The 54,462-nt window shown below is 40.0% G+C and carries 62 protein-coding genes and 1 pseudogene (1 of these 63 cut by a window edge); 40 read left to right on the top strand and 23 right to left on the bottom strand.

Translation table 11 applies throughout. The annotated features are described in order from the left end of the window. The coding region (locus AC1M83_RS07975) for a hypothetical protein (RefSeq protein WP_481590399.1) at positions 1-453 on the top strand (453 nt) is incomplete at its 5' end. 22 nt (positions 454-475) lie between these two features. Here the strand turns inward: AC1M83_RS07975 and AC1M83_RS07970 are convergent. Beyond that, on the bottom strand, positions 476-1,411 hold the full coding sequence (locus AC1M83_RS07970) for an LpxL/LpxP family acyltransferase (protein WP_481590398.1): 936 nt from the start codon (positions 1,409-1,411) through the stop codon (positions 476-478). Positions 1,412-1,646: 235 nt separating this feature from the next. Here AC1M83_RS07970 and AC1M83_RS07965 point away from each other — a divergent pair, with 235 nt between their 5' ends. From AC1M83_RS07965 to AC1M83_RS07945, 5 genes are all read left to right on the top strand, one after another. Then, positions 1,647-2,522, top strand: a complete 876-nt coding sequence (locus AC1M83_RS07965) for an urease accessory protein UreD (protein WP_481590397.1) — start codon at positions 1,647-1,649, stop codon at positions 2,520-2,522. A gap of 96 nt (positions 2,523-2,618) precedes the next feature. Continuing rightward, positions 2,619-2,921, top strand: a complete 303-nt coding sequence (ureA, locus tag AC1M83_RS07960; RefSeq protein ID WP_035270654.1) for an urease subunit gamma — start codon at positions 2,619-2,621, stop codon at positions 2,919-2,921. Between the two features lie 22 nt (positions 2,922-2,943). Further along, positions 2,944-3,252, top strand: coding sequence for an urease subunit beta (locus AC1M83_RS07955; RefSeq protein WP_035270651.1), 309 nt, complete (start codon positions 2,944-2,946; stop codon positions 3,250-3,252). A 12-nt stretch (positions 3,253-3,264) separates the two neighbouring features. Continuing rightward, positions 3,265-4,965: an urease subunit alpha gene (ureC, locus tag AC1M83_RS07950; protein ID WP_481590396.1), complete on the top strand. Its 1,701-nt coding sequence runs from the start codon at positions 3,265-3,267 to the stop codon at positions 4,963-4,965. A gap of 302 nt (positions 4,966-5,267) precedes the next feature. Then, entirely contained in the window at positions 5,268-6,164 is an 897-nt protein-coding gene (locus AC1M83_RS07945; protein ID WP_481590395.1) for a hypothetical protein, read from the top strand. Here the strand turns inward: AC1M83_RS07945 and AC1M83_RS07940 are convergent. Then, entirely contained in the window at positions 6,151-6,633 is a 483-nt protein-coding gene (locus AC1M83_RS07940; RefSeq protein ID WP_481590394.1) for a nucleotide triphosphate diphosphatase NUDT15, read from the bottom strand. The two genes, AC1M83_RS07945 and AC1M83_RS07940, sit on opposite strands and share 14 nt — an antisense overlap. Positions 6,634-6,966: 333 nt before the next feature. Here AC1M83_RS07940 and AC1M83_RS07935 point away from each other — a divergent pair, with 333 nt between their 5' ends. The 10 genes from AC1M83_RS07935 (at position 6,967) to AC1M83_RS07890 (ending at position 15,323) form a co-directional block, all read left to right on the top strand. Beyond that, entirely contained in the window at positions 6,967-7,851 is an 885-nt protein-coding gene (locus tag AC1M83_RS07935) for a SphA family protein (protein ID WP_481590393.1), read from the top strand. A 45-nt stretch (positions 7,852-7,896) separates the two neighbouring features. Then, on the top strand, positions 7,897-9,231 hold the full coding sequence (locus AC1M83_RS07930; protein WP_180028361.1) for an acetamidase/formamidase family protein: 1,335 nt from the start codon (positions 7,897-7,899) through the stop codon (positions 9,229-9,231). Positions 9,232-9,340: 109 nt separating this feature from the next. Next, positions 9,341-10,543, top strand: coding sequence for an aromatic ring-hydroxylating oxygenase subunit alpha (locus tag AC1M83_RS07925; RefSeq protein WP_180028360.1), 1,203 nt, complete (start codon positions 9,341-9,343; stop codon positions 10,541-10,543). Between the two features lie 11 nt (positions 10,544-10,554). Then, on the top strand, positions 10,555-10,908 hold the full coding sequence (locus AC1M83_RS07920) for a hypothetical protein (RefSeq protein WP_092766725.1): 354 nt from the start codon (positions 10,555-10,557) through the stop codon (positions 10,906-10,908). A gap of 12 nt (positions 10,909-10,920) precedes the next feature. Beyond that, a complete protein-coding gene (locus tag AC1M83_RS07915; protein WP_481590392.1) occupies positions 10,921-11,412 on the top strand; it encodes a nuclear transport factor 2 family protein in 492 nt (163 codons plus the stop codon). A 34-nt stretch (positions 11,413-11,446) separates the two neighbouring features. Then, entirely contained in the window at positions 11,447-12,718 is a 1,272-nt protein-coding gene (locus AC1M83_RS07910) for a styrene monooxygenase/indole monooxygenase family protein (protein WP_180028359.1), read from the top strand. Further along, positions 12,705-13,229, top strand: coding sequence for a flavin reductase family protein (locus AC1M83_RS07905; protein ID WP_092766728.1), 525 nt, complete (start codon positions 12,705-12,707; stop codon positions 13,227-13,229). The genes AC1M83_RS07910 and AC1M83_RS07905 overlap by 14 nt, the downstream gene beginning before the upstream one ends. Beyond that, on the top strand, positions 13,226-13,996 hold the full coding sequence (locus AC1M83_RS07900; protein WP_180028358.1) for an SDR family oxidoreductase: 771 nt from the start codon (positions 13,226-13,228) through the stop codon (positions 13,994-13,996). Before AC1M83_RS07905 ends, AC1M83_RS07900 begins: the two co-directional genes overlap by 4 nt. Then, the gene (locus tag AC1M83_RS07895) at positions 13,993-14,325 is read left to right on the top strand and encodes a non-heme iron oxygenase ferredoxin subunit (RefSeq protein WP_168379990.1); all 333 of its coding nucleotides are present in this window, start codon (positions 13,993-13,995) and stop codon (positions 14,323-14,325) included. The genes AC1M83_RS07900 and AC1M83_RS07895 overlap by 4 nt, the downstream gene beginning before the upstream one ends. Before the next feature lie 5 nt (positions 14,326-14,330). Beyond that, positions 14,331-15,323, top strand: coding sequence for a 2Fe-2S iron-sulfur cluster-binding protein (locus tag AC1M83_RS07890; protein ID WP_218947385.1), 993 nt, complete (start codon positions 14,331-14,333; stop codon positions 15,321-15,323). 35 nt (positions 15,324-15,358) lie between these two features. On the opposite strand, the gene AC1M83_RS07885 is transcribed toward AC1M83_RS07890, so the two are convergent. Further along, the gene (locus AC1M83_RS07885) at positions 15,359-16,006 is read right to left on the bottom strand and encodes a response regulator transcription factor (RefSeq protein WP_481590391.1); all 648 of its coding nucleotides are present in this window, start codon (positions 16,004-16,006) and stop codon (positions 15,359-15,361) included. Next, positions 15,997-17,484 carry a PAS domain S-box protein gene (locus AC1M83_RS07880; protein WP_481590390.1) on the bottom strand — a complete coding sequence of 496 codons (1,488 nt, stop codon included), beginning with the start codon at positions 17,482-17,484 and terminating at the stop codon, positions 15,997-15,999. Before AC1M83_RS07880 ends, AC1M83_RS07885 begins: the two co-directional genes overlap by 10 nt. A gap of 392 nt (positions 17,485-17,876) precedes the next feature. On the opposite strand from AC1M83_RS07880, the gene AC1M83_RS07875 reads away from it, so the two are divergent. The 5 genes from AC1M83_RS07875 (at position 17,877) to AC1M83_RS07855 (ending at position 21,297) form a co-directional block, all read left to right on the top strand. Then, a complete protein-coding gene (locus AC1M83_RS07875) occupies positions 17,877-18,764 on the top strand; it encodes a DMT family transporter (protein WP_481590389.1) in 888 nt (295 codons plus the stop codon). A gap of 171 nt (positions 18,765-18,935) precedes the next feature. Further along, positions 18,936-19,421, top strand: a complete 486-nt coding sequence (gene ureE / locus AC1M83_RS07870) for an urease accessory protein UreE (RefSeq protein ID WP_481590388.1) — start codon at positions 18,936-18,938, stop codon at positions 19,419-19,421. Further along, positions 19,408-20,073, top strand: coding sequence for an urease accessory protein UreF (locus tag AC1M83_RS07865; protein WP_481590387.1), 666 nt, complete (start codon positions 19,408-19,410; stop codon positions 20,071-20,073). The genes ureE and AC1M83_RS07865 overlap by 14 nt, the downstream gene beginning before the upstream one ends. 22 nt (positions 20,074-20,095) lie before the next feature. Beyond that, positions 20,096-20,710: an urease accessory protein UreG gene (gene ureG / locus AC1M83_RS07860; protein ID WP_481590386.1), complete on the top strand. Its 615-nt coding sequence runs from the start codon at positions 20,096-20,098 to the stop codon at positions 20,708-20,710. A 17-nt stretch (positions 20,711-20,727) separates the two neighbouring features. Next, on the top strand, positions 20,728-21,297 hold the full coding sequence (locus AC1M83_RS07855; RefSeq protein WP_481590385.1) for a HupE/UreJ family protein: 570 nt from the start codon (positions 20,728-20,730) through the stop codon (positions 21,295-21,297). A 55-nt stretch (positions 21,298-21,352) separates the two neighbouring features. On the opposite strand, the gene AC1M83_RS07850 is transcribed toward AC1M83_RS07855, so the two are convergent. Further along, complete coding sequence (locus tag AC1M83_RS07850; protein WP_481590384.1) at positions 21,353-23,263, bottom strand: ATP-binding cassette domain-containing protein; 1,911 nt, start codon at positions 23,261-23,263, stop codon at positions 21,353-21,355. Between the two features lie 34 nt (positions 23,264-23,297). Between AC1M83_RS07850 and AC1M83_RS07845 the strand changes: the two genes are divergently transcribed. The 12 genes and pseudogenes from AC1M83_RS07845 (at position 23,298) to AC1M83_RS07790 (ending at position 34,346) form a co-directional block, all read left to right on the top strand. Beyond that, positions 23,298-23,543 carry a SlyX family protein gene (locus tag AC1M83_RS07845; protein WP_035266784.1) on the top strand — a complete coding sequence of 82 codons (246 nt, stop codon included), beginning with the start codon at positions 23,298-23,300 and terminating at the stop codon, positions 23,541-23,543. Positions 23,544-23,655: 112 nt separating this feature from the next. Beyond that, positions 23,656-24,666: a hypothetical protein gene (locus tag AC1M83_RS07840; protein ID WP_481590383.1), complete on the top strand. Its 1,011-nt coding sequence runs from the start codon at positions 23,656-23,658 to the stop codon at positions 24,664-24,666. 204 nt (positions 24,667-24,870) lie between these two features. Beyond that, complete coding sequence (locus AC1M83_RS07835) at positions 24,871-25,320, top strand: ammonium transporter (protein WP_481590382.1); 450 nt, start codon at positions 24,871-24,873, stop codon at positions 25,318-25,320. A gap of 31 nt (positions 25,321-25,351) precedes the next feature. Beyond that, positions 25,352-27,991 carry a type I DNA topoisomerase gene (topA, locus tag AC1M83_RS07830; RefSeq protein ID WP_481590381.1) on the top strand — a complete coding sequence of 880 codons (2,640 nt, stop codon included), beginning with the start codon at positions 25,352-25,354 and terminating at the stop codon, positions 27,989-27,991. Positions 27,992-28,073: 82 nt separating this feature from the next. Then, positions 28,074-28,811, top strand: a pseudogene (locus tag AC1M83_RS07825) (NYN domain-containing protein); the annotation flags it as partial. Then, positions 28,797-29,054 (top strand): OST-HTH/LOTUS domain-containing protein, encoded by a 258-nt coding sequence (locus tag AC1M83_RS07820; protein WP_373683324.1) that lies wholly within the window; start codon positions 28,797-28,799, stop codon positions 29,052-29,054. The pseudogene AC1M83_RS07825 and the gene AC1M83_RS07820, both read left to right, overlap by 15 nt. Positions 29,055-29,070: 16 nt before the next feature. Then, positions 29,071-30,201: a glycerate kinase family protein gene (locus AC1M83_RS07815; RefSeq protein ID WP_481590380.1), complete on the top strand. Its 1,131-nt coding sequence runs from the start codon at positions 29,071-29,073 to the stop codon at positions 30,199-30,201. A 102-nt stretch (positions 30,202-30,303) separates the two neighbouring features. Further along, positions 30,304-32,292: an ATP-dependent helicase gene (locus AC1M83_RS07810; protein ID WP_481590379.1), complete on the top strand. Its 1,989-nt coding sequence runs from the start codon at positions 30,304-30,306 to the stop codon at positions 32,290-32,292. 80 nt (positions 32,293-32,372) lie between these two features. Continuing rightward, on the top strand, positions 32,373-32,624 hold the full coding sequence (locus AC1M83_RS07805) for an RNA recognition motif domain-containing protein (RefSeq protein ID WP_035266766.1): 252 nt from the start codon (positions 32,373-32,375) through the stop codon (positions 32,622-32,624). Positions 32,625-32,921: 297 nt separating this feature from the next. Then, positions 32,922-33,248, top strand: a complete 327-nt coding sequence (locus tag AC1M83_RS07800) for a hypothetical protein (protein WP_035266764.1) — start codon at positions 32,922-32,924, stop codon at positions 33,246-33,248. 193 nt (positions 33,249-33,441) lie between these two features. Next, positions 33,442-33,945 carry a DUF6586 family protein gene (locus tag AC1M83_RS07795; protein ID WP_481590378.1) on the top strand — a complete coding sequence of 168 codons (504 nt, stop codon included), beginning with the start codon at positions 33,442-33,444 and terminating at the stop codon, positions 33,943-33,945. A 122-nt stretch (positions 33,946-34,067) separates the two neighbouring features. Then, positions 34,068-34,346 (top strand): hypothetical protein, encoded by a 279-nt coding sequence (locus AC1M83_RS07790; RefSeq protein WP_035266758.1) that lies wholly within the window; start codon positions 34,068-34,070, stop codon positions 34,344-34,346. Between the two features lie 36 nt (positions 34,347-34,382). Here AC1M83_RS07790 and AC1M83_RS07785 read toward each other — a convergent pair whose 3' ends face one another. The 4 genes from AC1M83_RS07785 to AC1M83_RS07770 all read right to left on the bottom strand — a co-directional run bounded on the left by AC1M83_RS07785 (position 34,383) and on the right by AC1M83_RS07770 (position 38,271). Further along, the gene (locus tag AC1M83_RS07785; RefSeq protein ID WP_481590377.1) at positions 34,383-36,101 is read right to left on the bottom strand and encodes a cation:proton antiporter; all 1,719 of its coding nucleotides are present in this window, start codon (positions 36,099-36,101) and stop codon (positions 34,383-34,385) included. A 151-nt stretch (positions 36,102-36,252) separates the two neighbouring features. After that, on the bottom strand, positions 36,253-36,408 hold the full coding sequence (gene rpmG, locus AC1M83_RS07780) for a 50S ribosomal protein L33 (protein ID WP_001205031.1): 156 nt from the start codon (positions 36,406-36,408) through the stop codon (positions 36,253-36,255). A gap of 12 nt (positions 36,409-36,420) precedes the next feature. Continuing rightward, the gene (rpmB, locus tag AC1M83_RS07775; RefSeq protein ID WP_000048256.1) at positions 36,421-36,657 is read right to left on the bottom strand and encodes a 50S ribosomal protein L28; all 237 of its coding nucleotides are present in this window, start codon (positions 36,655-36,657) and stop codon (positions 36,421-36,423) included. A 165-nt stretch (positions 36,658-36,822) separates the two neighbouring features. Further along, positions 36,823-38,271 (bottom strand): coniferyl aldehyde dehydrogenase, encoded by a 1,449-nt coding sequence (locus tag AC1M83_RS07770; RefSeq protein WP_035266754.1) that lies wholly within the window; start codon positions 38,269-38,271, stop codon positions 36,823-36,825. A gap of 124 nt (positions 38,272-38,395) precedes the next feature. Between AC1M83_RS07770 and AC1M83_RS07765 the strand changes: the two genes are divergently transcribed. The 5 genes from AC1M83_RS07765 to AC1M83_RS07745 all read left to right on the top strand — a co-directional run bounded on the left by AC1M83_RS07765 (position 38,396) and on the right by AC1M83_RS07745 (position 42,123). After that, a complete protein-coding gene (locus AC1M83_RS07765; RefSeq protein ID WP_035266753.1) occupies positions 38,396-39,088 on the top strand; it encodes a TetR/AcrR family transcriptional regulator in 693 nt (230 codons plus the stop codon). Positions 39,089-39,176: 88 nt separating this feature from the next. Next, entirely contained in the window at positions 39,177-40,043 is an 867-nt protein-coding gene (gene purU / locus AC1M83_RS07760) for a formyltetrahydrofolate deformylase (protein WP_092766746.1), read from the top strand. A 213-nt stretch (positions 40,044-40,256) separates the two neighbouring features. Beyond that, positions 40,257-41,075 carry an energy transducer TonB gene (locus AC1M83_RS07755; RefSeq protein WP_035266750.1) on the top strand — a complete coding sequence of 273 codons (819 nt, stop codon included), beginning with the start codon at positions 40,257-40,259 and terminating at the stop codon, positions 41,073-41,075. Positions 41,076-41,095: 20 nt separating this feature from the next. After that, positions 41,096-41,719 (top strand): MotA/TolQ/ExbB proton channel family protein, encoded by a 624-nt coding sequence (locus AC1M83_RS07750; RefSeq protein WP_481590376.1) that lies wholly within the window; start codon positions 41,096-41,098, stop codon positions 41,717-41,719. After that, the gene (locus AC1M83_RS07745; RefSeq protein ID WP_035266746.1) at positions 41,719-42,123 is read left to right on the top strand and encodes an ExbD/TolR family protein; all 405 of its coding nucleotides are present in this window, start codon (positions 41,719-41,721) and stop codon (positions 42,121-42,123) included. Before AC1M83_RS07750 ends, AC1M83_RS07745 begins: the two co-directional genes overlap by 1 nt. 50 nt (positions 42,124-42,173) lie before the next feature. Here the strand turns inward: AC1M83_RS07745 and msrA are convergent, their stop codons facing one another. From msrA to lgt, 9 genes are all read right to left on the bottom strand, one after another. After that, positions 42,174-42,695 (bottom strand): peptide-methionine (S)-S-oxide reductase MsrA, encoded by a 522-nt coding sequence (msrA, locus tag AC1M83_RS07740; RefSeq protein ID WP_481590375.1) that lies wholly within the window; start codon positions 42,693-42,695, stop codon positions 42,174-42,176. 83 nt (positions 42,696-42,778) lie between these two features. Then, positions 42,779-43,234: an META domain-containing protein gene (locus AC1M83_RS07735; RefSeq protein WP_035266743.1), complete on the bottom strand. Its 456-nt coding sequence runs from the start codon at positions 43,232-43,234 to the stop codon at positions 42,779-42,781. A gap of 74 nt (positions 43,235-43,308) precedes the next feature. Next, on the bottom strand, positions 43,309-44,379 hold the full coding sequence (locus AC1M83_RS07730; RefSeq protein ID WP_481588672.1) for an Lnb N-terminal periplasmic domain-containing protein: 1,071 nt from the start codon (positions 44,377-44,379) through the stop codon (positions 43,309-43,311). A gap of 26 nt (positions 44,380-44,405) precedes the next feature. Continuing rightward, entirely contained in the window at positions 44,406-44,918 is a 513-nt protein-coding gene (locus AC1M83_RS07725) for a dihydrofolate reductase (protein WP_481590374.1), read from the bottom strand. A gap of 93 nt (positions 44,919-45,011) precedes the next feature. Next, positions 45,012-45,854 carry a thymidylate synthase gene (gene thyA / locus AC1M83_RS07720; protein WP_481588673.1) on the bottom strand — a complete coding sequence of 281 codons (843 nt, stop codon included), beginning with the start codon at positions 45,852-45,854 and terminating at the stop codon, positions 45,012-45,014. A gap of 192 nt (positions 45,855-46,046) precedes the next feature. Next, complete coding sequence (locus AC1M83_RS07715; protein WP_481588674.1) at positions 46,047-46,538, bottom strand: lipocalin family protein; 492 nt, start codon at positions 46,536-46,538, stop codon at positions 46,047-46,049. 146 nt (positions 46,539-46,684) lie between these two features. Continuing rightward, positions 46,685-46,936, bottom strand: a complete 252-nt coding sequence (locus tag AC1M83_RS07710; RefSeq protein ID WP_179998671.1) for a hypothetical protein — start codon at positions 46,934-46,936, stop codon at positions 46,685-46,687. Positions 46,937-47,068: 132 nt separating this feature from the next. Further along, entirely contained in the window at positions 47,069-47,440 is a 372-nt protein-coding gene (locus AC1M83_RS07705) for a hypothetical protein (RefSeq protein WP_180028342.1), read from the bottom strand. An 84-nt stretch (positions 47,441-47,524) separates the two neighbouring features. Then, a complete protein-coding gene (gene lgt / locus AC1M83_RS07700) occupies positions 47,525-48,340 on the bottom strand; it encodes a prolipoprotein diacylglyceryl transferase (RefSeq protein WP_481590373.1) in 816 nt (271 codons plus the stop codon). A gap of 93 nt (positions 48,341-48,433) precedes the next feature. Here lgt and AC1M83_RS07695 point away from each other — a divergent pair, with 93 nt between their 5' ends. Then, on the top strand, positions 48,434-49,237 hold the full coding sequence (locus AC1M83_RS07695) for an NRDE family protein (protein WP_481590372.1): 804 nt from the start codon (positions 48,434-48,436) through the stop codon (positions 49,235-49,237). 27 nt (positions 49,238-49,264) lie between these two features. On the opposite strand, the gene AC1M83_RS07690 is transcribed toward AC1M83_RS07695, so the two are convergent. The 4 genes from AC1M83_RS07690 to tatA form a co-directional block, all read right to left on the bottom strand. Further along, positions 49,265-51,472: a PhoX family protein gene (locus tag AC1M83_RS07690; protein ID WP_481588677.1), complete on the bottom strand. Its 2,208-nt coding sequence runs from the start codon at positions 51,470-51,472 to the stop codon at positions 49,265-49,267. 165 nt (positions 51,473-51,637) lie between these two features. Then, a complete protein-coding gene (tatC, locus tag AC1M83_RS07685; RefSeq protein ID WP_481590371.1) occupies positions 51,638-52,420 on the bottom strand; it encodes a twin-arginine translocase subunit TatC in 783 nt (260 codons plus the stop codon). Further along, positions 52,417-52,881 carry a Sec-independent protein translocase protein TatB gene (gene tatB, locus AC1M83_RS07680; RefSeq protein ID WP_051586559.1) on the bottom strand — a complete coding sequence of 155 codons (465 nt, stop codon included), beginning with the start codon at positions 52,879-52,881 and terminating at the stop codon, positions 52,417-52,419. The genes tatC and tatB overlap by 4 nt, the downstream gene beginning before the upstream one ends. A 15-nt stretch (positions 52,882-52,896) precedes the next feature. Next, positions 52,897-53,124, bottom strand: coding sequence for a Sec-independent protein translocase subunit TatA (tatA, locus tag AC1M83_RS07675; protein WP_035266725.1), 228 nt, complete (start codon positions 53,122-53,124; stop codon positions 52,897-52,899). Between the two features lie 172 nt (positions 53,125-53,296). Here tatA and AC1M83_RS07670 point away from each other — a divergent pair, with 172 nt between their 5' ends. Next, entirely contained in the window at positions 53,297-54,172 is an 876-nt protein-coding gene (locus AC1M83_RS07670) for an AEC family transporter (RefSeq protein ID WP_092766755.1), read from the top strand. On the opposite strand, the gene rdgB is transcribed toward AC1M83_RS07670, so the two are convergent. Beyond that, positions 54,169-54,462, bottom strand: partial view of an RdgB/HAM1 family non-canonical purine NTP pyrophosphatase gene (gene rdgB, locus AC1M83_RS07665; RefSeq protein WP_092766756.1) — the 3' end only. 336 nt of this gene lie beyond the right edge of the window; 294 of the gene's 630 nt are visible here — the last part of the coding sequence; its start codon lies off the right edge, out of view — the gene reads right to left on this strand; it ends in the stop codon at positions 54,169-54,171. The two genes, AC1M83_RS07670 and rdgB, sit on opposite strands and share 4 nt — an antisense overlap.

The following is a 54,462-nucleotide window of genomic DNA, read 5'->3' as shown; positions in this document are numbered from 1 at the left end:
GAAGCTAAAGAAGCTAAAGAAGCTAAAGAAGCTAAAGAAGCTAAAGAAGCTAAAGAAGCTAAAGAAGCTAAAGAAGCTAAAGAAGCTAAAGCACAGTCTTTTGCTCAAAAAGTAACGCCTGAACCAACAGCCTATCAATGTTTTGCTGAGCAATGTCCAAGGGTGGATTTAAAAGAGATTCAAATTGATCTCAACGGAAAAGTACCAAAATTTATAACCCCTGTTGCTGTCGGTGAAATTCAAGCAAATCAATGGACTCGTTTAGGTACGGAGTTCAATGTAAATTGGACAGATCAGAATCAAAATAAAACTTCAGAAAAGCTGATATTAAATGTCTTGGACATGCAGCATATGACTTTAAAAGATGAGTTAGGTCGTATCAACCGCTATAAGATGGTAGAGGCGAAAAAGCCTGATACTGATAAAAATTCAGATGTATTAGAAACACAATAAAAAAGCGGCTCCGCCGCTTTTTTTAATAAATTTTTTCAAAACCTTCCGGACGTGTTTTAAATCTACGGTGGAACCACATATATTGGGTTGGTGCTAAACGAAGTTGATTTTCAATAATCAAATTTGTTCGTGTCGCGTCTGCAATTTCATCTTCACTTGGCATATTGTCTAATGCAGGTTCAATCAAAATATGATATTTCGGATTTGTAATATCACCTTTACGGTAGAAGTAAAGTGGAATCGCGGCAGCTTTGGTCATTTTTAATATACGGCGATGTGCAGTTACAGTGGCTGCGGGTACACCAAAAAAGGGTGCCATAACACCTTGTTTAAGACCAAAATCTTGGTCGGGACTATACCAAATAGGTCGTCCTTCTTTTAAATGACGGATTAATCCACGCATATCATCATGGTCGATTTGATGGGTATAAATCGTGGCACGACAACGGTAAATCAGCATATCTAGCAATGGATTATTTTGCGGACGATACACGACATCTGGATCAAAATACTGGGCACATACATATCCACCTGCATCGAGTAGGGTAGAGTGTGTACCAAGTAGTAAAGCCCCACGCCCTTCAGCTTGCACTTGTTGAATATGTTCTAAACCTTCAATCGTTACACGATCTTTAAACCATTTGGGACAATACCAAGCATTCAGTGTTTCAAAAACACCGACCATTTGATCAATAAAGACTTGGCGAGCATTTTCATAACGGAGTTCGGGCATCCATTCAGGAAAGCAGACTTCTAAATTTCTTAAAGTTGTTTCACGACGTGAACGCAAGTATTTGAAAGCTACATTTCCCATCAGATACGCTAAACGATGCTGAATTGCCCAAGGTAATATCGCAAGGAGCATCAGAAATATAATACCAATCCAAATGCCCCAATATTTTGGCATTAAGAAAGACCACTGGAACTCTCCCGGTTGGTAGTTTTTCTGTTTACTCATATTCAAACTTGATAACAATTTAAGGTAATTCACTATATTAGCACGAACTGTTTTTTTTCGGCGAAGGCAACAATCGGATTCTTTAGAAAAACGTTCTTAGATTTTTCACATGAATTACTCATCAATATCAACATTAAGTGCCTAAAAACCTTTAACCAAAATTAGCTTGAGCAAACTTGGTGCAATTTTTGCAGAACATTTACTGAAAATGGTATGAATACGAAGATGACCGTGAATGAATCAAGTATTGTTCAATGAGCCAGTCAAAAATGCACAGTATTGGTTTGCTAAATTAGAGTTAGGTTTTACCAAAGATTCAAATCGCACAATTTTGGCGCATCGTAAGCACTTTGGACCTGTTCGCGTGCAAAAGATGCTGTGGCCTGAAAAAACAGGAGTATGTCACGCCATTATTGTTCATCCACCTGCTGGAATTGCTGGTGGAGATCATCTCACCTTTGAAATGAAAATAGATCAGGATTCGCATGCTTTGGTTACCACACCTGGCGCAGGGAAGTGGTACAAAACCAATCTTAAACAAGCATTTCAACATATTCATATTCATGTCCAAGATGAGGCGATTTTCGAATGGCTTCCTCAAGAGACGATGCTCTTTAATGGTGCGAATGCAAATTCAGAAACGATCGTACATTTGGACGCTGCTGCCAGTTTTATCGGTTGGGATATGTTGGTGATTGGACGGCAAGCACGACATGAAACCTTCTCGCAGGGTGCTTACCAAAATAAATTTCAGCTTTATCAAAATCAGAAAATATTGGTTGCAGACTGTTTAAATTTTAAAGGCAATGATCGTTGGTTAAAGTCCTGTTTAGGGATGAACGATCATGCAGTGATGGCCAGTTTTTGGGCAGTGCCTCCAGAACAATACCGGTCAAATTTCTATCTTGATCAACATATTGATCAAATTCGTGAATTAATCATGCGTATGAATATTAACATCACATTGACGTTACTCGATTACGTCGTAACCGCACGTTATCTCGGAGATGATGTACGTGAGTGTCATGATGCATTTGCTGCAATTCGTGCAAAGCTTCGTCGTTATTGGTTTGATCTTGATGAAGAGTTCCCACGAATTTGGCGCACATAAATTTATTCTTGTCATAGCAACATAGTTAAGTTGTTTTAACACAAACATTTGAGCACACATTTTGCATCAATATTTAAAGATAGTGAGGAAAGCATTATGGAACTAACACCTACGGAAAAAGACAAAATGCTGATTTTTACTGCGGGGCTTGTAGCGGAAAGACGCAAGGCCCGTGGTTTAAAGCTGAATTATCCAGAAGCAGTGGCTTACATTTCTGCCGCACTATTAGAAGGTGCACGTGATGGGATGAGTGTGAGTGACCTCATGCATTTTGGAACAACATTGCTAAAACGGGATGAAGTAATGGAAGGCGTAGCTGAAATGATCGCAGAGGTCCAAGTGGAAGCGACCTTTCCGGATGGTTCAAAACTGGTCACTGTACATCAACCGATTGTGTGATGTCTGAGAGGAAAAATTAAATATGATTCCAGGTGAAATCATTACGTCCGATACAGACATTGAAATGAATGTCGGACGGGCAACGCTCAAAATGACGGTAGCAAATGCAGGGGATCGCCCGATTCAGGTTGGGTCACATTATCACTTTGCTGAAGCGAATGATGCGTTGCAGTTTGATCGTGAGTTAGCACGAGGATATCGATTAAATATTGCGGCAGGTACAGCGGTGCGTTTTGAGCCAGGACAGAGTCGAGATATTGAACTTGTTGCACTCGCAGGTAAGCGTGAGGTGTATGGTTTTGCAGGTCGTGTTATGGGTAAGTTGGATTAAGGGAAAATAATAATGAAAATGTCACGCCGTGCTTATGCGGAAATGTTTGGTCCAACGGTAGGTGATCGAGTTCGTCTCGCGGATACTGAGCTGTTTATTGAAGTTGAGCAAGACCTCACTACCTATGGTGAGGAAGTGAAGTTTGGCGGTGGTAAAGTGATTCGTGATGGCATGGGACAATCACAACTGTTGGCTGAAGATGTTGCGGATACGGTCATTACCAATGCGCTGATTGTGGATTGGTGGGGTATTGTCAAAGCTGATGTCGGTTTAAAGAGCGGTCGCATTTGGAAAATTGGGAAAGCGGGAAATCCAGATATTCAGCCCGATATCACCATTCCACTTGGTGCAGCGACGGAAGTGATCGCTGGTGAAGGACAGATTCTCACCGCAGGCGGTGTCGATACGCATATTCATTGGATTTGCCCGCAGCAAGTTGAAACCGCACTGATGTCCGGTGTGACCACCATGATTGGTGGTGGTACAGGCCCTGCGGCAGGGACTTCTGCAACAACAGTGACACCGGGGCCTTGGCATATTGGGACAATGCTTCAAGCCATAGATGATTTACCGATGAATATTGGTCTACTCGGTAAGGGAAACCTAAGTCAGCCCGACCCAATTCGTGAGCAAATTCGTGCAGGGGTAGTAGGTTTAAAGCTACATGAAGATTGGGGTTCAACCCCTGCAGCGATTGATACGTGTCTGACCGTTGCCGATGAGTTTGATGTCCAAGTGGCGATTCATACCGATACCTTAAATGAAAGTGGTTTCTTGGAAGAAACCCTCGCTGCATTTAAAAATCGTACCATTCACACCTACCATACCGAAGGAGCAGGCGGTGGACATGCCCCTGATATTTTAAAAGCCATTGGTCAGCCGAATGTGTTGCCATCTTCCACCAATCCAACTCGTCCTTATACCATCAATACCATTGATGAGCATTTGGATATGCTGATGGTTTGTCACCATTTAGACCCTGCGATTTCTGAAGATGTGGCTTTTGCGGAAAGTCGTATTCGCCGTGAAACCATTGCTGCAGAAGATATTTTGCAGGACTTAGGTGCCATTGCCATGATGTCATCAGACTCGCAAGCGATGGGGCGTGTCGGTGAAGTGGTGATTCGTACGTGGCAAACCGCGCATAAAATGAAAGTGCAGCGTGGACCTTTAGAGGGTGACAATGCCACGCATGACAATAATCGTGTAAAACGTTATATCGCTAAATATACAATTAACCCTGCAATTACGCATGGTTTAAGCCATGAAATTGGTTCGGTGGAAGTAGGTAAACTTGCTGACTTGGTACTGTGGAAGCCTGCATTTTTTGGGGTAAAACCGTCGATGATTATTAAAGGCGGGATGATTGCGGCTGCGCCGATGGGAGACATTAATGCGTCTATTCCAACGCCACAGCCAGTGCATTATCGTCCGATGTTTGGTGCTAATGCGCGCGGTGTGCATAACACCTGTATCACCTTTTTATCCCAAGTCGCGATAGAGGCAGGCGTGCATGAAAAGCTCGGGCTGAAAAAGTTGATCAGTCCATGTAAAGGCACACGTGATATTCAGAAGAAAGATATGAAACTGAATAACTACTGTCCTGTGATGGAGGTTGATCCTGAAATTTATGAAGTGCGAGCAGATGGGAAGTTGCTGATTTGTGAGCCTGCGGAAGTATTGCCGATGGCGCAAAGGTATTTCTTGTTTTGAATAACAAAGCTCCATTTTTGGAGCTTTTTATTTATAATAAAATTATATGCTTAAATAAAAATATAAGAGGATAGTATGGGCTTTTCTTTTGTTTCATCAGATTTTCGGAATGCTCTAGATCGTTTATTTGAGACAGCACAAAATAATCTAGATTCAAATGATGATGAGCTTAAAAAATGGTCTCATATAATTAGATCATTAAAAGGCTTCTATAACGAGGAAAATCTCAGATACCTAGATGAAAATCTTAAGCAAACAAAAAATGGAATCTATTTGATTTAAATCAGCTTGCTAAAATTATATTGGATGATGATCTAGAACACTTAAAATATGGTGCTCTGAGTTTTTATATTTATCTAAAAGAATGGGAATTTAGACGTGGAATTAAAGAAAATGAACAACAAAGTCCTATTGTAAGAAGTTTCTATGACTTCATTTATACTGAAAAAAATCAAAGATATTTAGAGTTTAAAACGCATTATGATTTCGTAGATGAATTACCTTTCGTTATATGTGGCGAAATTTATAGTAACTCTAAATTGAATGAAATTAGAAAATTTTTAGAAGAAAAAGATTTTAGTGACTATAAGGCTTTGATTAAAGAATCAGAGAAGGCATCTGATTTGATCAGCGGTTGGAATTCAACATTTGATGTGAAAATTTATGAAGTCAAAGAATTAGAAAAAAAGTTAGAAAGTTATAAAACAACTTATGATTTTGTTCTTTTGAATAAAGGTTTCCAACAATTATATGATCAAAAGAAAGTTGAGTTAAAGAGAACGAAAGACATGTACGGTTTTGTGTCAACAGTTATGTTCATGGTTCCTTTCTTTGAACTTATAATTTTAATTGGAGCACTTATATATTTTCAAGGTAATTTACCTTCAAGTATGTGGCTAATTTCAATTCCTTTTATAACCTTAATTCTAATAACCTTATATTTAGTCAAAATTTCATTGCAAGATAAGCGTTCAGTTCAATCCCAAATGATGCAACTTGAACTTCGTATGACACTTTGTCAATTTATTCATAATTATGCGGAAGATTCAGAAAAGCTACATGCAAAAAATAAAGCTGGATTTGAAAAATTCGAAAATATTATCTTCTCACCGCTCGTTTCTTCAGATGAAAAGATTCCAACCACTTTTGATGGTATGGAGCAATTAGCGAAATTAGTAAGTGAATTTAGGAAGTCTTAGCGTTGGATTGGTTTGAGTAAACAGCCCATCTTTTTTCCTGAGGCTGATTTAAAAAATATTTAATTATCACTTCAGTTTCAGGAAAAAGTAGTTGTGGAAGCTCATCAATGCTAAACCATTCCCAACGCTCAAAAATCTCAGGTTCTGTCACGCAAATTTGAGTTTTTAAACGTTCATCTAAAAGTTGATAAATCGTTCCGAACGTAACTTTTACTGCCTCAGAATCTTGATCAATGATCGTATTTAAGGGTTGAATAGACTCAATATATTGACTCAGATCTAAAGCAGTTTCCTCTAACAATTCGCGTACTGCAGCATCTTCAACTGATTCATGCGCATCCATTTTTCCACCCGGAAAACACCATGAGGCAGGTTCATCAATTTTGTTTCTATAACCCAATAGAACTTTTTGACGTTGATCAATCAACATGATGCCCACGCCGATGATGGAGTTGCTTTTAATATTCATGATTGTGCACATCTAGCTGCTCTGTGTTCTACAAAGTACAACAGCGATATGACAACGCTAACTTTCAAATGTTTCAAAACATGTAATTTAAATAAAAAATCATTCACATTTATAGGGGATTTTACCTATCACTATAGTGAAGAAAACCTATTTTATTTCTCTAAAACCTCTATACCAGTGAGAAAAAGTCAATATTTCTACAAGATAATCCCTTAATTCAACATAGATTCATCCTTATATTTCCCTGCCTCCTTTCAAGACTAGATTAAGACATGCGCTAGACGATTTAGAACATCGCCAGCAAGGAATTTAGCAACGAGGGGGATGCGGTAAATGGTAAGGAAATATCTAACTTCTGTGGCATTGACCACATGTCTTTTCAGTAGCGCAAGTTTAGCGCTTGCCGCTGAAAATGGCGGAAGTGCTTATCCAGATGGGACAGAGAGTTTTTTTGGTGGCGCAATGCCGCCACCTGGGATGTATCTCGTCAGTTATAACCAATACTATAACGCAGATAAATTTAAAAATGATCATCCAGTATTTGATGATTTTAAAATTGATACTTTTGCCACAGTTGCTCGTGGTGTCTATGTCAGTGACAAAACATTTTTAGGCGCGACATGGGGCATGCATGCATTCCTTGTATATGCCCATGCAGATCTTACATTAGGTGGTCGTCAAGATGATCACATGTCAATGGGTGATCTCATTATCGATCCATTCTTATTGGGTTGGCATAAAGGGGATTGGCATGTGGCGACAGGTATCGACTTTTATATTCCAGTTGGCTCTTACAAAAAAAATAGACTCGCGAATATTGGACGTAACTATTACACCATTCAACCAATTATCTCGACCACATACTTAAATAAACAAGGTATCGAAGTCAGTACAAAGTGGATGTACGACATCAATTTCGAGAATAAGGATACCAAATATGAATCGGGCAACGCTTTGCATGTCGATTACTTAGTTGCGAAACACATGGGACCTTTGGCGGTTGGTGTTGGTGGTTACGTACATCGTCAGCTTGAAGGTGACTCAGGTGAAGGTGCTGTTTTAGGTGATTTTAAAGCTAAAGCAGCCAGCATAGGTCCGCAAGTTCGCTATCAATTCCCTAAAGGGTATGCAATCGCAGCGAAATATCAAAAAGAATTTGATGTTGAAAACCGACCAGAAGGTCAGAAGTTCGCAATTGATATCACCATCCCATTTTAAAACATTGTTACCTAAACATTAGAGCAAGCATATAGAGGTAAGGCCATGAAAATTGAGAATCAAGAATATGCAGCAGGCAGTGCTGGAGCTGTCGATTATTTAGTGGTGAATGAGTTTTCAGGCGGTATCGTCGGACCGAGCCAACGTATGCTTGGCCCTTTAAAAAATGGTGGGACACTTAAAACTGGTACACCTCCAGGATGCTGGGGTCCCATGATTACACCTGCATTCCAAGGTGGGCATGAAGTAACACTGCCTGTCTTTATTGAAGGTGCAGAGGTGGGCGATGCTGTCGCTTTAAAGATAAAACACATGCATGTGACCTCTACGGCGACCTCATCTGGTGTGATGCAATTTGTTGAGGGGCGTTATAAAGGCGATCCGTTTGTTGCGAAATATTGTGAGGCATGTGGTACTGAACAGCCTGCAAGTTATGTAGAAGGGATTGGCGACGACGCGATTCACTGTAAAAACTGTGGTGCAGAAGTCAGTGCTTTTCGCTTTTCACATGGTTATGTGATCGTGTTGGACGAAGAAAATAAAGTGAGTTTGACGGTCAATCAAGAGATTGCCAACAAGTTAGCTGGTAATGCCAATGAGCTTTCTGCATTACCTGAACATGCTGCACAGCATTCTATTCTATCACTAGCGCGTGCTGACATGCCGGGTGTTGCTGCACACATGCGTCCATTCCTCGGAAATATTGGTACGACACCTTCACGTGATTTACCAGACTCTCATAACTGTCACGACTTCGGTCAGTACTTGATTAATGCACCGCATAAATTCGGGATGACTGAAGAAGAGCTTATCGCAGCCAAAACTGACGGTCACATGGATACCAATTCGATTCGTCCAGGCTGTATTTTGATTTGCCCTGTGAAAGTACCAGGTGCAGGTGTCTACATGGGAGATATGCATGCGCAACAAGGCAATGGTGAAATTGCAGGGCATGCCACGGACGTTTCAGGCGAAACAGAATTACAAGTGGAAGTGATTAAAGGCTTAACTATTGATGGTCCAATTTTACTTCAAGCACCAGATGACTTACCACCAATGGCACGTCCATTTACCAAGGAAGAGCGTGAAAAAGTGAAAGCTTTAGGTGCGCGTTGGGGACAAACTGAAATTGAGGAAAGTGGTCCAATCACATTTATGGGAACAGGTAAGAACCTCAATGATGCAACGGACAATGCTTTAAATCGAGCGGCAAAAGTCACAGGTTTAAGTGTGGATGAGGTTATGAACCGTTGCACAATTACAGGCTCTATCGAAATCAGCCGTTTACCAGGAATGGTACGTGCAACCTTCTTATGCCCAATGCCAATTTTAGAAAAATTGGGGATCGCAAACTTAGTTCGCGAACATTACCAACTTTAATTCATCACGTGAACGGCGGTTGATTCGGGTGATTCAAACGCTGTTCGAAAAAAGCATGAAATTTACTGAACTTAAAACTTAGAAACGAGAACTTGAACAGGAATGTCATATGAACAGTAATGCAAAACTCCGTTGGGGCGATTTATATCCAGAACTTGGTATTGAGCCTATTCCAACCGAACCATGTATTTCGCCAGAGATCTATCAGGAAGAAATTGAAAAAGTTTTCTCAAAAGTTTGGTTGAAAGTGGGGCGTGTAGAAGAAATACCAAAGAAAGGCGACTATAAAGTTAAACGCTTAGATTTTGCTAAAACCTCAGTCATTTTAATGCATGGTAAAGATGGTGAAATCCGTGGATTCCACAATATTTGTTCACACCGTGGTAACAAAGTTGTGGTGGAAACCGGCAATGAAACCTTTGGTTCAAACAAAGCCGCAGTCGTGACGTGTCGTTTCCACGGTTGGGTTTACGATGCTAAAGGTGATTTGGTCAGCGTACCTGAAGAAGAAAAATTCACATCTTGCTTTGACAAAGGTCATAACGGTTTAGCACCAATACGCACCGAAGTGTGGGAAGGTTTTATCTTCATCAATTTGGATAATGACGGCACTCAATCGGTAGAAGAATTCTTAGGCGGTATGGGACAGCATTTAGGCGGTTATCCATTCCATGAAATGGAAGAATGCTTTGCCTATAACACAGTTCTGAACTGTAACTGGAAAGTCGCTCATGACGCATTTGCTGAAGCGTATCACGTGGCGACCATTCATGCAGGCTCTTTCCCGAATGTATTCGCATCAGGTTTACAAGAAGTGCAATTGTTTGGTGATCATCGTACTTGCGCTGTGTGCTTAACCAAAAACGCCAATCCAAAACCAGCGGCTGCATTGTCAGGTGAGATCACTGGCGCATCATTGGTGAATCACTATGAACGTGTTCAGCTACCTAAATCAGTCAATCCAAATGATCGTGATGACTTCTCGTTTGAATTATCTGTCATTTTCCCGAATATCTTGGTGCATGTGACTGAAGGAGTATGGTTCACCCATCAGTTCTGGCCGGTCGGCCATAACCAAACCCGTTGGGAGGGTCGCTATTACCTGCCTAAAGCGAAAACCTATTCAGAGCGTTGGGCGCAAGAGTTTGCACAAGTATTACAACGTAATGCGTGGTTAGAAGATACTGCCACCATGGAAGATACCCAAGAAGCACTTGAGTCTCGAGCGAAAAAAGTGATGCATCTACAAGACGAAGAAATCCTGATTCGTCACGGTTACCACGTTCTTGAACAATACCTGAATCGCGCATAAGGAGAATGCACATGTCAAACATCATTTCACAATTGCCAGCTGACTTTGCAAGCTTAGAACCTTTTGTTGCGAAATGGGCTTTAGGAACGGGTAAGCAACGCCATGAAGCGCGTTTGAACTCAACCAAAGAAGAATTGCAAGCATTTTACGATGCTATTTTGCCCGAAATGCGCAAGCTACTTGCCGCACTCGATCAATATGTCCTAGGGACCTTACCTGAAGAGCTTCATAAGTTGTATTGGTTAAGTCTCAGCTTTGCTGAAGTTGCACCACACATCGAGCTTTATAAGGGTTCAGTTGGCGTACCGTATGCATTTGCGGAGAACCGTTTCATTTATGAAACTGGTGACATGGTCAACGTTTAAGAGGAATACAGGATGAGCCAGCACAATCTAGAACAGCGTTTGCATTATCTGGAGGCCTGCGAGGCGATTCGTGGCCTGATCGGTCGCTATGCAACAGCGGCTGATCAGCGCAACAATCCAGCCATTTTACAGCATGTATTTCATGAGGATGCCATATGGTGTGCTAAGGGTTTTGGAGAATATCAAGGACGCCAAAATATCTTGAATGCATTGTCAGAGATTGCAGAAGCACAAGTGCTTTGGAGCTTACATATTATGGCCATGCCCGATATACAGCTCCTAGATCAAGACCATGCAAAGACAACTTGGATGTTATGGGAAGTCTGTAATTTAGCCGAGGAATCAACAACAGCCGCAACAGATCAAGTTAAACCTGCAACGACCTGTTGCTTAGGTGGATTTTATAAAACAGAAGTAAGTCGGAATGAGCAGGGTGAATGGAAATTTGAACGCGTCGAATTGAATTTGACCTTCAATCAACCCTATCCGAACACAGTTAAATAGGCACTGAATCAATACGGCCTAAGGGGAATTTAAGATGAGAAAAATTGCAATTATCGGTGGTGGACAAGCAGGTTTATTACTGGCGTTCTCGCTACTCGAAAACAAATATGATGTCACTTTATATGTAGATCGCCCTGCGGATGAGTTGTTACATGGTCGTATGGTCAGTACCACAATGTTTTTTGAAGGAACTTTAGAGTTAGAGCGCAGATTGGGCTTAAATTTTTGGGATGGGAAAGCGCATCGTGGTCAAGCATTGCATGTCGATTTTCGTGCACCAAACGGCGATATCATGTTACCTGTGACAGGTTTTTTACATGATAATGACGGTATTGCCATGGACCAACGAACCAAATATCACCGTTGGTTAGAGGAATATCCGCGCCGTGGTGGCAAGCTCATCATTCAAAATGTCAGTCCAGAAGATTTGGAAGTAATCACTGCTGAAAATGATTTGACGATTTTGGCGGCAGGTAAGGGCAATATCACGAGTTTATTCAAACGCAATGAAACACGTTCAGTGCATCAAACGCCGCCACGTAAATTGGCTGCTGCACTCGTAGTCGGTGATGATTTGTGTGGTCCAAATAGTTGGCAAGGTCAACCATCTCAGACTTTGCATTTTAATTTTGTTGCAGGTGCAGGCGAATACTTCAGTATGCCGTTCTATAGTCACACGCATGGTCCATGTCGTAGTTTCTTATTTGAATGTGTACCGAATGGTCCAATGGATATCTTCGATGATGTGACATCTGGCGAAGAAATGGTCCAACGCATGAAAGAAGCGGTTGCCAAAGTAACACCAGATCAAAGCTTCCGTATGGTCGATAATATGGAATTAAGTGATCCAAATGCATGGCTCAAAGGTGCATTCCGCCCTGAAGTTCGAGATCCTGTTGCAACCTTAGATAACGGTGCAAAAATTTGGGGGATTGGAGACACTGTCATTGTAAATGATCCAATCGCAGGACAAGGCGCAAACAATGCAACTCGTATGGTGGAGCATTATTTAGCTGCGATTTTAGCACGAGGTGATGAAGACTTTAGTGCAGATTGGATGACAGAAGTCTTTGAGCAATTCTGGGAAAAGTCAGGTCGTTATACCACAGAATTTACCAACTTGCTGTTAAACCCACCAAGTGAAAGCTTATTGCAAGTGTTAGGCGCAGCATCGCAAAACCAAGCCATTGCAGATGATTTTATGGGGCATTTCAACAATCCATGTGGTTTCTGGCCAGCGGTAGATGGTGAAGCTGGGGCAAAAGAATACTTGTCACGAAAGGAGTTTCAACATGCAGCTGCCTGAATTACTTTGGCAGGATGTTGATCTGGCGGAAGCGAAATCGCTCCGTCAGGCATTTGGTGGCTTTGCGACAGGAGTGGCGATCGTCACTTGCTTAGACCAAGATCAACAACCTGTAGGGTTGACGATTAATTCCTTTAGTTCAGTGTCTTTAGATCCTGCATTAGTGTTATGGAGTTTAGTCAATCATTCTCCAAGCCGATCTATTTTTGAAAATGCTGAATACTTCGCCATTAATATTTTAGGTGCACATCAGCAGGAAGTAGGCTTAAACTTCGCTAAGCCGATTGCGGACAAATTTCAGTATGGTACGTGGAAAATTCAAGGTTCGAAAGCACCTGTTTTAGAAGGATGTGTCGTGCAATTTATTTGCAAAAGAGCTCAACAAATTGAAGCGGGTGATCATCAAATCTTCCTCGGTAAAATTGAGCAATGTCGCCACAGTAATCAACGACCTCTGCTGTTTTGCAAGGGACAATTTAATGAATGGCCTGAGTACAAGGAGGTTTCATGACAGACTTAGATGGAAAAGTCGTCTTGGTGACAGGTGGTGCGACACATATTGGTCAAGCCGTAGTCCAAGAGTTGAAAGGCTTAGGTGCACAGGTCATTGTTGCTGATATTAATCAAACTCAAGGACAGCAAGTTGCACAATCAACCCAAGCTCAGTACGAATTTCTAGATCTCGCTAATGATGAAAGTATTCGTAACTTAAGTGGAAAACTCACTCAGTTAGACGTCTTGGTTAACCTAGCGTGTTTGTATGAAGATCATGGATCTGAATCTACACGTCAAGATTGGCAAAACACGTTCAATGTCACGGTATTTGGTCACGCAGCGTTAGTACAAGCATGTCGACCACTTTTGAAAAAAAGTACTGATGGTGCCGTAATTAATATCAGCAGCGTAAGCGCACGTATTGCACAAAAAGAACGCTGGGTCTATCCAGCGTCTAAAGCAACTTTAGAGCAACTCACACAAAGCATGGCACTGGATCTAGCGCAAGATGGTATTCGTGTACATGCACTCTCATTAGGTTGGACTTGGTCAGTACCAATGCAAATGATCTCTGGCGGAGACCGTACCAAGACGGACCGCGTGGCAGGACGTTTCCATGTGTTAGGGCGTATTGCGGATGCAGAGGAAGTCGCACAAGCATTAAGTTTGTTGTGTAGCCCGAAAGCAAAATTACTGACAGGCAGTGTGATTCATGCCGATGGTGGTTATCACATTCTAGGTCCTGAAGCAACAGATTCACCCATAGAGGAGTTAACTCAATGAACATTAAAATGACCAATGTTGCTGAGAAATTTTTGTGTTCAACCTCTGATGTGGAACAGGGTGAGGGTCTACAAGTCATCATTGACGGTTATCCGCCATTGGCAGTATTTCATTTAGAAGATGGCGAGTTCTATGTCACCGATGATACCTGTACACATGGTGATGCATCATTGGCAGATGGTGAAATTGATGGCTGTGAAGTGGAGTGCCCATTTCATGCAGGTGCATTCGATATCAAAACAGGTGAACCTTGTGGGGCGCCATGTACGATTCCACTGAAAACCTATCAATCCATCGTGCGTGAAGACAAAGTCTATTTGGTGGAGTGATGCCGATGTATAAAATTCAAATCGAAGGTCAGGGCACATTCAACTGCGCAGCGGATGATGTATTGCTCCGTGGTGGCTTACGTGAAGGGCTAGGCATTCCTTACGAATGTAATGCGGGTGGTTGCGGAACGTGTAAAATCGATGTCCTGTCAGGCGAAGTGGAAAATTTATGGGCAGATGCACCTGGATTAAGCGATCGTGATAAACGTAAAGGTCGGTTACTGGCGTGTCAATGTCGTCCTAAATCGGATTGCGTGATTAAGCTTCGTTTAGATGAAAAATGCGTACCCAAAGTGATTCCAAAATTACAAAAAGTGAAGCTTAAACATGTGCAATTGGTGACTCACGATATTTTGGAAGTGCATTTGCAATCCGATGAACCTGCACAATTTATCCCAGGACAATATGCCTTAGTTTGGGTGAATCAAGAGTTACTTCGTGCCTATTCGATGTCCAATCTGCCGAATGACAACGGTTTATGGGTCTTCCAAATCCGCCGTGTTCCTGATGGTAAGATGACCAATGTACTGTTTGATGAACAGTTGCGTGAACAAGCAGAAATACAAATTGATGGTCCATACGGTTTAGCACATTTACAAGAACAACCTCGTCCGATTGTCTGTGTGGCAGGCGGTTCAGGTCTTGCCCCCATGTTAGCGATTGCACGTGGTGTTGCAGTCAATCCACATTTGAAAAATCACAAACTCTGGTTTTTCCATGGTGGACGTGAACAGCGTGATTTGTTCACTGAAAATCAATTACGTGACTGGACAGAATTAGGGGAACGCCTCAATTATGTACCTGCAACCTCCTCTGAATTCATTGAAGGTATCCGTTCAGGCTTTATTCATGATGTCATTCAAGATGTATTAGGTGAACAATTGATTGAGCATGAAATCTATTGTGCAGGTCCACCACCGATGGTGAAATCAATTGAACAAATGGCTCACCAAGCTGGTATTCCACAACAACAAATTCATTTTGATCGTTTTTTTTAATCGAACATATCATCTTTCTCCCGCTCAGGCGATGGTTAACCCATCGCCGGTACTGAGCGATCACGACACATCAAGACCATATTGACGATCTGTGCGATAGATTCAGTTCCTAATTTCTGACGAATATGAGTGCGGTGAATTTCTACTGTTTTATGGCTGATATTCAACATTTGTGCGATATGTTTACTCGAAAGTCCATCGACCAATAAATTGATAATCTCACTTTCTCTTGGTGATAAAGATTTCAATTTAATCATCTGCTCTTGACGTTTTTCTTCTTCAATAAAGTCTTGTTCAGCAAGTTGCAGACAGGCTTGGATTTGATTAAGCATATGCTGTGGATTAAAAGGTTTTTCTAAAAAATCAAATGCCCCAGCTTTCATCGCATTGACCGACATTGGAATGTCGCCGTGACCAGTCATGAAAATGATTGGCATACGGATTTTTTGTTGATTCAATTGTTGTTGTAGTTGCAAGCCACTCATCCCTCGCATACGAATATCAAGAATTAAACATGCAGGCGTTTGCGGGCGCTGAAAATTCAGGAATTCAGTCGCACTATTGAATGTTTTAGTTTCGAGTTGCACTGAATCAAGCAACCATGTGAGTGAATTACAAATGTCTTGATCATCATCTATCACATACACAATGGGCTCGGGAACATGAGAATTAGTTAAATACATTTTGCACGCTCCTGTGCTGCTAAAGAGATATTAAAAATAGCGCCGGACTCACCTTCACAGACCCATAAATAACCATGATGGTTTTCAATGATGCTTCGAGACAGAGTTAAGCCAATACCCATGCTGTTGTTTTTACTTGAATAGAAAGATTCAAAAATTTGTTCTGGATTTTGCCCTTCGAGTCCAGGCCCATTATCTGCAATTGCAATTCGAGCATGTTGGTTATGTTGCCAAGTGCGGATATAAATGTCCCTTTCACCCTCAGGGTTAGTTTGTAGAGCATCGACCGCATTGAAAACGAGATTGATAATGACTTGGCTAAAGAGCGTTTCATCTGCTGATATAAAAATAGGCGAAACACTTAATTCATAATGGATGGTACATCCACCTTGATCTGCTTTAAGCTTAATCAAAGGATGTAACTCTTGAATAAGATGACTCATAGAATGAATCTGGAAATTCGCTTCGCCTTTACGTAAAAAGCTTCTCATGCTGTGAATAATGCCATTGACGCGATGTGTTTGATTTAAAGCAGCATTGAGGGCATCAAGAGTCTCTTGTGTGTTGGCTAAACCGTTTTGAATGCGAATAATACTACCTCCAACGTAATTGTTGAGTGCAGCCAGTGGTTGATTTAATTCGTGGGCGAGCGCTGTAGCCAGTTCGCCCATCGTTTTGCAACGTGACATATGACCAAGTTGCTTTTCACGAGCACGTGCTTTTTCTTCAGCCTCAATACGCTCAGTGATATCACGATAATTCACCAATATTCCCTGAATATCAGGGTGATCTAATAAGTTACGATAGGTTGCCTCGTGGTGTCGCCATTTTCCATTGTGGTGCAAGATTTTGTAATGAATCACACCAACTGCACGTTGTTCTGTTTTCTTAAATAGAAGCTGTCTGACTTTAATACGATCATCAGGATGAATTGCAGTTAACACATTCTTATTGAGTACAAAGCGATCCCGATAACCAAGAATACCTTGTAATGATGGGCTGGCATAAAGTAGTTTGCCTTGTAAGTCGAGAATAGCAATTCCATCTCCAGAATGCTCAAGCAGCATTTTGAAATATTGATCTTTAGACTGTAGAGCATATTGATACTTTTTGATTTCGCTGATGTTACGTACTAGAGCGAGAAGCTTTGGTTTATTTTCAATCTCAACTTTTTTAAGACATACTTCAACTGGGATATGACGTTGGTCTTGAGACTCTATTAACCATTCAAATGTGATTGCTTCGTCTTTTGTAGTGGCGGCCTGTTGAACTTTTCGGAGTGCATGATGCAAATCAAAACCATGTTGAAAAGCACTGATCTTTTCAACGTTCATTTGTGTCAATTCAGATTTACTATATCCAGTAAGTTCTACAGCGGCTTCATTGGCATCCATAAATTGGACACTGCCAATATCATGTACAAAAATTGCATCGCCCGCTTTATCAAAAATAGTTTGATAATATTGTAAGCTGGTCATTGTAGGTCCTTACCTGAGATGGCTTCCGGCTATCGGGTATAGGGTGAAATATCGTCACTGATAAATCATTTTTTTTATAAGTAAATACTGCATTAAGGGGCAGCATCTTGCAATTAGACTTAGAGTCTAATTACATACTTTTAACATATAAAAATATTCATGTGAAAAATTTATCAGTGATCTCAATGTTATGCAATTTAGATACGATGTTACTTCAACTGATTTAGGTGACAGTTACACGAGGAATGTTAGCTCAAAAAATATCATCTTTTTATCTAACGAATAAAATCAAACTTTATGCTATCTACATACAATCCTTTTTTGATTAGTCATTACACTGGATGAGGCATAGAATAAAACCCGTCAGTCCTACTCATTAAAGTGATATTTTTATGGCGTTCAGTTGGATTCTCTTTACCCTCATGGCTGCTTTTATGCAGGCATGGCGCAATGCTTTTCAAAAACAACTGAGTACCACTGTCGATGTATGGGGCGTGACCCTTGCACGCTTTATCTTCGCCTTGCCTTTTGCATTGATTTATTTGAGTAGCCTTTATCACTTTTCACCGGTAACAGCGACTGTTCAATTTACGACAAAATATTGGGTTTATATTTTTATCGCAGGCATTAGCCAAATTTTAGCCACTGCATTGATGGTGCAGTTATTTAAACAAAAAAACTATGCCATTGGCGTGGGACTGGCTAAAAGTGAAGCGATCTTAGCTGCAATCATTGGCGTTGCTTTTCTCTCTGATCATTTGTCATGGTTGGCATGGTTTGGGGTGTTACTGGGTGGTTTTGCTGTGTTTCTGTTGAGTCGGGGACATGGTTTTACTGGATTTTCACCCAAAACACTGATAATTGGCATCGGAAGTGGCTTGTGCTTTGCTATCACTTCATTGCTGGTCAGAGAAGCGAGTCTCGAACTGACAATGCTACCCTTGATTCATCGTGCTGCATGGGTATTGCTGTCGGTGATTGGTTTTCAATGTCTGAGTATGCTTTTGTATCTGAGCTTATTCAGTCGTCAAACGCTGCTGGCGATGTGGCAACGTCTAGGACTGACCTTTAAAGTCAGTGTATGTAGTTTTATGGCATCACTTGGATGGTTCACTGCAATGAGCATGATGAGTGTACCAGTGGTGAAAACACTCGGTCAGATTGAGATTTTGTTTAGTTTGTTGATCTCCGCTTACTTCTTTAAAGAAAAGCTAGCGAAAGCCGAACACTGGGGATTAGCTTTAGTGGTGATTGCAGCAATCTTGGTGATTTGGGCTTAAACATTTTTATAGATCATTGAATATTATTTAATAAGAAAGAAGGGGATGCACCAATAGATTTCATGTTGGCATGAATAATGCTTAATTTTGATGCGTAAATGGATTGATGTTGAACAAGACATTTCGCGAGTTGAAATTAAAGCAAAGTATTCAAGTGACAATAGGAAAGGCATGAAAATCTATACTCAAAGAATAGAAGCAGTGACAGAAGATCAAGCTTTCGAAACTGTGCAACTCAACTTTGATACACGACAAAAGAGCCGTTTTCGTGCAACTTTAGTTTCAGGGTGCGATATTGGTGCAGATTTACCGCGTACAGGTATTCTTCGCGGAGGATCATTTATAGCAACTGAATCAGGTGACTTACTGCGGGTGGATGCATTGCCTGAACGCCTAATGTGTGTCCAAGCTTCATCTGAATTTGAGCTTTTGAAAGCAGCCTATCATTTAGGGAATCGTCATGTCCCTCTTATGCTCACTCCTCATGCATTATATTTTGAACCTGATCATGTCTTAGCAGAAATGGTCGAAGGATTGGGTTTAATGGTGACGGAAGTGAATCATCCATTTGAGCCAGAAAGTGGTGCTTATGCTCAGCATGGACATGATCATCGTCTCAGCCCAATCAAAGCGATTCATGCTCATGCGCATCACTAATGCAGCTCACTTACTCAAACTGTTAACTTTGTCCTCTACAGCTTTGCCTGTAGGCGCTTATTGCTATTCGCAAGGTGTTGAAAGTGCGATCGATCAAGGTTTGATCCATGATGAGCAATCCAGTATTGCGTACTTCGAAGAAGTTCTGGAAATGCTTTTGGTTCGTTTTGAGCTACCTGTATTGAAGCGTTTGATGCAGGCCCATGATGATGAACAGCAGTTTAATCATTGGGCGCAGTTGTATCGAGCCAGTCGTGAAAGTCGTGAGTTATTGGCTGAATCGCAGCAGTTGGCATTTTCCTTGAACGCATGGATTAAAGATGTATTGAAAATGCCCGTTACGGTCAAAAAACAACTTGGATTTGTACCTGTATATGCTCAGTTATGTGGGCGATTGGATCTGAATATCGAAGATGTTTTAACGGCGTATACATTTACTGTTTTAGAAAACCAAGTACTTGGCGCAGTCAAAACTGTGCCGCTCGGTCAGATGAGTGGTCAACGAATTTTGTGGCATTTACATGGTTTAGTCCCAGATGCCATAACGCATGCAATGTGTATAGAAGATCATCAACTCAGTAGTGCCTTACCTCAATATGCCATGCTCAGCATGTCCCATGAAACACAATATTCGCGTTTATTTAGATCTTAAAAATTATCATAAGGAATCAATCATGTCAGAACGTTCTCCTTTACGTGTCGGAATTGGTGGACCAGTCGGATCTGGTAAAACAGCACTGACTTTAAATTTATGCCGTGCATTGCGTAATAAATACAATATGGCGGTGGTGACCAATGATATTTATACCAAAGAAGATTCCAACTTCTTAACTCGTCATGAAGCCATGTCACCCGATCGTATTGTGGGGGTGGAAACTGGCGGTTGCCCTCATACGGCTATTCGTGAAGATGCCTCAATCAATTTGGCAGCGATTGATGACTTATGTGAAAAGTTTGCTGGTCTAGAGTTAATTATCATTGAAAGTGGTGGCGATAATTTGGCAGCAACGTTTAGCCCTGAACTGTCTGATCTGACGCTATATGTGATTGATGTTGCTGGTGGTGAAAAAATTCCACGTAAAGGCGGTCCAGGCATTACCAAGTCGGACTTACTGATTATCAATAAAACAGATTTGGCGCCAATGGTTGGAGCGAATTTGCAGGTGATGGACCAAGATGCCAAGCGTATGCGAGGAGATAAACCATTCTTGTTTTCAAACATGAAAACTGAAGATGGTTTAAACGAGATTATCAGTTTTATTGAAAAAAAAGGTTTATTCAAAGCTTAAACAAGAGGGCTTAAAGGATGAAACAATGCAATAAATTCGGTCTATTCATTCTGGCAAGTGTTCCGAGCCTTGTAATGGCACATCCAGGCCATCATCACCATGACGCTAATTTTTGGACGGGCTTCATTCATCCGTTTACAGGATTGGATCATTTGATGATGGCACTCAGTTTCGGCATTTTGATGTGGAGCATGTCTAAAATTTGGAAGATGATTGGGGCATGGGGCTTGCTTATAGCGCTTGTTGCTGGATTCAGTTTAGGTGCGCATGGAATTATTCCTAATGGCGTTACAGAAATTGGAATTGTAGGTTCATTGTTCATCTTAGCTGTAAGTTTATGGACCAAATCGAACAGAATTTTCCCAATTGCAGCAGTGTTTCTATCAGTTTTTCATGGTTCAGCACACGGAGCTGAATTAGCGATGAATGGAAATGTTCGCATTCAGATTTTAGGCATGATTACTGCCATGGCAATGATTTATGCTCTTGGACTGGGTTTAGGGGCATTGATGGTGAAATTTGTTCCACAAGGTAAAAAGATTGTAGGTGCGCTAGCAGCATTGGTTGCAGTAATTGGTTTAGTGTGATCAATCTTGACAAAAAAAACTCCGCAAGCGCGGAGTTTTTTATTTACTAGGGTAATCAGCTACCATTCGCAAGACTTTCAAGCGCTTCCCAGCGTTCTAATTTCTCTAAAAGTAGCTCATCAATTTCAGTAAGTCGAATTGAAAGTTGAGTTGCTTTGTCACTATCTGACACAAATAAAGAACCATCTGCTAAAAGTGCATTAATCTCGGCTTGTTCCTTTTCCAAAGCTTCCATTTCAGCAGGAAGTTGTTCTAAAGCACGCTGATCTTTATAGCTTAGTTTAACTTTTTTAACTGCGGGTGCAGGGGCTGCTGCCGCTTCAGCCTTTGCGGCTGCTTTTTTCACCGCAGATTTTTGATCGACTACAGTTTGATCAGGACGTTGCATGAGGTAGTCTTGATAACCACCGACATATTCATCGATATTACCTTTGCCATCGAATACCCAAGTTGAAGTCACAACATTGTCCATGAAGGCACGGTCATGCGAAATAAGAAGCAATGTTCCTTTGTAGTCGCTGAGCATCTCCTCAAGTAGTTCAAGCGTGACCATATCCAAGTCATTGGTTGGCTCATCCATCACGATGAGGTTCGATGGTTTAAGCAGTAATTTCGCCAATAAAATGCGGTTACGTTCACCACCAGAAAGGGCTTTTACAGGCGTACGAGAACGTTCAGGTGAGAACAAGAAGTCTTGTAAATAGCTATAGATATGACGACGCCCGCCATTGATATCGATAAAGTCTGACCCTTCAGCCACATTATCTTTTACTGATTTTTCAAGATCGAGTACATTACGGAGCTGGTCAAAATAAGCCACTTCGAGTTGAGTACCTGTTTTGACCGTGCCTGAATGTTCTTGTTGACCCAAAATTGCTTTGATCAGCGTGGTTTTACCGACACCGTTATCGCCCACGAGACCAATACGATCTCCACGCAGAACCAGTGCATTAAAATCTTTGATAATTGGAGTGTTGTCGCCAAATTGCACACTGAGGTTTTCAATTTCGAAGACCACTTTGCCTGAACGTTGAGCATCTTGGGTAGCCATGCTCACTTTGCCTTGCTGCGAACGGCGGGCTTTAGATTCTTCACGTAATGCTTTTAAGGCACGTACACGACCTTCGTTACGGGTACGACGTGCTTTTATGCCTTGACGAATCCAAACTTCTTCTTCTGCTAGCTTTTTATCGAATAGCGCATTTTGTTTTTCTTCAGCTTCCATCTGTGCAGCTTTGAGTTCGAGGTAACGTGAATAGTTCCCTTCATAACTGCGTAAGATGCCACGATCCAGTTCCACAATACGTGTAGCAATACTGTCTACAAATGAACGGTCATGCGAAATGAAGAGTAATGTTAAATTATTTTGATCGAGTAAGAATTTTTCTAACCACTCGATACTTTCAACATCTAAATGGTTCGTTGGTTCGTCGAGTAACAAAACATCAGGTTGGGTGAGTAGTGCGCGTGCAAGAAGCACACGACGTTTACGACCACCTGAAAGATCAGCTAAATCAGCATCAGGATCAAGTCCCATTTTACTGAGGATTGAATTCACTTTAGTTTCAAGTGCCCAACCATCTAATTGATCCATTTTATGTTGCAAGTTACCCATGCGATCGCAAGCTTCCATATCGCCGAGTACACAAGCTTCGCTTGCTTCGTGATAAGCTCTAAGAACAGAAGCTGCTTCACCTGCGCCATCTGCCACAATATCTGCAACACGTCCCGAGTCCATTGGCACGTCTTGAGCCAGCATAGAAATGGTGATGCCATTTTGCAGGGAAACTTCACCAGCATCAGGCAATAAACTTCCATCAATGAGTTTAAGTAAAGTAGACTTACCCTCACCATTACGGCCAATCAAACACACTCGTTCGCCGCGTTCTAAACTAAAATTCGCGCCGTCGAGTAAGTACGGTCCACCAAATGCGAGTTGGACGTCCCTTAAGGTAATATAGGCCATAATGTTTCCTGAAATCCCCTGATGAGGACTTATAATGTCGAATCAAAAAAATCTAAATGAGCAGGCGTCATTTTCCGCACCCATAGAAGATTTGCAAGTCCGAATTGCATTTTTAGATGAATTAGTTGATCAGTTAAATATTCAAATTGCATTACAAAGCCGTGAAATCAGCGATTTAAAGAAACAAATGCAAATTTTGTATCAACGTGTTGAAGCTACTCATGCTGACGATGGTGTTGCTCCATTTGATCCAATTTTGGATAAACCGCCACATTATTAAGACGTGACATAAATACTGATTATTTATTAAGAAGTATGCGTAAATAGTTTGACCTTTGATATGAAGGTCGTTGTAATAGTCTTTTCACTTGCCGAATTCTGAATCTTATCCTATGAGCGCTAAAGTTGTCCTAATAGATCTTGAAAATAACATGCCGACTTCGACGTTATTTCGGGAGATTGTACAACACTACACCACGACCTATCTATTTCATTCGAAAGGGAGTTTTTATTACAGTCTCACTGATTTGACTGAATTTTCGAGTTGGATTAGTAGTGGTCAAATTGTCATTTTAGAAATGCTTGAGGCAAAAGAAAAAGAATTTGAGTACGCTGTGATTGTGGGGCAAATCTTGGCATTGGTTGAGCATGGCGCAGAGATTGATGTGATTTCTGCACGAGACTGTAGCACGATGTTGGCTGACATGATGCGAGCTTCTGGCATTCAATGTAATTTGATACAGGTACAACCAGAGCAACCTGTGTCAAAACTCAAATACAATGTGCCTTCAGTTGAAACTATTCGTCAAAATCATGATTTATTTAGAGTAAAGCAATATTGTGATGTTGTGGTTCGTATGGAAGGGAAACCAAACACCTTAGCTAAGCTTAAAAACTCGATCGAGAATACGTTGCGAATAAATGACGAGCACAGCGCTAAATTGATTGGCATGCTCATTAATTTAAAGGTGATTAAAAAAGAAGGTGAGCAAATTTCCTTTCGTAAAAAGGTATTAAAGCAGTGGGCTCAATTGGATATGAATGTTGATGAAGATGTAGTAGCAGACCACAAGCTTGGTCAGGTAGATGCGTTATTGGCGAAGCTACATATCGAAGCAAAAGACATTTTAGCTGAAATTGAAGAGTCGCAAGACATTCAGCACATTCAGAGTGATTTATTTAAAAATTTTGAAAAAATAGATCCAGTCCAGCTGGAAGTCATCCAAAAATTGAATGCTTTAAAATCTGGAAAGCCTAAAGATATTTATGAACTGCGTGATTTATTGGAACAACTATTTCCAAAATCGGATGTGCGTTTATTGCTTAAGGAAATGATTGATAAAGGATATATTTATTGGAATGGTCATGAAGTACTTTATAGCCATGAGATGTTTTTGAACTAAAATATGCCTAGGAAAAAAGCGATGATTTTATCGCTTTTTTTTTATTTCAGTTGCACTGTGCTTAGGTGGGTTATACCACATCGTGCCTTATTTGGTTCAGGTCTCAATACTGGTTTCATGCCGCTATAAATCGTATTTTTAATTTTCAACTTGCCTTTTATATTCGGCTTATGCAACTCTAATATAAGAAGCAAAAGGTGAACTATGGAAAATGCTGGACTTTGGATAACGATTCTTATCGTTGTGTTTGTGCTGGGCTCGATCTTCGGATTACGTGTAAATCCAAGAGAAAAAGCTTTGGGGATTATGCGTGAGAAAGCGCGAAAAATGGGATTACACCCGCGTTTGATTGCTGCACCTTCATGGACCAATATTCCAATGGCATCAGAAAATCGTGCCAGTATGGTAGCGTATTACAGCGTTATCATTCCTGATGGTCGCCTACCTTTAATGCGCGCATTGGTTGAAAATGAAAAACTTAAGGTTGTTCTCGGGAATGAGAAATTTAATGATTTCCCCATTGCATTAAAAGGGATTTATGCTATTGATATGCAGTCTAATTGCGTCGGTTTGTACTGGAAGGAAGAAGAAGATCTTCATGCTACACAACTTGATGAAATGAAAGCACTTTTACACAAATTGGCTGAAATTTAATTTTTTAATCTTATAGGAATAACGGTTCACTATGGCGAATGCTCCTAAGTCCACATCCAAAAGCGCTACAGCTCAATCGTCAGAAGCTGGAAAAAAACGTGCTTTAGTGATCGTCGAGTCGCCTGCTAAAGCGAAGACCATTAATAAATACTTAGGTTCAAACTACATTGTGAAATCATCTGTGGGTCATGTTCGTGACTTACCAACAGGTGCTTCAAAAAGTACGGAAAAGAAACCAGTAACACGTACCAAACAGACTGCTGAAGAGAAAGCTGAAAAAGCTCAACAGGCACTGATCAATCGTATGGGGGTAGACCCTGAGCACGGTTGGAAAGCACACTATGAAGTGCTTCCTGGTAAAGAAAATGTTGTTTCAGAACTGAAAAAGCTTGCTTCGCAGGTTGACGAGGTCTATCTCGCAACCGATTTGGACCGTGAAGGAGAAGCAATTGCTTGGCATTTAAAAGAAGTTATTGGTGGTGATGACTCTCGTTATAGACGTGTTGTTTTCAACGAAATTACTAAAAATGCCATTCAAGAAGCATTTAAACAGCCTGCTCGTTTAGATATTGATAAAGTCAATGCACAACAAGCACGCCGTTTCCTTGATCGTATTGTTGGCTTTATGATTTCACCACTATTGTGGGAGAAGATCGCACGTGGTTTATCTGCGGGTCGTGTACAGTCAGTTGCTGCGAAACTTGTGGTTGAGCGTGAGCGAGAAATTCGTGCTTTTATTCCTGAAGAATATTGGCAAGTTTTTGCAGATACCAAATCTAAAAAAGATGATATTCGTTTAGAAGCAGTCAAACAGTCAGGTAAGACATTAAAACTTCAAAACAAAGCACAAACTGATGCTTTATTGGATGTTTTAAAAGAAGCTGAATTTAAAGTTGCTGCCCGTGAAGATAAACCGACCAAAGTTAATCCGAGCGCACCTTATATCACCTCGACCTTACAACAAGCAGCAAGTACTCGACTTGGTTTCTCTGTAAAGAAAACGATGACGATGGCACAGCGCTTGTATGAGGCAGGTTATATCACCTATATGCGTACCGACTCTACATTCTTGAGTGATGATGCGGTCAATATGGTACGTGGACATATCGAAACCGAGTATGGTGAAAAATATCTTCCTGCAAAGCCAAACCGTTATGGAAATAAAGCAGGTGCGCAAGAAGCCCATGAAGCGATTCGTCCGTCAAACGTTGCGTTGAAGGGTGATCAGCTTGCAGGCGTAGATCGCGATGCTCAGCGTCTATATGATCTGATTTGGCGTCAGTTTGTTGCATGTCAAATGACACCTGCTGAATATTTGTCTTCGACGATCTTGGTTGACGCGAACGGTGTAGAGCTTAAAGCTAAAGGTCGTACTTTGGTATTTGATGGCTTTACGAAAGTACGTGGCCAGAACAAGTCAGATGATGATGTTTTACTGCCTGCTGTGAAAGTGGGTGAAGTTCTACAACTTCAAAAGTTAGATCCTTCGCAACATTTCACTAAACCGCCTGCACGTTTTACAGAAGCATCATTGGTGAAAGAGCTTGAGAAAAAAGGCATTGGTCGTCCTTCAACTTACGCAGCGATTATTTCAACGATCCAAGATCGTGGCTATGTGAAATTGGATAACCGTCGTCTCTATGCAGAGAAGATGGGTGAAATCGTTACAGATCGTTTGGACGAAAGTTTTAACAACTTAATGAATTATGCATTTACTGCAGATCTAGAAGGTCAACTGGATAAAGTTGCAGATGGTGAGCGTAATTGGAAAGAGTTATTAGATAGTTTCTATGGTGATTTTAAGAAACGTCTGACTACTGCACAGGGTGAAAATGGCATGCGCCGTAATCAGCCTGTTGAAGTTGATGCTGTGCATTGTAAAGAATGTGATCGTCCGATGCAGATTCGTACCGGTACCACAGGTGTATTCTTAGGTTGTTCTGGCTATAACTTACCACCGAAAGAACGTTGTAAAGGCACACTTAACTTAACGCCAGTAGAGTCCTTGGCCGCATTATCTGATGATGAGTCTGCAGAAACCGCAGATTTAATGTCGAAAAAACGTTGCCCAATTTGCGAAACAGCAATGGATAGCTATGTTATTGATGGTGGTCGTAAACTTCATATCTGTGGGAACAATCCAGACTGCGAAGGTTTTGAGCTTGAAGAAGGTGAGTTCAAAATTAAAGGGTACGATGGTCCAACAATTCCATGTGACAAATGCGATGGTGAGATGCAGTTAAAGACAGGGCGTTTTGGTCCTTATTTTGCCTGCACAAGCTGTGAAAATACACGTAAAGTATTGAAGAATGGTCAACCAGCACCTCCTCGTGTCGACCCGATTAAAATGGAACATTTGCGCTCAACGAAACATGACGACTTTTTCATATTACGTGATGGAGCAGCAGGCTTATTCTTAGCAGCAAGTAAATTCCCTAAAGTACGTGAAACTCGTGCTCCTAAGGTTGCAGAATTGCGTACGGTTGCCGAACAACTTGATCCAAAGTATCAGTTCATTCTACAAGCGCCAGATACTGACCCTGATGGAAATCCAACTTTAGTGAAATTTAGTCGTAAAAACCAAGCGCAATATATTGGTTCCGAAACGCCTGAAGGTAAACAAACGAAATGGTCTTTGATTTACCAAGATGGTAAATGGATTGAAGCGTAAACATGAAGAAATGCTGGCTAAGGTCAGCATTTTTTTTAAATTATTTGAATAATACTTAGATTTAACGTGAGAAATTTTTACCATGGATATAGGTAATAAGAAGCTAGCTGTGTTGATTGATGCAGATAATTCTTCAGCTGCTTTAGTAGAGCCTTTACTTGAAGAAATTGCTAAGTACGGTATAGCCATTGTAAAAAGAATTTATGGGGATTGGAGTAGTGAATATTTAAAAAAATGGCGTGATGTATTGCTTCCTCATGCAATTATACCTATTCAGCAGTTTGCTTATACTTCAGGCAAAAATTCTACCGATATGACTTTGGTAATAGATGCTATGGATTTACTTTATAGCGGAACATTTGATGGGTTTTGTATTGTGTCAAGTGATAGCGATTTCACTAGACTTGCGTCAAGAATAAGGGAGAGCGGATTATCTGTATATGGTTTTGGTAAAAAACACACTCCAGAAGCTTTTAGAAAAGCCTGTGATACATTTATTTTTACAGAGAATTTAGATTTAGATAATAAAAATCATAAAGATGAGGATAACAAATCTCCTGATCAGAATTATATAAATAATGACTTAAAGGCATCTAGTTTAAAGCTTGAACCTGCACTAATGAATTTGATTTATAAAGCTGTAAAAGATCAGTCTGATGAGCATGGGTGGGCAAGTTTATCTATGGTACGTAAATATATTAGTAATGTTAAACCCGAATTTGATCCAAGGACTTATGGGAAATCCAAAATTTCTGAATTGTTCAAAGAGCTTGGTGTTTTTGAAATAAAAACTGTAAGAAGTCAGCTGCTAGTAAGAAAACGAAGTTTTAGCCTCTTTGTAAAGCTTGTACAAAATTTAATTAATCAAATATCAAATAATGAAGGCTGGGCAAAAACAGAAGAAGTATTAAAATCTTTAGAATCTGCGGAAATTGATTTTAATCCTTCGAATTATGGTTTTGTTACAACTCTTGATGCATTTAGTTCGATTCATGGTGGGTGGTTAGAGTTTAAAAAAACTAAAAACGCTGACTATGTAAAAGTAAATAAAATTATGCCTTAGAGATTTTAAATTTTAGATGTTATCAATATTACTTGCTCCCGACTCTTTCAAAGAAAGCATGCCTGCTGAGCAGGTATGCATGATTATGAAAAATGCCATCCATAAAGTCTTACCCGATGCACAATGTATTTTGAATCCAATGGCAGATGGTGGTGAAGGAACCATTGATGCATTGGTCATGGCAAAATCAGGATTAAAAATCGCGTGCGAAGCACAAGGCCCATTCGCTAATCAGCGTGTCATGACTCATTTTGGATTAATTGATCAGGGACAAACAGCAGTCATTGAAATGGCGAAAGCCAATGGCATTCATCTCATACCACCTCATTTAAGAAATCCTTTGTTCACTAATACTGTAGGAACAGGGCAACTGATTGCCGCAGCTCTTGAATTCGGTGTGAAAAAGATCATCATCGGATTGGGTGGGAGTGTGACCAATGATGGTGGTGCTGGTATGGCACATGCTTTGGGCGTGAAATTTATTAATCAATATCATGAAGCATTTGAGCCAACAGGTGGAAACTTAAACCAAATCGATTCCATTGATGTGTCACAACTCGACCCAAGATTGACTAAAACAGATATTGTTATCGCTTCAGATGTAAACAATCCATTATGTGGTCCACTTGGCGCATCGTATATTTTTGGTCCGCAAAAAGGGGCTACACCTGAAATGGTGCAAGTATTGGATCATAATTTATTGCACTTTGCAGGGGTGGTAGAGCAGCAGCTTTTAGTCGATTTACGTCATCGATCTGGTGCTGGTGCAGCAGGTGGTTTGGGATTTGGATTGATGGCATTTACAGGCGCAGATATTCGATCGGGTGCTGAATTAATCATTGAGGAAACTCGATTGGCTGAAAAAATTGCGCAAGCTGATTATGTATTTACGGGTGAAGGTAAAATTGATGCTCAGACTCAATTTGGTAAAACCCCATTTGGTGTTGCTCAAGTTGCGCATCAGCAGAATAAGCCTGTATTTGCATTCGCTGGTAGAGTTGGTGAAGGGGTAGAACCATTGTACGAACAAGGATTTCATCACATCTATAGTATTAATCCACCGGATCAAAGTTTGTCAGAATCCTTGAAAAATGCAGTTCAGAATTTAGATTTAACGGTACAAAATATCGTAAGGCAGTATATCTAATTCTCTATGTAAGTGGGCTTTGAGGTTTAAAACTGAAGCGTGTTTGTATTTTCTAAATCTAGCTCTGTTAAACTATTGTTATTGTAAAATTGATGAGTAGCGATGAGTTTAGACAGCCTGATTGATGAATTAAATCCTCAACAAAAACAAGCTGCAACCACAGAAGCCTTACATAGTTTGGTGTTGGCGGGTGCGGGCTGTGGTAAAACCAAAACGATTGTGGCACGTGCTGCTTATCTCATTGATCAAGGTATACCCGCCAATCAAATTCAAATTTTGACGTTTACGCGTCGTGCTGCCAGTGAAATCGTGGCGCGTGTCGAATTGGCACTCGGTGAACAAGCAAAAGGATTACGAGCATCCACATTCCATACTTTTTGTATGTACTTACTGCGACGTATACCAAAAGCTTTCGGCTTAGCGCAATTCTCAATTATTGATCGTGATGATCAACTCATGATGTTTCGTTTGATACGTGGTAAAGATGATAAGAAGAATCCCAATCAGCTCCCGAAGCCTGCTGAATTATGTGATCTGTATTCATATGCTAGAAATACGCGTCAAAAGCTAAGTGTTGCCATAGAAAAGCAAATGCCTGAATTCTTAGCAATGAAAGACCTGATTGCAGAAATCATGAAAGAATATGAAACTCGAAAGCAGGCACGTAGCTTTCTTGATTATGACGATATTCTTGCGATCGTGGCATCAGCTTTAGCACAGTCTGAGGGTCTAGTCGATTATGTGGCCTCGATTTGCAGACATATGCTTGTGGATGAAATGCAAGACACCAATCCATTGCAATGGGCGCTATTAGAGCCTTTAAAGGATCGAGTAAGTTTGTTTTGTGTCGGGGATGATGCTCAATCGATTTATGGTTTTCGTGGCGCAGATTTCGAAAACATTCATCATTTTAAAGAGCGTGTGCCAGCAGCACAGATCTTTAAATTAGAAAAAAACTACCGATCTACTCAAGAAATTTTAGATTTATCAAATTGGTTGCTTGATCAAAGTGAGATTAAATATGACAAGCGCTTAAATGCGTATCGAGGTACAGGCATAAAGCCTAAAATTCATATTTTCCCGAATGAGTTTGATGAAGCAAAATGGATTGCCATAGATATTAAAGAGCGACATTTACTTGAGGGAAGTCCTTGGCGCGATCATATGGTTCTGGTACGTTCAAGCTTTGCAGCTCGTCATATTGAAGCAGCTTTCATTGCAGCCAATGTCCCATATCGGTTTATTGGTGGTATGAAACTTCTTGAAACTGCGCATGTTAAGGATTTACTGAGTTTACTACGGGTCATTGCCAATCCTTCAGACGATATTGCATGGATGCGGTTTTTGACGCTTTGGGATGGGGTCGGTGATGTTGGCGCAAGCCGTTTAGCGCAACAGTTGTTACAGGACCCTCAAGATGACGTCATTGCGGAAAAACTAGAAAAATTTGGACGTATTCCTGCTGAGGCTCTACTCATTATGAAGCAGTTGAATGTGTTAAAGACTGAAGTTAAAGCTTGCGTAAGCTTGGCAATTCAGGCAATAGAAATTCAGTTGAGTGAAAATTACAAAAAGGATTGGGGGCGTCGTCAAGGAGACTTTGAGTTGGTGAAACAGTTAGCTTCAAAACATACTCAGTTAAGTGAGTTTTTAGAAGCCTACGTGCTTGATCCAGTTTCAATCAGTGAAATCGAACGCCAGTCAGATACTGATGTTGTTACCTTGATCACGATACATTCTGCTAAAGGAACTGAACAAAAAGTTTGTTACGTGGCGAATGTGACACCTGGTCAGTATCCACATGCAAGAGCTCAAGGGGATTTTGATGAAGTTGAAGAAGAACGCCGTGTGCTTTATGTAGCACTTACCCGTGCACAAAATGAATTGATTTTAACTAAGCAAAATTTGGTGACGTGGGCAAGGGAACAAGTCGATGAGCAAGGACGAAAAGTTGAAAGCTATTTTCTTAATGATCTTTCAAGACATTTGTGTACAAGTGAAACACATTATAAAACCAGGCAGCAAACGGTTAAGAGTGCTTTGATTGAGCGACAGTCGATTAATTTAGATTTTGGGATTGATCTCGATTAAACTATCTAGATTGTTTCATACAAAAAGTAGAGTAGGCGCGTACTTTTTGGTTTTTTTGCCTATCTTCTTAAGGTTTTTTCATGAAAATTTTAGTTCGTAACTTAGAGCGCAGCATTACTGAAGCTGAGATTCTGGAGTTATTTCAGCAGTTTGGAACAGTAGACTCATGTACATTGGTATTAGATGCTGCAACAGGCAAATCGAAAGGATTTGCCTTTGTTGAAATGCCACATGGTCGTGAAGCTGTGAAAGCAATTAAGGGGCTGAACACCCGTAAAGTTAAAGGTGCAGGTATTCGAGTAAAAGCTGCAGACGAAAAGCCAGAAGCATAACTTGATGTCTAAATAAAGTAGGAGCAGTTATTGCTCCTTTTCATTTGATATTTTATTTAATTTCACTAATAAATATGAATCTTTTTTAGCTTTTTTGACCGACTTTTGTACTTTGAAGAATTGACATATTTTTGAAATGTATTTCTGTTATATATTAATATTTTTATTAAAAATATACACTTAAAATCACATTTATATACAAATTATTGTGAAGTATATCTTAATAATAGATTGAATAAGTTTGAGTGAAGTGTGTAGTATAAAAGCTCCATTATAAAACCCCAAAAGGTTATAAAAATGTCTATTCAAGAATTAAATCATCTAGAAACAGAAATCGTATCAGGTGCAGGTACGTTAATCGGTGACACGCTTCAAAACGCATCAAACTTATTTTCGAGCACATTGAATGTTCAAGCTCCAATTTGGAAGCCACTGAGCCTAATTCCTGGTGTTGGTACAGTTCATCAAGCAATTGATGTTGGCTTCCTTGCGATTTCAGAAGGTCTTTACAAGGCTGGAACACTGTTAGGTGGTGATCAAGATCAGGTCAAATTTCATTATGACAATGAAAAAGGCGATGGGACTTATAATCCATTAGGAATTTTTAAGGGTATTGTTCGCTAATATAACCTTAGATTCATTCGAAAGGGTCAGCCATGCATTTGGCTGGCTTTTTTTTTAAGCAGTATGCATTAATCATCAAGCTTTCAATCAATCTTGTTGATCTAAAATTAATCTTTATTTTTTTCTTAAAAGCATTGCGTGATATGGCGCCAACATTTAAGTTGTATGACATAAATGTTGCTAGGAAGTTTTCATGTCTCGTGTTGCTCGTTTTCATGCAGATCGCACTAATCAAAAACTCTATTTTGCCCGTCTATCATGTCAGCAAGCAGAACAGGCAGATCATATTCAACAAGCTCAAGCCCATCGTGAAGCGGCAGTCTTTCATTTGCATGGAGCGGTTTTGGCATTTTTGCAAGAGTTGGTTCGTTATTACCGTTTAAATGATTTTTCACCTACATTAAAATCTATTGAAGAGCATATGGCCGCTAAAGGGCAAGTTTCTCCAGAAATCACCGTTTTACAGCATCTTGCAAAGGATGGTTTTATTGCAGAACTAAAGCGCGCTTATCGTATGTGCCAGTATGCACCTGAACCAAGTGCACCAGAACCTGAGGATGAGACTTCTTCAAATCTTATTATTAAAGTCACGCAGACACCTCAAGCGTGGTTGCCAGACACTCAAATTCTTCGAGAGTGGCATCGTGACTTAACCCATCTTATTGACGGTTTTCGTAACGAAATGGTTGAGTTTTAATTGTAATCATGACAGTTTTAAACGATTAGACTTGAAATATAAATTTTAGAACTTATATAAAATAGTCTAAGCAATGCAAAGTGCATTCAGCATTTTGCCACCATGTGAATCATGGAGGGTATATGTCTATAGAGCAATTGAAAGAATTATTCGGAACACAAGAAGCAATTTTAGAATTGGTGCAACTTGAGAATGGCGAGTTAGCGCTTCGTCACGCTGCATCTGAAGATGAGCCACTTGTGAAAATTCAATTTAATGATGAAGTGAAAGCTTTATTAGGTGATCATATGCCTTTGATTGCCCAACACATGATTCAGGCTGCGTTATTTGCACTTCTCGAAAAACAATCGAATGAATGGCATGCGGAAGTCGTAGATGAAAAACCACAGTTTTATAGCTAAAAAAAAACCGCGCAAATAGCGCGGTTTTTATTTTACTTAGTGAGATGGTGCATGATGATGTGCGATTTCAATTTGATTTAGAATATGATTACTCATGTTCTTCGCCATTTCTTCCTTCGCGTAATACACTTCACCAATTTCATCTGCACGTATTGCTTCAGCTTCTTCTTTACTTTCCGCACAGATCAAAACTTGAATCTGTGGATTCAGAAGTTTGGCAGTATCTACAATCTTATGAATATCTAAAATATCCATCGGCGAGATAATTAAAAGCCTCGCATGTTGTATATGCGCTTGAATTAATACGCCCGGTTCTGTTGCTGAACCTGATACTGCAGCAATATCTTTTGCACGTAGTTTTTCAACAATTTCTCGATTTTCTTCAGCAATCACCACTTTGATGTTATTTTCCATCAGTGTTTTTGTTAAGCGACGTCCAACTTCTCCATGACCGACCATGACCACTTGATCGCGCAGGTAGTCCTGTGAGACCTCGTCAGGTAACATCGCCAATGGATCACCACTACGCTCAAGCAAACGAGCCAAATGCGAGCGCTCACGAATCCATTTCTGTACGGGTTCAATGGCTGAAAATAAAACAGAATTGAGCGAAATAGAAAATAATGCCCCGGCTAAAATCAAGTTTTGAGCTTCAGGGGTTAATAATCCTATAGATAGACCGAGTGTTGCCAAGATAAAGGAGAACTCACCGATTTGAGCGAGTGAGGCACCTACTGTAAGTGCGGTATTTAATGGATAGCGGAAGAACAAAACCAGCGCCATTGCTGCCAATGTTTTTCCGATCATAATAATGCCAATCACAGCCAGAATATGAAGTGGTTCTTCAACGATAATTGTTGGGTCAAACAACATTCCGACAGAGACGAAGAATAGGATGGAGAATATCTCACGCAGTGGTAACGTTTCTTCTTCAGCACGATGACTGAAGTCAGACTCTTTAACCACCATCCCAGCAAAGAATGCACCTAATGCCATTGAAACGCCAAAAACTGCATACGAACCATAGGCAATGGATACGGCTGCTGCAACCACAGTCAATGTAAATAGCTCGCGAGAACCTAAGCGTACGACAAACTGAATAATTTTAGGAATGAGGCGCTTACCTATAATCAGCATAAAGGCGATAAAGCCCGTAACTTTAAGTAAGGTTATTCCTAAAGTCACAAAGACATTTTGATCTGGATTGGCGCCTTCGAGTGCTGTTCCGCCGAGGAGTACGGCTGTAGCGGGTAATAAAACTAAAGCGAGCACCATAACTAGGTCTTCGACGAGTAGCCATCCCACAGCAATTTTTCCATTGACTGAATCCAATAAGCCTCGGTCACCCAAAGCTTTCAGGAGTACCACAGTACTCGCACAAGATAAGCTTAAGCCAAACACCAATGCTGACCCAAAACTCCATCCCCATAGCATAGAGACGCCAATCCCGAGGATGGTAGCCACTGTGATTTGTAAAATTGCACCAGGGACAGCAATACGCCGAACTTGCATTAAATCTTTCAGTGAAAAGTGCATCCCGACACCGAACATCAAAAACATGACGCCGAGTTCTGCGAGTTGATTGGCTAGTGTGATATCGGCGACGATACCGGGGGTTTTAGGGCTAATAATAATGCCGGCAATGAGATAGCCAACGAGAGGGGGTAGACGTAAACGTGCGGCGATAAAGCCAAAAATAAGGGCTAAGCCAAAACCAACCGCAAGCAATATAATTAAATCTACATCATGTGGCACTAATCACCCCTTAAATATTTATAAATTATGAATTGGCTTTTGAGCTGTATAAGCATAAAAAATGCCAAACTGAGATTAAATTTTAACAACCTGAAGAAAAAAAAGGCAAAAAAAACGACCCAATGGGTCGTATTTTTTTAAAGAACTAAAATTATTTGATTTTAGCTTCTTTGAAGATTACGTGTTGACGGATTTTTGGATCAAATTTTTTGATTTCCATTTTTTCCGGCATAGTACGTTTGTTCTTAGTAGTGGTATAGAAATAACCTGTACCAGCAGAAGAAACTAGGCGAATCTTATCACGCATTTTCGTTGCTCCTTAGATCTTTTGACCTTGAGCACGTAGGTCAGCAACAACCTTTTCGATGCCCAATTTGTCGATAATACGCATACCTTTAGTAGTTAGACGAAGACGTACGAAACGTTTTTCGCTTTCTAACCAAAAACGGTGGTGGTGCAGGTTCGGCTCGAACCGGCGCTTAGTTTTGTTGTTGGCGTGTGAGACGTTGTTACCAACGACTGGACGCTTGCCGGTAACTTGGCAAACCTTAGACATGGTGTAACTCCATTGATTTAGCCAACAGCAAACCTGTATGGCCAGTCAAAATAAAACGGATTGAATTCATTCAAGGGGCGTTTTATATCAAAAATACGCTTAAAAGACAAGCGAAATTGATAAAAACAGGGCATGACCTGTTGTGATAGATCATGCCTTGATCATTTAACGAAGAAAGGCTTTACGGATAAGACTAGGGATCGGTCTATTAAACGGAGGCAGTACGTATTTCAAGCTGAATAGCTTTGGAATAGACATGACTGAGCGTTCATTTGATAAACTGAAGAAGCCTTCGGGACCATGGTATCTGCCCATACCAGATGCACCAACGCCACCGAAAGGTAGATCATCTTGTGCAACATGAGTAACAACAGCGTTTTGACCAAAGTGTCCAGAGTGAGTACGTTGCGAAACGTATTCTGCTCGAGCATCGTTAAAGTCGAAATAGTATAATGCAAGTGGACGTGGTCGGTCATTAATAAACTCGATAACTTCGTCTATTTGATCATATTCTAAGATTGGTAAAATTGGACCAAAGATTTCGTTCTTCATAATTTCCATATCAGGGCTGATATTGGTCAGAAGGGTTGGCGCTATTTTACGTACAGAAGCAAGTTCTTCTTTTAATGGGTTAATTTCAGTGACTTGAGCACCATTTTGAATCGCATCTTCTAAGTAACCTTGTAAGCGTTTATTTTGCTTATCGCTCACTATAGAGGTGTAATCTTGGTTGTCACGTAATGTTGGATACATCGTTTTCGCAACGGTTTCAAACTGGTGAATAAACTCTGAAGTTTTACCACGTGGTAGGAAAATATAATCTGGTGCGACACAAGTTTGACCCGCATTCCACAATTTACCGAATGCAACACGCTCCGCGACATCCTTTAAGTCAATTGAAGGGTGCACGATAACTGGTGATTTACCACCAAGTTCTAGAATAACTGGAACTAAGTTTTCAGATGCTGCTTTCATTACAGTCTTACCAACATTGGTAGAGCCTGTGAAGACTAATTTATCAAATGCAAGATGACTGAATGTGTCAGAGATTACGCCACCACCTGTAACAACGGCAACTAACTCTTGTGGGAACGCTTCAGATAAAGCATTTTGTAATACATAGCCAAAGTTACGAGAGGTGCTTGAAACTTTAATCATGGCATGGTTGCCCGCTGCCAATGCACATACTAATGGGCTAATCGCCAATAATAAAGGGTAGTTCCAAGGGGAAATGATACCGACAACACCTAAAGGTTGATACTGAACCCAACCTTTTGCAGGTTGATGTAAAATACCGATATGGCGTTTAGAAGGCTTCATCCACTCTGTTAAATGTTTGCTGTAATATTTGATTTGTTCGAGTGAAGTGAGTAGTTCACCAATTTTCGTTTCAGAAACCGAACGATTACCATAATCTTGGCTAATTGCTTCTGCAATTTGGTCCTGATATTTAATCAAAACTGCTTTAAGACGAGCCAAACGTTCAATACGCTGTTTTGCTGTCGGGTTCGGATAACGTCGATAGGCTGCTTTCTGAAGCGCTAGAAGATCATGTAAATGCTGAACTTCCGATGCTTCAGTCGTCATTAAATTTGTTTTTGTTTGACTGTTCATGACCAGTACCACTAATGTAAGGGTTGATGTGATTTTTATTTTTAGAGTAAATACTCTAAAAGTCAAGTCACTTTTATGTTAGCTTGGGCTAAACGTCATTATTCTTGTTATAGATGGTATTAGGATGTCGCATTCCAAAACGTTAAAAACCAAAGACCGAATCTTGCAAATTAGTTTGCAACTCTTTAACGAACGTGGAGAGCGATCTGTCACAACTAACCATATCGCAGCAGAGTTAGGTATTAGCCCTGGTAATCTCTATTATCACTTTCGTAACAAGCAAGAGATCATTAAAGAGTTGATGGAGCAATATCAGCATGCAACTTTAGAGCTGCTAGCATTGCCAGAAGACCGTGATGTAAATGCCAATGATAAAATCCGATACTTTCAAGTACTCAGTAGTCAGTTATGGGCCTATCGTTTTCTGCATCGTGATGTATATCATTTAACCGAAAATAATGATGACTTTAGAAAAATTTACCCGCGTTTCGCAGGTAAAGTGATGCAACAAGGTCAAAAGATTTACAGAGCCTTCGTCAATGCAGGTCTCATGCAAATGACAGAGTCTGAAATTGAAGCGTTGATCATCAACCTATGGATTGTCCTAACCAATTGGACGAACTTTCTCTATATGTCTGGTCATTTAAAAGATTCCAACCATTTAGATGAAAAGTGGGTTTGGCAGGCACTGCGTCAAATGGTGTTTCTTGAAGGTCCTTATTTACGTGGTGAAAGTCGTCAGACTTATGAGCGTTTGCTTGAAACGTTGGGAACATCTGAATTATTTGCCAGTCTTTCTGCTGATCGAGAAGATTGATTTCAGCAAAGATAATTTGAAAGCATTAAAAAAAGAGTTAGAATACGCGGCTGTTTTTCAATTTAACTGTTAAGTGATATAAATCATCATGAATATGACAACTGCTAACACAGCACGTTTACTGATTACTTGCGAAGATAAACCAGGAATCGTGCAGGCTGTATCGAGCTTTTTGTATCATCAAGGGGCAAACATCACTGCGCTTGATCAATATGCAACAGAAGCTCAGGGCGGGCGTTATTTCATGCGTGTTGAGTTTGAACTCGACAATTTGCAAAGCCGTAAGGAAAATATTCTACAAACTTTCGCCACAAACGTAGCTGAACGTTACAACATGCATTGGCGTCTAGCTTTAGTGTCAGATGTAAAGAAAGTCGGTATTTTGGTATCGAAGGTCGATCATGCCTTGCTTGAGCTTTTATGGCGTCATGCACGTGGTGGATTACCTTGTGAAATCACTAAGGTTGTGTCGAATCATGAAGATCTACGTGAGTCTGTGGAAAACTTCGGTATTCCTTTTGAAGTTGTGCCTGTCAATAAAGAGAACAAGCGCGAAGCATATGCAAAAATTGATGAGTTAATGCAAGGTAATGATTTGCTTGTACTCGCACGTTATATGCAGATTCTTGATGAAGAGTTCGTCTCTAAGTGGGAAATGAAAGTGATCAACATTCATCATTCTTTCCTTCCAGCTTTTGTGGGTGCTAACCCTTATAAGCAAGCGTATGAAAAAGGAGTAAAACTGATTGGTGCAACAGCGCATTATGTGACAGCTGATTTGGATCAAGGTCCGATTATTGAACAAGATGTTGAGCGTGTCAGCCATGATTTTACAGTTGATCAATTACGTGAATTAGGTCAAGACGTTGAGCGTAATGTCTTGGCGCGTGCTGTTAAGTGGCATTTAGAAGACCGTATCATTGTTGATGGTAATAAAACTGTGGTATTCCAGTAATTTTTAATTAAATATCACTGATTTATTAAGGCATGCGTGAGCATGCCTTTTTTATTGATGATCAAAAAAACTCATCAAAACTGCAGAATTAATAGTTGCAAATGAAAACACTTCTCATTTATTATTGGCGTACTTTAATTGTACTAACCGATAAGTTTGATTGAAATCTTCCTTCTGAAGACAGCGTCAATGTATATCAGGTCATAAATTTTAATGAGCCCATCTTCCATTCCTATGATGCAAAATCCAATCTCAATGAAAAAGAAAGTGCTTACTTCGCTCATTGCAGTGGTGATCGGGCATATTGGTGTTTTATTTGCCGTGAGTCAGATGAAAACACCTGAATTAAAACCTATTGATAAAGACCCAATTAAGGTTCGTTTTGTTCAGATTAAAGAGGATGCGCCACCGCCGCCACCTCCTGTTGAACCTGTGAAACCTCAAGTTCAACCAAAACCAGAACCTAAAGTCGTTGAACCACCTCCTGTGGTTAAACCCAAAGTCATTGCTGAAAAGCCTAAACCTGTCGAACAAAAAGCAATTGTTCAAGAAGATAAATTAGAAAAGCAAAAGCAGGAACAACAGCGTTTAGAGCAAGAACGTAAAAATCGTGAGTTGCTTGAACAGCAGCGACGTGAGCAAGCATTGCGTGACCAACAGCTACGTGAGCAACAAGAACGTGAGCGCTTGGAAAATGAAAGACGCGAACAAGAACGTCGTGAGCAGCAAGCACGGAATACACCAAAGAATTTAAGTATTGGGCAAATATCATGGTCTCGTACACCGAAGCCATCATATACCAACCGAGATTTACAAGGTTCTGATCGTACTGTTGTAGTATCGATTGAAGCGGACACTAACGGTAATGTAGTGAATGCCAGAATCACAAAATCAAGTGGAATTGATTCGCTTGATCAAAAGATTTTACGCTCAGTGCGTAATGCAAAATTCAGACCTTATAAGGAAAATGGTGTGGCTTATCCGTTTAGAGCGGAACAACCATTTGAACTTAAGTTGAATTCTAACGGCTAACTTTTATTAGGAGTTCGAGTATGAACTTTTCAGTTTATTGGCAACATGCTGATGCAGTCAGTAAGACGCTTTATTTCGTTTTACTCGCAATGTCTATTGCGACATGGACAATTGTCGTTTTACGTGTGATAGGAACACGTCAACTGAAAGAAGTTGCTTATGCTCAACTCTCTAAAGCATTAGCAGGATTGAAAGCAAAACTCGCTCCTTTGGGATTTGAACAACGTAAAGCTGTTGCTGAGCAAGCTTTATTGCGTCAGATTGCTTTGGAAAAAGCATCTGCTGAAAAAGGTGTTGCTGTACTCGGAACAATTGCCTCACTTGCACCATTTGTAGGGCTATTTGGTACAGTATGGGGAATCTTCCATGCATTGGTTGCAGTAGGTAAAAGCGGTCAAGCAGGACTTGCACAAGTTGCAACCCCTGTAGGTGAAGCCCTGATTATGACTGGTATTGGTTTGGCAGTTGCTATTCCAGCAGTGATCGCATACAACATTTGTATTCGCTTTAATCGTACATTAAGTAATGAACTACAAGATCATGCTCACAGTCTGTTAATCGACACGATGCTGCAACAAGATTCTTCTGCGCAAAAAGTTGAAGTGAAAGTGACTCAAGAAAGTTACGTTGGAGGTCAAGCTTAATGGCTTTTCAATTGGGTGAAGACAACGATACAGGCATGACGGAGATGAACCTCATCCCGTTAATTGACATTATGTTGGTTTTGATGATCATCTTCTTGGTGACAGCGACCGTTGCTAACCCATCAATTCCATTAACTTTACCAAAAACGACAGCGGATATCATTGATCCACCACCTGAATCGATTCAAGTAAGCATTAACTCACAGGGTGAGATTGCATGGGATTCAGAAATTATCAGCTTAGATGAATTGCAAAAAAGATTTAACGATGCCGGTGGTTCAGCACAACAACCGACGATTATTCTTAAAGCAGATAAAGAATCACGTTATGATACTGTTGCTCAAGTGATGTCACGTGCAAGCGAAGCCGGGCTTGCTGACATTGCCTTTGCCACAGATAATTAACTGATTAACATGAGAAAAGCGACCATAAGGTCGCTTTTTTTAAACCTGTATTAGTCTTTGAGTAAACCTTCAAATTTAGAGCGCAGCTTTAAAAGTTTTGGTGGGATACTAAAATTGCAGTAGCCTTGAGTCGGGTTACGAGCAAAGAAATTTTGATGATATTCTTCAGCAGGGTAGAAGGTCGGTACTGAGCTTAGTTCTGTAACAATATCTAAACCTTCTGCTTTTAACTGTCGAATCGCTTTCTCTGCAATCTGGCGCTGTTCTTCATCAAAATAATAAATGACAGAGCGATATTGCGTACCTATATCATTACCTTGGCGATTGAGTGTGGTTGGATCATGTGTTGCAAAAAATACATCAAGCAATTGAGCAAAGCTAATTTGACTTTCATCAAAATCCACTAAAACCACTTCCGCGTGATGGGTGTCTCCTTTGCAAATGTCCTCATAGCTTGGATTGGCCGTATACCCACCCGCATAACCACTCACGACTTTAGTGACACCTTTGAGTTGAAGGAAAACTGCTTCAACACACCAGAAGCATCCGCCACCGAGCAAAGCTTGTTGCATGGGATTCACCTTATTGAGTTGCAATGACTGAAATAATGGGGGGTAGAATGAAAAAAGCAACCAGTGAAATGGTTGCTTAACTGTTAACGCGGTTGTATTGCAGACTCATACTGCAATACTGGATTACCATTCTCATCGAGTAGGCGAAGCGTTTTGTCATAGACTTGGAATGCCGCGACTTTTGCCAAGGCAGCATTATAGCGATTTGCAAGTTCTTGAGTATTCACGCACATCATTTGTGTAGTCGCAACTTCACTCAAGCTAATTTTGTCAGCTTTAATGCTATATGCACCCATAAAACGGTTACAACCATCTGCACCACTCAAACGACTAGATGCTGCATCAAATTGAATACTTGGAACATTGTGTGCAGTAGGGTCGGTTTTAAATTCTGTTGCGCCGATATGTGTCAAAATCCAAGTTTTATTTTGCAATTGATTAAGTGCTTGTTGCTGCTTTTCAGCAGATGGTGTTGTGGTACATGCTGTAAAAAGTAATGCTGAGCCTATAACGGATACGGCTAAAAGTTGTTTTAACATATGAAATGCCCCTGTGTTATTTCTTTCTAATATAAATTAAATTCAAGTCAATTTTATGTATATCAACTGATACGCTAAGGTGCAAGCTCTGGCTGACTCTGAGGGAGACCCAGACGAATCAATTTTGAATAATTTTCACTACTTTGATATTTAAATTGATTAAATTGGTCTGTTCTTGGGTTGACATGTGCCTTGTTGTACCATGTTTTGATATCCCAATGATGTTGTAATGCCCCCAAGTCATACAGATAATTAGGTAAATAACCTGAGGCTAATAATCTGTAGTCCACTGGCAGTTCATGTTTGGAAATCGCTTGAACCATATCAAAAACCAAAGTGGTGCAGTTACTGGTCAAGGTGTTATACCATTTTGGTTCTTGATTAAGTTGATCTGCTTGCTCTAAATATTCCTCAAATAAAGCTTTCATTTCAGCAGCTTCCATGTTGATTGGGAAAAAATAGACCTGCTCATTACGTACATTGCTACGTGTATAAATAATGTCTTTCTCGTCAGCAGCAACTAAACTGACTTCGTACTTTCTAAAAAAACCACCAATAGCAGAGAACTCTTCATCTTTTTCTTTGCGAATTTCAATCGAAAAGGTCAATGGTTTAGAGTTTTTGAAATCAAAGCTGACTAAAGTGTGGGCGATTTGTGGTCCCATCCAATATGAAGTAATGATGTTAATGCCACTGATTTGATTCAAATCAATCTGACGTGTATCCCAGCGTTCTTGATAGGTTCCGTCTTCATTCCATGCAAAATTACGCACATTGTGTAAAGTGACCCAATCACCTTGACGTTCATAATTGAGAATTCTTGCGACTTCAGGATTCCACTCACGGTCTTGTTTGGCAGGGATGCTAAAATACCAAACTAAACTGAACGCAAAAAAGACAATGTATAAGACGACATCTTTACTACGGCTAAAAAAATGTTGTGTTGCATATATGCCTAAAACACTTAAGGCAAAAGCGCCCCAAAAGCCAATGATAATACGACTGACTAACCAGCCAAATGGCTCTTGAACCCATAAGGCCATACATAACCAAATCGAAGAGAAGATGACAAATAAACTAAATAGGGAGTGAAAAGCTCCCTTTGCAAGTGCAAGAATAAACTCTCTTTTACCGATGTTATGCATTATTATTGGCTATATGTTAGAAAGCTTTATTTTTGGTAGGTTGCGAACTCAAATGCAATATTTGTTTTGTCATCAATATGTTGCTCTGATGCCACTTTTTTAAATTCAGGTGGAATCTCGGGATAATGAGCATCACCTTGAACGTCTAATTCAAGATGCGTGAGTTCTAAGCGATCCGCAATAGAGATCGTTTGGCTAAAAATTTCTCCACCACCTATGATAAAAATAGATCCAGGCTTTTCTGAAGCTTTTACATCATGGACTGCCTGCTCAAGTGCACTCTCGATTGTATGCGCGATTTTTGTTCCTTCAAATTGCCATGACGTATCTCGTGTAATGACCCAATTTACACGTTTAGGAAGCGTTCTACCCATAGACTCAAGTGTTTTACGTCCCATCACCACAACACCACCTTGGGTAATTTCTTTAAAATGTTTGAGATCAGCTGAAATATGCCATGGCAAATCATTTCCTTTGCCAATACAACGTTGCTGATCCATTGCAACGACGTGTACGACTTCTAAACCTTGAAATGCCATGATTATTCTTCCAGCGAATATGAGTTAAAGAGGGAAATGTAAAGTTGGATCACGATTAGTATCAACTGTGATCCCAAAAGACATTAGTTAAAATCAAACCGCAACAGGTGCTTTAATTGCAGGATGCGATTCGTAATTTACGATTTCAATATCTTCAAATTTGAAATCAAAAATATCTTTAATTTCGGGATTCAGTTTGAGTTGGCACAATGGAAGTGGTTCACGTGTTAATTGAAGTTGTGCTTGCTCGAAATGATTGGCGTAAAGATGAGTATCACCACCTGTCCAAACAAAATCACCGACTTCTAGATCACAGACTTGCGCAATCATATGGGTGAGAAGTGCATAACTTGCAATATTAAATGGAACGCCAAGAAAAACATCAGCACTACGTTGATAAAGCTGACATGATAATTTTCCATCCTGAACAAAAAACTGGAAAAGCGTGTGACAAGGAGGGAGTGCCACTTGTCCAGCTTCTTTTGGGTTCCAACCTGATACGATTAAACGACGGGAGTTTGGATTGGTTTTAATTTCATTAATTAACCATTTGATTTGATCGAAACCATCTTGCTCGTATAAACCATCGTCTTTTTTAGTTGCACCAAAGTTACGCCATTGGTGTCCATATACTGGACCTAGCTCTCCTTCAGGACGTCCAAAACGAGCAGTCTGCTCAGCTGTCGACCATTCATCCCAAATTGTAACTTTATGATCTTGGAGATATTTAACATTGGTATCACCTTTAAGGAACCAAAGTAATTCAACCACGATTGAACGGAAGTGAACTTTCTTTGTGGTCAGTAGAGGAAAACCTTTAGAAAGATCAAAGCGCATTTGATGACCAAATACAGAACGAGTACCTGTACCAGTACGGTCACCTTTATCACCGCCATTGTCGAGGATATGTTGTAGTAGGTCTAAATACGCTTTCATAAATTTCCTGATCGATTTGAATGTGGCATTTGAAGAATAAACCAATGCCAAAAATTTCATTGGCATCAGTTTATACTAAAGAAGCATGCTTTTTAATATCTTCCTTACGGAATAGAATCTTTGAAAGCGAGTAATTAAAGAAATAAGAAAGCACCCTTTAGGGTGCTCTCATTTAACTCAAAATTTTAGGGCTTAAGTAGTTTTGTGTCCTGTATGTACAGTATGAATTAAATCGCTTAGGTCATAACCAATGGATTGAGCATATGCAAGATACGCTTGTTTGATAGATTCATTTAACACAGGTTCACGGTGCAGAATCCAAAGATATTTTTGATTAGGTTCACCGACTAAAGCAGTTTGATAATTTTCATCGATCTTAAGTACCCAATAGTCACCTTTAGTGAATGGAATCCAACGAAATCCTTCAGGCAAAAAGCTGACTTCTAATTTGCCATGTGCAGCATCTACGACTGTGGCTTCGCCAATAGACTCATCCAGTTCTTTGTTGCCATCAAGACAACGATTTTGAACACGTACAGTTCCATCGCTGTTTAAGGTATAGACTGCCGAAATATCCGTACTGTCTTCAGGTTGATGCTTCATTGGTAACCGTGCAATCTCATACCAAGTACCTAAATAGCGTTCAAGTTGGAAGTTAGATACGGTCGTTAAATTTTGACTCATTATGATGTACTCCATTTAATCTAAATTAGATACATCCTTTGAGTATAGGCACAGTTTTGGAGTAGAAATAATACTGTTCTGTAGCAAAGCGTTAAGTGAGTGCGATTAATTTATATTTATTTTCATTTGCTTAGTAGTTTTGAAATTCAGCGGGGTGTACGAGATGCATATAAACTCACTACGAATAATCCCACTGCGCTATAACCCATGAGTTGTACAAAAAGTGCAAAAAACTCTCTGCTATTTTGAAAGTTCAGCGCTGAAAGCATGAAGATAAAAAATACAATCAAGATGAAAGGACTAAAAGCATAATATGCTTTCAGCTGATGCTTTAGACGCTTAGATTGGATCAAAACATGATGAATAATGTGTAGACTTAAGCCTAAACATAAGCTCATTAGTGTCGATAGAAAATCAAGTTTTTTAATTTCAGCTGTCAACAGAATCACTACACACGTTGATATACAAATGATCAATTTAAGCCTGCGTGTGCATCGTTCCGAATACCAGAAATTTAACATAATGAAGTCTTAATGCTGATGTTGATGAAGTAGAGACAGTGGGGAAAATAAGCAAATAGATAAAGCCATAAATCCTAATCCTTGAACGCCAGGTAAAAGAATTTCTCCATCTTTTGCATGCATGAAAATCAAGGCAAGTAGCAGAGCGATAGGAATCCAAGTAAATAATCGGTACATCAACCCTGTTGGATGGTGTGAAGCGAAATGAATTTTACAGTAACGGCAAATAAGAAAAACGATACCTGTGCCCACAAACATTAAGATGGCATCAAAGTTAAGCGGTTGCATCCAATATAACGTAGCGGTAGCACTCGCGATCAAAATAAAAAATAAAGCTTTGTGCTGTATTGAAACTTTAGGATCAAACCAAAACTCGAGCATAGTAATCTGAATCAAAGTAAATAAGTCAAAACTCTAGCACAAAAAAAGGTGAACAAGATGTTCACCTTTGAGGGCATGATTTACTTATTTGCCATTATTTTGTAGAGGACCCCAGTCATATACTTTCTTTTGGTAGGCATACCAAAGCATCCATAGGCCGATGAGAATCATTGGAACTGTAAGGAATTGTCCTTTGCTCATCCATCCGATAAATAATTGACCATTATCTGGCTCACGGAAGAATTCAACTGTGAAGCGAGCGATACCATATCCAATTAAGAATAGAGCAGAAACAGCCATGCGTGGACGAGGTTTAGAACTAAACCACCACAGAACAATAAAAAGAATCAAACCCTCACAGAGTGCTTGGTAAAGTTGGGATGGATGTCGTACGAGTTGTAAAGGATCTGTAGGGAAAATCATACCCAATGCGAAATTTGGATCTGTGACTTGTCGGCCATAAAGTTCGCCGCCAATAAAGTTGCCAATACGACCAAACATCAGACCTGTTGGAACACATGGGGCAATAAAATCCAGTGTTTGGAACCAAGTCATTTTGTATTTTTTACACCACAATAACATGGCAAACATGACACCTAAGAAGCCGCCATGGAAGCTCATGCCACCTGTCCAAACTTGGAATAACCATATCGGATTTGCAAGGAATTGATCAAAACCATAAAAGAACACATAGCCTACTCGACCACCAATCACGACACCTAATGCACCGTAAAAGATGAGATCAGAGACCATGTCTGGTGTCCATCCTCGTTGCTTAGCACGGAATGTTGCCAAGCCCCACGCAAATAAAAATGCGAGTAGATACATGAGTCCATACCAGTGAACTTGTAATGGACCCACAGATATTGCCACTGGGTCAATAGAAGGATAGGTCAGCATTGCTTTTCCTTTATATTATGTTTTGTGTCGATTCTAACGGAAAGACTGAAAAAATGTTGTACATTCAATGTGTAAAGTTCTAAGGATGCAACGATGTGTATTGTAGCAATCGCATGGCAAGTGTTGGATGAAACACCATTATGCTTAATTTCAAATCGGGATGAGTTTTATCACCGACCTGCTTCACAAATTCATAAGTGGGAAAATAGCCCAATTATTGCAGGTCAAGATTTACAATCTGGTGGGACATGGATGGGGATTACTGCTGCAGGGCGTTGGGCACTTGTGACAAATTACCGTGATGCAAATGATAAGAAGGAATATCTAACTTCAAGAGGACATATCATTCAGCAATATCTGGAGTCTGAATTAGCACCGATCCGATTTGCCCAAGAATTAGAAAAAAAGCAATGTGATTACGCTGGATTTAACCTTTTTATCGGAACCTCTGATCAAGCGGTTTATATGAGTAATCGTGGTGAATCTCCACAAGTTCTTGCCAAAGGTGTATATGTGGTTTCCAATGGTGTATTAAGTGATCCATGGGAAAAAACCAAACATTTGCGTAAACGCTTTACACAAGAGTTCTTACCATTATTGCAATTAAATCCCAATGCTCAAAAAGCGTATGATTTAGAGTACGCCGTTTGGGATATCTTACAAGATGAAAGAAAAATTGATTTAGATTTATTACCTCAAACAGGAATATCAGTGGAAATGGAGCAGCTGTTATCTTCTACTTTTATACGAAGCCCGATATATGGAACACGATGCTCAAACTATTTATTGATGAAAAGAAATCAATGGACTTGGCTTGAAAAAACGCAGCAAGGTACGCATCAGAATCACATAGTCAAAATTGATTTGCATCTCTCAAAAAAAATGCCGACATCGTAGTCGGCATTTTCTATTTCAATGTTTGAATTAAGCAGCAGGAGTGTTTTCTTTCTTTTCTAGACTTTCCCCAACAATCTCGCCACCATCTTTACGAGTAATCACGACCGTCGCAGAGCGAGGACGTGTACCTTTACCACCGCTGATACTATTGCTGTGATTTGCAGGCCAAGTACCACCAGGATGCTGAACATTCACAAAAATAGCTTTATAGTCTGGTGTCATCGTTACACCTGTAATTTCACAGCCTGAAGGACCTGTTAAAAAACGACGTAACTTTGAATCATCAAGCTGTGCGCCAGCAGGAGTAAGTTGAGTGGCATTATTTGAACCAGCATTTGCAGAAGTCACTTTACCATCACTTACTTGACCTGGAAGTGCAGCGAGCATCATGCAATTCGTTTCATCTGTATAAGCGCCATCATCAGTTTGTATCCACAAGACACCACGTGGATCAAACCATAGACCATCTGGACTTGAGAAATCATTTGCTGATGTGAGTCCAGATAGGTTTACACCTGGAAGTGAATCTTCTTCTGCGCCAAATAAGAAGATATCCCATACAAATGTTTTTGCTGTAACAGTATCACCAGTTTCACGGAAACGAATAATATGTCCGTTGATATTCCCGCGAGGAGTACCACCTTTATCATTATCAGCATAGTTACGAGGGTTAGCAGCATCAATTGTATGCTCACTTCCACGTAATGAGTTATTGGTTAAGGTGACATAAACCTCACCATTCTCTGGGTTTACTGCAACCCATTCTGGACGATCCATTTTGGTTGCACCAACTGCATCACCTGCTAAACGGGCATTTACCAATACATCAGCTTGATCTGTAAATTTGTATTTTGAATAACTAGCAATTAATGGATTGGAGATATTGAGTTCAATCCACTCACCAGACGTCTTTTGAGTTGCTTCATTAAAGTTAAATTTAGCAACATAGAATTTACCGTTATTCATATATTTATCACCAGCAGCATAACCGCCGTTGATATCTTTAGGGTCCCAAACCGCATCTGAAACAAATTTATAGATATATTCGCCTTGAGAGTCATCCCCCATATAGAAGGCTAGTGGTTGCCCAGGAATGGCACGACTCACACGGCAATCTTCATGAGCGAAACGTCCAAGAGCTGTACGTTTTACTGGGCGCTGACGACCATCAAATGGGTCAATTTCAACAATCCAACCAAATGTATTTGGTGAGTTTCTAAAATCTTGAGTTGCAGAAGATGCAGAGACTTTGGTTAACCAGCGCTCATAGACATCTTGAGGGAATAGTTGTGCTTGAACAGTGTGCCACTTATAAGAACTATTTGAAGCAATTTTATAACGTTTTAATGACTCCAAATCCTTTTCAGAACGATCTTTGTCATCGCGAGTAAAGTATTGGTTAAAGTTTTCTTCGGTGGTTAAGTACGTGCCCCAAGGCGTATAACCGTTACCACAGTTATTGATCGTACCTAATGTAAATGTGCCTTCTGGACTGATCTTGGTCTGCACCAATTCATGCCCTTTTACAGGACCAGCGAAATCGATTGGTGTTGCAGCTGTAATTCGACGGTTGAATACAGAGCGTTTATTTAGAGTGACTTGTTGAGTTGTTGGATTTTTTTGTACTTCAATCACTGAAACGCCGTGACAGTTGATTTCACGTAATGCTTCATCTTCAGAACGAATATCCGCTGAAATGGTATTATTCGCTGGATGTAAAATTGCTTTGTTATCTACATATTCATGGTTGAGTACCAGTAAACCTACATTTGACTCATTTTGATCATAACGGCTATTTTTCATGCCGAAATATGTCATACCGTCATGACATTCACCTGAACGCATGGTAAATGAAGCACCACTCGGAATATTATCTGCATCCCATTCAGGCATACCTTCAAAAAGCGGGTCTCCTAGTGCATAAATAACACGTGCTTCATATCCTTCAGGCACTGTGAATTCATTTTTAATATTTTTATCAACCGCTTTAAATGTTAGTTCAGTTGGCGTTTTTGATTTGTCGAATTCAGGTAGTGAAGGATTTGAGTTGTTATTGTCATTGTCGTCACTGTTACAGCCTGCGACTGAAGCCGCTACTGTCAATGCTACTGCACCACCAGCAGTCTTCTTGATGAGATCTCTACGCGTAATTTGCTTTTCAAGTAAATGGTGAAATTCTGGATTCCCCGAATCATTGCTATCGTAATCATCGTTAAAAGGTGTTAAATCAGTCATGTTCGTTCCTAGCATCTTGCTTGGTAGTTTTTAGCGTCACAAACAACTTAATGCGGAATCATGACAATCAAGTGATAGATTTATGTCAGTTGAATTAAGCTTTTATTTAAAGAATATGAAAAAGGTGAGTATTAATACTCACCTATATTAAACAGCGGAAAGATATTAAATAGTAGACTTTGCTCTTCTATTTTCGAGTAATTTTCCAAAGAAAAGCCCCAATTCAAATAACATCCACATTGGTATCGCCAACATAATCATCGATAGTGCATCAGGTGGCGTCACAAACATAGAAACGAAGAAACAACCTACAATAATAAAACGTCTTTTTTCAACCAATTGTTCTGTGGTAACTACCCCAATCAAAATGAGTAATAAAGTCACAATTGGAATTTCAAAAGTTAAACCAAAAACCAAGAATAACTTTAAACAGAAACTCAGATAGCTATTAATGTCAGTCATGGGTGCTACCGTTTCAGGTGCAACGCTAATGAAAAAATGTAAAATCGAAGGGAGGGCTACAAAGTAAGCAAAAGCAACACCCGCATAAAATAATGTAATACTTCCGATGAGTAATGGTAGAGCTAAAGCTTTCTCATTTTTATATAGCGCCGGTCTGACAAAAGCCCATATTTGATAAATGATAAATGGCATGGCGATCATTAGAGCAACGAAGAAGTTTAACTTAAATGGTGCCATAAATGTCGCGGTGACATCCGTTGCAATCATTGATGAATTTATTGGGAGTTGAGCTCTAAGAGGCTCAGACATCATTTGATAGCTTTGATTTGCAAATGGTAATAAACAAAAGAATAAAACGAGAATGACCCCAACTATTCTAAATAAATATTTTCTTAAAATAATAAGATGCTTGGTTATTGGCATTTCTTCAAGCTGAGGATTATCTTCATTTGAAGAGATGATATTTGGGAGAGTATTGTGACTCATACTGCCTCCGCTAAGACTACATACGGTTTATTGTGTTGCGCCGAATTTTGAATATGAATAAAACTTTGCTTAGGTGTAGCGTGTCCTCTAAAAGGAACTGCTGTACTTTGCTGAACGCTTAAATACACATAAATAGATCTTGTTTCAGAGAGAACCTGTTGATCGATAGGTGGATTTAAATATTCATCGCTTAATACTGTGTGTTTTTCAATTTCCTGCATTTGCGCTTTCATTTTTTCTTCTAATTCTTGAATGCGCTTCATTTCAGTCTGCATTTGTTCTTTAAGTTCAGACATTCTTAGTTCACGATCAATATCATTTTGTACATTGCTGACCATACGCTTAATTTTGCCATACCATTTACCAGCAAATCGCGCACCCTCAGGAAGCTTTTCAGGTCCAAGAACAAGCAATGCAATGATGCCAAACATTAATAGTTCAGCCATACCAATATTCAGCATTACTGTTACCTACCTTTAATGTTTCGCTGTTGAGTTCAAATCATGAGATGTTTGATGTTCAATCGTGCGTGGTTCTTTTAATTGAGCAGATGTGCTCTGGTCTTCGTCATCCTTAATTGATTTTTTAAAATCTTTAACCGCACCACCAACATCTTTACCCAAATTTTTTAGCTTAGACGTACCGAACAAAAGTAAAACGACAATTGCGAAAATAAGTACGTGCCAAATTGATAATCCAGCCATGATATATTCCTTATTGAAAATGATCTTGAATGATTTCAACAGTTCTTTATGACAGCAAGTTGACGGAATTATTTCAGTTTGAAGTCATGGATTTTTTATGTGTGCAAGAGACTTATTCTGAAGTGAAATAGATGTTGTGCTAAGATGAGAAAAAATCTATTTCATATTTAATATGGTTCTTCTACTCCCACTAGTCTCCTTTCTCATCGGCTATTTTGGCGTAGAATATTTACAAAAAATTCGTCCCTTTATGGCGATGTTGTTGGCGAAAGTGCTGATTCCTCTCATCATTATTTACAATATGGTGTTTTACCAAGAGGGCAGTATATGGTTGATGTTATTTAGTTTTATCGCTTCATTTTTGCTGTATTTATTTGTTTATTACCGTACAAAAGACAAATTAGTCTCCTTATGTTCCAGTTACCTGAACATGGCTTGGCTTGGCTTTCCATTTGCATTCGCTATTTTTGGTGCGCAAGCATCTAGTCCTATGGTTGCACTTTATGTCGGGGGCTCTATTTTTGGTAATATTTGTGCAGTGACCGTATTAAGTGCTGAAAAGCAGTCTGCGATGGAGATTTTGAGAAAATTGACTTTCTCTCCACCGATTTTAGCTTTATTAGTTGCTGGTTTTCTTTCGTTATGGAATGTTAGTCATTTTCAGCAGAATGCAATGATTCAATCATTGTATATATTGGATAAGTGGTTAATGACCTTTACAGGGATGTGTATCCTTGGGATGTGGTTATCTCAAGTAAAAATTCACTTGTCCGATTTAATTGAAAGTTTAAAACTTGCTTTGATTAAATTTCTATTTGGTTTAGTGTGCTGTGCGGTAGCCTATTTTCTTCTACCGATTCCTCACGAACTGGTTGTTATTGCACTGATGTCTATGTTTTTTTTATTACCACCCGCAGCGAATATTGTTGCTTTAGAAACACATTATTCAGGAACAGGTGTTTCAGCCCAATATATCGCAGCGGGTACCATCGTAAGTTGCATGACAATTGGTTTATTTGCCATGGTTTATCATGGACTGATCGTTTAGTTCGTTTCGAGGCTTGCTTTGAATAACTGCATGGCTTGACCACGATGACTGATCTTATTTTTGTCTTCTTTGGTCATTTCAGCGCTACTAATATTGAGTTCAGGTAGCCAAAACAGTGGGTCGTAGCCAAAACCATTTTTGCCACGTGCTACTTCCAAAATTTCACCTTTCCAGATTCCTTGGAAAATCTGAGGTAAAGGATCTTCAGCGTGTTGAACTAAGGCGAGTACACACACAAACATCCCTTCAATCACGTCACCATTGTTACGTAATGGTGCTAAATCTGCCAG

Source organism: Acinetobacter sp. 25-47-130, from assembly GCF_056779705.1.
Note: the sequence above shows the minus strand (reverse complement) of the source record. Positions and strands in the feature narration are given on the sequence as shown.

Coding starts and splice junctions, on each gene's coding strand:
- AC1M83_RS07755 (WP_035266750.1), top strand. CDS start 40,257: ATGAGCCCATCTTCCATTCCTATGATGCAAAATCCAATCTCAATGAAA.
- ureC (WP_481590396.1), top strand. CDS start 3,265: ATGAAAATGTCACGCCGTGCTTATGCGGAAATGTTTGGTCCAACGGTA.
- AC1M83_RS07900 (WP_180028358.1), top strand. CDS start 13,226: ATGACAGACTTAGATGGAAAAGTCGTCTTGGTGACAGGTGGTGCGACA.
- AC1M83_RS07815 (WP_481590380.1), top strand. CDS start 29,071: ATGTTATCAATATTACTTGCTCCCGACTCTTTCAAAGAAAGCATGCCT.
- AC1M83_RS07970 (WP_481590398.1), bottom strand. CDS start 1,411: ATGAGTAAACAGAAAAACTACCAACCGGGAGAGTTCCAGTGGTCTTTC.
- AC1M83_RS07705 (WP_180028342.1), bottom strand. CDS start 47,440: ATGCTCGAGTTTTGGTTTGATCCTAAAGTTTCAATACAGCACAAAGCT.
- AC1M83_RS07730 (WP_481588672.1), bottom strand. CDS start 44,379: ATGCATAACATCGGTAAAAGAGAGTTTATTCTTGCACTTGCAAAGGGA.
- AC1M83_RS07885 (WP_481590391.1), bottom strand. CDS start 16,006: ATGTATTTAACTAATTCTCATGTTCCCGAGCCCATTGTGTATGTGATA.
- AC1M83_RS07735 (WP_035266743.1), bottom strand. CDS start 43,234: ATGTTAAAACAACTTTTAGCCGTATCCGTTATAGGCTCAGCATTACTT.
- AC1M83_RS07915 (WP_481590392.1), top strand. CDS start 10,921: ATGAGCCAGCACAATCTAGAACAGCGTTTGCATTATCTGGAGGCCTGC.
- AC1M83_RS07925 (WP_180028360.1), top strand. CDS start 9,341: ATGAACAGTAATGCAAAACTCCGTTGGGGCGATTTATATCCAGAACTT.
- AC1M83_RS07850 (WP_481590384.1), bottom strand. CDS start 23,263: ATGGCCTATATTACCTTAAGGGACGTCCAACTCGCATTTGGTGGACCG.
- AC1M83_RS07930 (WP_180028361.1), top strand. CDS start 7,897: ATGAAAATTGAGAATCAAGAATATGCAGCAGGCAGTGCTGGAGCTGTC.
- purU (WP_092766746.1), top strand. CDS start 39,177: ATGAATATGACAACTGCTAACACAGCACGTTTACTGATTACTTGCGAA.
- AC1M83_RS07905 (WP_092766728.1), top strand. CDS start 12,705: ATGCAGCTGCCTGAATTACTTTGGCAGGATGTTGATCTGGCGGAAGCG.
- AC1M83_RS07920 (WP_092766725.1), top strand. CDS start 10,555: ATGTCAAACATCATTTCACAATTGCCAGCTGACTTTGCAAGCTTAGAA.
- AC1M83_RS07910 (WP_180028359.1), top strand. CDS start 11,447: ATGAGAAAAATTGCAATTATCGGTGGTGGACAAGCAGGTTTATTACTG.
- AC1M83_RS07935 (WP_481590393.1), top strand. CDS start 6,967: ATGGTAAGGAAATATCTAACTTCTGTGGCATTGACCACATGTCTTTTC.
- AC1M83_RS07745 (WP_035266746.1), top strand. CDS start 41,719: ATGGCTTTTCAATTGGGTGAAGACAACGATACAGGCATGACGGAGATG.
- AC1M83_RS07835 (WP_481590382.1), top strand. CDS start 24,871: ATGGAAAATGCTGGACTTTGGATAACGATTCTTATCGTTGTGTTTGTG.
- rpmG (WP_001205031.1), bottom strand. CDS start 36,408: ATGCGTGATAAGATTCGCCTAGTTTCTTCTGCTGGTACAGGTTATTTC.
- lgt (WP_481590373.1), bottom strand. CDS start 48,340: ATGCTGACCTATCCTTCTATTGACCCAGTGGCAATATCTGTGGGTCCA.
- AC1M83_RS07750 (WP_481590376.1), top strand. CDS start 41,096: ATGAACTTTTCAGTTTATTGGCAACATGCTGATGCAGTCAGTAAGACG.
- tatB (WP_051586559.1), bottom strand. CDS start 52,881: ATGCTGAATATTGGTATGGCTGAACTATTAATGTTTGGCATCATTGCA.
- AC1M83_RS07880 (WP_481590390.1), bottom strand. CDS start 17,484: ATGACCAGCTTACAATATTATCAAACTATTTTTGATAAAGCGGGCGAT.
- AC1M83_RS07725 (WP_481590374.1), bottom strand. CDS start 44,918: ATGGCATTTCAAGGTTTAGAAGTCGTACACGTCGTTGCAATGGATCAG.
- AC1M83_RS07765 (WP_035266753.1), top strand. CDS start 38,396: ATGTCGCATTCCAAAACGTTAAAAACCAAAGACCGAATCTTGCAAATT.
- AC1M83_RS07865 (WP_481590387.1), top strand. CDS start 19,408: ATGCGCATCACTAATGCAGCTCACTTACTCAAACTGTTAACTTTGTCC.
- AC1M83_RS07670 (WP_092766755.1), top strand. CDS start 53,297: ATGGTTCTTCTACTCCCACTAGTCTCCTTTCTCATCGGCTATTTTGGC.
- AC1M83_RS07790 (WP_035266758.1), top strand. CDS start 34,068: ATGTCTATAGAGCAATTGAAAGAATTATTCGGAACACAAGAAGCAATT.
- AC1M83_RS07695 (WP_481590372.1), top strand. CDS start 48,434: ATGTGTATTGTAGCAATCGCATGGCAAGTGTTGGATGAAACACCATTA.
- ureA (WP_035270654.1), top strand. CDS start 2,619: ATGGAACTAACACCTACGGAAAAAGACAAAATGCTGATTTTTACTGCG.
- AC1M83_RS07800 (WP_035266764.1), top strand. CDS start 32,922: ATGTCTATTCAAGAATTAAATCATCTAGAAACAGAAATCGTATCAGGT.
- AC1M83_RS07940 (WP_481590394.1), bottom strand. CDS start 6,633: ATGAATATTAAAAGCAACTCCATCATCGGCGTGGGCATCATGTTGATT.
- AC1M83_RS07965 (WP_481590397.1), top strand. CDS start 1,647: ATGAATCAAGTATTGTTCAATGAGCCAGTCAAAAATGCACAGTATTGG.
- ureE (WP_481590388.1), top strand. CDS start 18,936: ATGAAAATCTATACTCAAAGAATAGAAGCAGTGACAGAAGATCAAGCT.
- tatC (WP_481590371.1), bottom strand. CDS start 52,420: ATGAGTCACAATACTCTCCCAAATATCATCTCTTCAAATGAAGATAAT.
- AC1M83_RS07855 (WP_481590385.1), top strand. CDS start 20,728: ATGAAACAATGCAATAAATTCGGTCTATTCATTCTGGCAAGTGTTCCG.
- AC1M83_RS07875 (WP_481590389.1), top strand. CDS start 17,877: ATGGCGTTCAGTTGGATTCTCTTTACCCTCATGGCTGCTTTTATGCAG.
- AC1M83_RS07770 (WP_035266754.1), bottom strand. CDS start 38,271: ATGAACAGTCAAACAAAAACAAATTTAATGACGACTGAAGCATCGGAA.
- AC1M83_RS07810 (WP_481590379.1), top strand. CDS start 30,304: ATGAGTTTAGACAGCCTGATTGATGAATTAAATCCTCAACAAAAACAA.
- AC1M83_RS07795 (WP_481590378.1), top strand. CDS start 33,442: ATGTCTCGTGTTGCTCGTTTTCATGCAGATCGCACTAATCAAAAACTC.
- AC1M83_RS07840 (WP_481590383.1), top strand. CDS start 23,656: ATGAGCGCTAAAGTTGTCCTAATAGATCTTGAAAATAACATGCCGACT.
- AC1M83_RS07690 (WP_481588677.1), bottom strand. CDS start 51,472: ATGACTGATTTAACACCTTTTAACGATGATTACGATAGCAATGATTCG.
- tatA (WP_035266725.1), bottom strand. CDS start 53,124: ATGGCTGGATTATCAATTTGGCACGTACTTATTTTCGCAATTGTCGTT.
- AC1M83_RS07805 (WP_035266766.1), top strand. CDS start 32,373: ATGAAAATTTTAGTTCGTAACTTAGAGCGCAGCATTACTGAAGCTGAG.
- topA (WP_481590381.1), top strand. CDS start 25,352: ATGGCGAATGCTCCTAAGTCCACATCCAAAAGCGCTACAGCTCAATCG.
- AC1M83_RS07890 (WP_218947385.1), top strand. CDS start 14,331: ATGTATAAAATTCAAATCGAAGGTCAGGGCACATTCAACTGCGCAGCG.
- rpmB (WP_000048256.1), bottom strand. CDS start 36,657: ATGTCTAAGGTTTGCCAAGTTACCGGCAAGCGTCCAGTCGTTGGTAAC.
- AC1M83_RS07895 (WP_168379990.1), top strand. CDS start 13,993: ATGAACATTAAAATGACCAATGTTGCTGAGAAATTTTTGTGTTCAACC.
- AC1M83_RS07955 (WP_035270651.1), top strand. CDS start 2,944: ATGATTCCAGGTGAAATCATTACGTCCGATACAGACATTGAAATGAAT.
- AC1M83_RS07845 (WP_035266784.1), top strand. CDS start 23,298: ATGTCGAATCAAAAAAATCTAAATGAGCAGGCGTCATTTTCCGCACCC.
- msrA (WP_481590375.1), bottom strand. CDS start 42,695: ATGCAACAAGCTTTGCTCGGTGGCGGATGCTTCTGGTGTGTTGAAGCA.
- ureG (WP_481590386.1), top strand. CDS start 20,096: ATGTCAGAACGTTCTCCTTTACGTGTCGGAATTGGTGGACCAGTCGGA.
- AC1M83_RS07715 (WP_481588674.1), bottom strand. CDS start 46,538: ATGAGTCAAAATTTAACGACCGTATCTAACTTCCAACTTGAACGCTAT.
- AC1M83_RS07710 (WP_179998671.1), bottom strand. CDS start 46,936: ATGAGCTTATGTTTAGGCTTAAGTCTACACATTATTCATCATGTTTTG.
- thyA (WP_481588673.1), bottom strand. CDS start 45,854: ATGAAAGCGTATTTAGACCTACTACAACATATCCTCGACAATGGCGGT.